The organism is Sphingomonas lutea, from assembly GCF_014396785.1.
GTDB classification, from domain to species: Bacteria; Pseudomonadota; Alphaproteobacteria; order Sphingomonadales; family Sphingomonadaceae; genus Sphingomicrobium; species Sphingomicrobium luteum.
Genome location: NZ_CP060718.1, coordinates 1064754 through 1119497 on the forward strand (window position 1 = coordinate 1064754; position 54744 = coordinate 1119497).

Sequence of the window (54744 nt, forward strand, 5' to 3'; positions counted from 1 at the left end):
CGCGTATGGGTGGAGCGCAGAATCACCGCATGCGGCTGGATGACGGCGTCCTCATCAAGGACAATCACGTTGCCGTCTGCGGCGGGGTTGCCGAGGCGGTGGGCCGGGCGAAGGCGGCGAATACCGGCCTACAGGTGCAAGTCGAGGTCGACCGCATCGACCAGATCGAACCGGCGTTGGCCGCGGGCGCGGACCGCCTGTTGCTCGACAACATGCCGGTGCCCGTGCTGTGCGAAGCCGTCGCGCTCGTCGCGGGGCGGGTCCCGCTGGAAGCGTCGGGCGGCGTCAATCTCGACACTATCCGCGGCATTGCCGAAACCGGCGTCGACTTCATCTCGGTGGGGCGCATCACGCAATCGGCACCGGCGGTCGATATCGGCCTCGATTACGCCCTCACCTAGGAACCCCAAGCAAGCGCCGCAATTCATTCGCTTCGCACAGGAAGCACTTGTATAGGCCCGCGAAAGCTTAGGAGAGACGTGTTGTTCAAGGGCCTGCAGCCCATCATCTACGCCGGCAAGGAAGTCTGGCCGCTGGTCGAAGGCGGCAAAGGCGTGTCGGCGACCAATCACGCGAGCTCGGGCGCGTGGGCCGCGGCGGGCGGTATCGGCACCGTGAGTGCCGTCAATGCCGACAGCTATGATCCCGAAGGACGGATCGTGCCGCAAGTCTATGCCGAGCTTACCCGGCGCGGGCGGCATGAAGAGCTGATCAAATATGCCGTCGACGGCGCGGTGGCGCAGGTCGAGCGCGCTTATGAAATGGCTGGCGGCAACGGCGCCATCAACATCAACGTGCTGTGGGAAATGGGCGGCGCGCAGCGCGTGCTGCATGGCGTCTTGGAACGCACCAAAGGCCTGGTCAGCGGCGTCACCTGCGGCGCGGGCATGCCGTACAAGCTGAGCGAGATCGCGGCATCCTACGGCGTCAGCTATCTGCCGATCATCAGTTCCGCGCGTGCCTTCAGCGCCTTGTGGAAGCGCGCTTACTCCAAGGCGGCTGAATGGCTCGCTGCGGTGGTCTATGAAGATCCGTGGCTGGCGGGTGGGCATAATGGCTTGTCCAATGCCGAGGACCCGCGGCAACCGCAGGACCCGTATCCGCGCGTTGCCGCGCTGCGCCAGACGATGCGCGACAATGGCATTGCGGACAGCGTCCCGATCGTCATGGCGGGCGGCGTCTGGCGGCTCGACGAATGGGAAGATTGGATCGGCAATCCCGAGCTTGGGCAGATCGTCTTCCAGTTCGGCACACGCCCGCTGCTGACGCAGGAAAGCCCCATCCCGGCCGAGTGGAAGGCGCGGCTGATGACGCTCGAGGAAGGCGATGTGTTACTGCACCGTTTCTCGCCGACCGGCTTCTATTCGTCGGCGGTGCGCAACCCGTTCCTGCGCAACCTCGAAGCGCGCAGCGAGCGCCAGGTCGCCTACACCAAGGACGCGATCGGCGACCATCATTTCGAGCTTGATGTCGGGATCGGCACGAAGAAGAATTACTGGGTGACCAAAGGCGACCTGCAGCATGCGCGCGAATGGTATGCGGCCGGCTACACCAATGCGATGAAGACGCCCGACGACACGCTCGTCTTCGTCACGCCGGAGGAAGAAAAGCAGATCCGCACCGACCAGGCCGAATGCATGGGCTGCCTGTCGCAATGCTCCTTCTCATCTTGGGCGGACAATGAGAAGAATTCGACCGGGCGGCTGGCCGATCCGCGCAGCTTCTGCATCCAGAAGACGCTGCAGGACATCGCGCACGGCGGGCCGGTCGACAACAATCTGATGTTCGCGGGTCACGCTGCATTCCGCTTCAAGACCGACCCTTTCTATTCGAACGGCTTCGTCCCAACGGTGAAGCAGCTCGTCGAGCGAATCCGCACGGGGGCGTGATGCGGCTTTGGGGAGCGGTCGCTGCGTTGCTGATGATCACGGTCGCGGCCCCCGCCGCCGCGCAGGACAAGCAACCGCCCTATTGGGCATCGATCGCCAGCGGCGAGGCAATGATGCGCACGGGACCGGGCCGCAATTACCCCGGCATCTGGCTCTACAAGCGCCGCGACCTGCCGGTGCGGGTGCTCAAAATCTATCCCAATTGGCGGCTGATCGAGGATCCGGACGGCGCCAAGGGCTGGATGCTGGTGACGTTGCTCAGCGACCGCCGCACCGCGATGGTCAAGCCGGGCGCCCCGCGCGACATCCGCAGCGAGCCGGGCGAGGGCGCCGGTGTCCGTTACCGTGCCGAACCGGGCGTCGTCGGGCGGATCGACAAGTGCTCTAACGGCTGGTGCCGGATCGAAGTGGGCAAAAGGCGCGGCTTTATCCGTACCGGCGACATCTGGGGCGTGGCGCCGAACGAGGTCGTGGATTAAGATCAGCCCCTCATAGGGGGACTGACATGAAATCGATCGTTGCCGCCGCCGCATTGCTCGTCGCCACCGCCGCCGGCGCGGCGCCGCCCGAATATTTCGGCCGCCCCAACCTCGGCAACACGCCGCTGCCGTTCAGCGACGCGGTCAAGGTCGGCGACACGCTCTATTTGTCGGGCCAGCTCGGCCTGATCGACGGCAAGGTCCCCGCGACCTTCGACGCCGAAGCCAAGCAGGTCATGGACAACATCGGCGCGATCCTGAAGGCGCGTGGCCTGACCCACGACGACCTCGTCAAATGCACGGTGATGCTCGACGACATGGCCAATTGGCCCGCGTTCAACAAAATCTACATGCCCTATTTCAAGCCTGGCCGAATGCCGGCGCGCAGCGCGTTCGGCGCCGACGGCTTGGCCGTCGGGGCGCGGGTCGAGGTGGAGTGCTGGGCCTATGCGGGGAAGAAGTAGCGACCCGTCATTGCGAGCGTAGCTAAGCAATCCAGCGCGTGGATTGCCGCGTCGCTACGCTCCCTGGCAATGGACGGCTTAGATTAGCTCCACTGCAACCGCCGTCGCTTCACCACCGCCGATGCACAGGCTGGCGACGCCCTTCTTAAGCCCCTTGCCCTTGAGCGCGTTGACGAGGGTCACGAGGATGCGCGTGCCGCTGGCGCCGATGGGGTGGCCGAGCGCGGTGGCGCCGCCGTGGACATTGATCTTATCGTGCGGGATGCCGAGGTCCTTCATCGCGAACATCGCGACGCAGGCGAACGCCTCGTTGACTTCCCACAAATCGACGTCGCTGGCCTTCCAGCCGGCCTTGTCGAGCAGCTTCTCGATCGCGCCGATCGGGGCGACGGTGAACTGCGCCGGCTCCTGCGCATGGGCCGCGGTCGCGACGATGCGCGCGACCGGCTCGAGGCCCTTTTCGCGTGCTTTGGATTCGCTGGTGAGCACGACCGCGGCGGCGCCGTCGGAAATCGACGATGAGGTCGCGGCGGTGATCGTACCTTCCTTGGCGAAGGCGGGCTTCAGCTGCGGAATCTTGTCGGGGCGGCCGCGGCCCGGCGCTTCGTCGGTATCGACGATCGTCTCGCCCTTGCGGCTGCTGATCGTCACCGGCACGATCTCGTCCTTGAACCCGCCCTTGTCGATCGCAGATTTGGCGCGATTGAGGCTCTCGATCGCATAATCGTCCATCTGCTGGCGAGTGAGCTGATATTCGTCGGCGGTGCACTGGGCGAAGCTGCCCATCGCGCGGCCCTCTTCGTAGGCATCCTCGAGCCCGTCGAGGAACATGTGATCGTAGGCCGTGTCATGGCCGATCCGCGCGCCCGAACGGTGCTTCTTGAGCAGATAAGGGGCGTTGGTCATGCTCTCCATGCCGCCGGCGATGATGAAGTTGGCGTTGCCCGCGGCGATTGCCTCGTCGCCCATGATCACCGTCTGCATGCCCGATCCGCAGACCTTGTTGACCGTGGTCGCCTGGACGGACTTGGGCAGGCCCGCCTTGAGCGCCGCCTGGCGCGCCGGCGCCTGACCGAGGCCAGCGGGAAGCACGCAGCCCATGTAAATGCGGTCGATATCCTCGCCGCTGACGCCCGCGCGTTCGACTGCCGCCTTGACTGCCGTCGCCCCGAGATCGGTCGCGGAGACATCGGCGAGCGCGCCCTGCATGGCGCCCATCGGGGTGCGAGCAATCGAAAGGATGACGGTCGGGTCGGCGGAAGTGGCCATGTTGGTGCTCCATTGGGCGTCATTGCGAGCGAAGCGAAGCAATCCAGCTGGATCGCCGCGTCACTCCGCTCCTCGCGACGGGCTGATTTGCTGCAGCGCACATAAGGCGTCGGCTCGCCTTGTTCAAACCGCAATGCTAGTCGGCGCTACATGACAGACGCATCCCTCGATTTCGACCTCGGCGAGATGGCCGACACCATCCGCGACAGCACCCAGCGCTTCGCCGCCGACAAGATCGCGCCGATCGCTGCCAAGATCGACGAAAGCGATGAATTCCCGCGCGAGTTGTGGCCGCAGATGGGCGAGCTCGGCTTGCACGGGATTACGGTCGAGGAAGAATATGGCGGGCTCGGCCTCGGCTATCTCGAGCATGTGGTGGCGCAGGAGGAAGTCGCGCGGGCGTCGGCCTCGGTTGGCCTCAGCTACGGCGCGCACTCCAACCTCTGCGTCAATCAGATCCGCCGATGGGGCAACGCCGAGCAGAAGCAGAAATACCTCCCCAAGCTGATCAGCGGCGAGCATGTCGGATCGCTGGCAATGAGCGAGGCGGGGGCGGGCAGCGACGTCGTCGGCATGAAGCTCAAGGCCGAAAAGAGCGGCAATGGCTACCGCCTCAACGGCACCAAATTCTGGATCACCAACGGCGGCTACGCCGATACGCTGGTCGTCTACGCCAAGACCGGCGAGGGAAGCCGCGGAATCACCACTTTCCTGATCGAAAAAGGCATGGACGGCTTCTCCATCGGCCAGAAGATGGACAAGCTCGGCATGCGTGGGTCACCGACCAACGAGCTGGTGTTCAACGATTGCTTCGTCCCGCCCGAGAACATCCTCGGCGAGGAGAATGAAGGCGTCGCGGTGCTGATGAGCGGGCTCGACTACGAACGCACGGTGCTCGCCGGAATCCAGATCGGCGTCATGCAGGCGTGCCTCGACACCGTCATCCCCTACGTCCGCGAGCGCAAGCAGTTCGGCAAGCCGATCGGCACCTTCCAGCTGATGCAGGCTAAGATCGCCGACATGTATGTCGCGCTCAATTCATCGCGCGCCTACGTCTACCAAGTCGCGCGGGCATGCGACGCGGGCAAGACCACGCGTCACGACGCCGCGGGCGCGATCCTGCTGGCCAGCGAGAATGCGGTGAAGGTCGCCAACGAGGCGGTGCAGGCACTGGGCGGCGCGGGCTACACGAAGGATTGGCCGGTCGAGCGTTATTACCGCGACGCCAAGCTGCTCGACATCGGCGCGGGCACCAACGAGATCCGTCGCATGCTGATCGGGCGGGAGCTGATCGGCGCATGAGCGCACCGCGGCTGGACAGCAAGATCGACACGTCGGGCGAGGGATATCTCGCGCGTGCCAAGCACAATCGCGCGCTGGCGCGAAAATTGCGCGACGACGTCGCCGAGGCCGCGAAGGGCGGTAAGGAAAAGCATCGCGAGCGGCACGTTGCGCGCGGCAAATTGCTGCCCCGCGAGCGCGTCGAGCGGCTGCTCGATCCGGGCTCGCCCTTCCTCGAAATCGGGCAGCTCGCCGCATGCGACATGTACGATGGCGAAGTCCCCGGCGCGGGATGATCGCGGGGATCGGGCGCGTCAGCGGACGGCAGGTGATGATCGTCTGCAACGACGCGACAGTGAAGGGCGGGACCTACTTCCCGATGACGGTGAAGAAGCACCTCCGCGCACAGGAAATCGCGCTCGAGAACCGGCTGCCGTGCATCTATCTGGTCGACAGTGGCGGCGCCAACCTGCCGCACCAGGCCGAGGTCTTTCCCGACCGCGATCACTTCGGCCGCATCTTCTTCAACCAGGCGCAGATGAGTTCGAAGGGCATCCCGCAAATCGCCTGCGTGATGGGCAGCTGCACCGCGGGCGGTGCCTACGTGCCGGCGATGAGCGACGAGAGCGTCATCGTCCGCAACCAGGGCACGATCTTCCTCGCCGGACCGCCGCTGGTCAAGGCCGCCACGGGCGAGGAAATCAGCGCCGAGGATCTCGGCGGCGGCGACCTCCACGCGCGGAAAAGCGGCGTGGTCGATCATCTTGCCGAGAATGACGAGCATGCGCTGACGATCGTGCGGGATATCGTGTCCACGCTCCCAACCTCGTTCGTCCTGAGCGAAGTCGAAGGGCGCGCTTCGACTTCGCTCAGCACGAACGGGTTAAAGGAGCCAAGACCGCCCCACTTCGACCCCGAAGAGCTTTACGGCATCATCCCCGAGGACGTTCGCGCGCCCTATGACGTGCACGAGATCATTGCCCGCATCGTCGACGGCAGCGAGTTCCACGAATTCAAGCCGCTGTACGGGCCGAGCCTCGTCACCGGCTTCGCGCACATCTGGGGGATGCCCGTCGCGATCCTCGCCAACAACGGCGTCCTTTTCAGCGAGTCTGCGGTCAAGGGCGCGCACTTCATCGAACTCGCCTGCCAGCGCCGCGTGCCCTTGCTGTTCCTGCAGAACATCAGCGGCTTCATGGTTGGCGGAAAGTACGAGTCCGAAGGCATCGCCAAGCACGGCGCCAAGCTGGTCACCGCGGTCGCCACCGCGCAGGTGCCCAAGATCACCGTGCTGATCGGCGGCAGCTTCGGGGCGGGCAATTACGGCATGGCCGGCCGCGCCTACAGCCCCCGCTTTCTGTTCACCTGGCCGAACGCCCGCATTAGTGTGATGGGCGGCGAGCAGGCAGCGAGCGTCCTCGCCACGGTCCACCGCGACGCCGATAGCTGGACCCCCGAACAAGCCGAGGCCTTCAAGCAGCCGATCCGCGACGATTACGAAGCGCAGGGCAACCCGTGGCACGCCACCGCGCGGCTGTGGGACGACGGCATCATCGACCCCGTGCAGACGCGGGATGTGTTGGGGCTGGCGTTCGCCGCGACGCTGAACGCGCCGATCCCCGAACGGGCGCAGTTCGGCGTGTTCCGGATGTGATGACAGCAAGCAGGCAGGCTGAAGAACCTCCCCGAAACGGGGAGGGGGACCGCGGCGCGAAGCGGCGTGGTGGAGGGGTACTGGTCGCCAGCACTGCGGCTTTTGCACGCGCCAAGTGGGAACGCCGATCGGGCAATCTCCCCGAAGTCGTCCTCTGGCGCGAATTGCGCAAGCGCCCCGGCGCTTACAAGTTTCGTCGTCAGCATCCGATCAGCAACTGCGTCGTCGATTTCGCCTGCCTGGACCGCCGACTGGTGATCGAGATTGACGGGGCCGCTCATGACCGCGGCAATCGGCCCGAGCGCGACGTTCGTCGCGATGCGTTTCTGCGGTCGCGCGGTTTCGAAGTGATCAGGATCCCGGCGCGCGAGATCCTTTCGAATTTGGCGGGAGCCATTGCGGCGATCGTGCTGGCCTGCGACCAACGTTCACCCCTCCACCACCAGCCTGCGGCTGGCGGTCCCCCTCCCCGTAGCGGGGAGATTTGTAAGTCGCAGTCCTGACGTCACCCTCCCTCCTCTCGCGCCTCGTGCGCCGGGCGCTTATCGCCGTCTATCGCCTGCGGGGATGGCGCATCACGGGCGCGGTGCCGGCGGACAAGAAGTTCATCATCGCCGGCGGGCCACACACCTCGAATTGGGATTTCGCCATCTTCCTCGGCGCGGTCGATCAGCTGGGCGTCCGGCCGAGCTATATCGGCAAGCACAGCCTGTTTCGCTGGCCGTTGAAGCGCTTCATGCTCGACATGGGCGGCATCCCCGTCGACCGGACGAAGCGCGCCAATTACGTCGACCAGGTTGTTGCCGAATTCGCCAAGCATGACGAGCTCGCTTTGGTCATCGCCCCTGAAGGCACGCGCGACAGCGACGGGCGGTGGAAGTCGGGCTTCTACCATATCGCGCTCGGCGCCGGCGTGCCGATCGTCCTGGCGTGGATCGACCGGAAGCGGCGCATCGGCGCGATCGGGCCGGTGATCCACCCGAGCGGCGATTATCGCGCCGACATCAAGCGTATCGCCGACCATTTCCGCGCCGCCTGGCCCGAGCAGCCGCGCTTCCGCGAGATCGACCGCGACGCGGCGCCAAAGCCCGCACTTTCCAAGCGTGCGCCGGGCGGGCAAAGCGGCGCGTCATGATCCAGTCGCTGCTCATCGCCAACCGCGGCGAAATCGCTTGTCGCATCATCCGCACTGCGCGGGAAATGGGGGTGCGGACGGTCGCGGTTTACTCCGATGCGGACGCCAAGGCGCTGCATGTGCGCATGGCCGACGAGGCGGTGCACATCGGGCCGAGCCCGGCAGTGGAAAGCTATCTGGTCGGCGACAAGATCATCGCGGCCGCAAAAGAAACGGGCGCGGAGGCGATCCACCCTGGGTACGGCTTCCTCAGCGAGAATGCGGACTTCGCGCAGGCGGTGATCAATGCCGGTCTGATCTGGGTTGGGCCCAAGCCGGACTCGATCCGCGCCATGGGGCTGAAGGACGCCGCCAAGACCCTGATGGCCGAGGCTGGCGTGCCGGTGACGCCGGGCTATCTCGGCGAGGACCAGTCCCCCGCGCGGCTGCGGCAGGAAGCCGATGCGATCGGCTATCCGGTGCTGATCAAGGCGGTTGCGGGTGGCGGCGGCAAGGGGATGCGCAAGGTCGATGCCGCGACGGATTTCGAAGACGCGCTCGACAGCTGCAAGCGCGAGGCGGCGTCGAGCTTCGGCAACGACGTCGTGCTGCTCGAAAAGTGGATCGAAAGCCCGCGGCATATCGAGGTGCAGGTCTTCGGCGACAGCCACGGCAACGTCGTTCATCTGTTCGAGCGCGACTGCTCGCTCCAGCGTCGCCACCAGAAGGTAATCGAGGAAGCCCCCGCGCCGGGCATGGACGAAGCGACTCGCGAGGCGGTGTGCGGGGCAGCGGTGCGCGCGGCGCAGGCGGTGAATTACGAAGCCGCGGGGACGATCGAGTTCATCGCCGACGCCAGCGAGGGCCTGCGCGCCGACCGCATCTGGTTCATGGAAATGAACACGCGCCTGCAGGTCGAGCATCCCGTGACCGAGGAGATCACCGGGCAGGACTTGGTCGAATGGCAATTGCGCGTGGCGTCGGGTGAACCGCTGCCGAAGAAGCAAAGCGAACTGAGCATTACCGGCTGGGCGATGGAAGCTCGGCTGTACGCCGAAGACCCGGCGAAGGGGTTCCTGCCGAGCGTCGGGCGGCTTGAGCATTTCCACCTCGGCGACGACGGACGCATCGAAACGGGGGTCGAGGAAGGCGATGCGATCTCGCCATTCTACGACCCGATGATCGCGAAGCTGGTGGCGTCAGGCGAGAGCCGTGACGAGGCGATCGACGAGCTTGCTGCGATCCTCGACGGCGTCGAAGTCTGGCCCGTCCGCACCAACGCCAACTTCCTGTTCAACGCCTTGCTTGATGAGGACTTCATCGCGGCGCGGATCGACACCGGGTTTATCGAGCGCAACCTCGACCAGCTCGTCGGCAGCGCTGAGCCGGACGACAGCGTTCGCCGCGGGGCAGCCATGGTCGCGCTGGCGGTGGACGAGGACGAGCCGCTCTCCGGCCTGTCAGGCTTCCGGCTCAACGCGGCGCCGCAAAGCAGCGTGGCGCTCGGCTTTGGCGGACAGGCGGCCAGGGTCGCGGCCGCCGATGGCGACATCGCCGACATCAGCGGCTTCCGCGATGGCGAGCGCGTCGTCGTGTTTCACGAAGGAAGCGCCTTCGAATTCGCGCTGACGTCCCGCGGCGTCGCCGGGGTGAGTGCAGGCGACGGCGCAATCCTCGCGCCTATGCCGGGCAAGGTCACGGCGGTCGAGGTCGCGGCGGGGGATGCCGTGGTCAAGGGCCAGCGGCTATTGACGCTCGAGGCGATGAAGATGGAGCATAGCCTGACCGCGCCGTTCGACGGCACGGTGGCGGAATTGAACGCGACCGCCGGTGCGCAGGTGCAGGTCGACGCTGTGTTGGCGCGGATCGAGAAGCGCGACGACTAACCCAGCCGATTTCCTGAGCTTGTCGAAGGACTGTCTTTCTCTTTCGCCTGTTAAAAGGGCAGGGCTTCGACAAGCTCAGCCATATCGGATGGGGGAAACGATCCCTGTCCTCCTGTGTTGTGCTTCTCATGCATAAGCTCCTTCTCCCCGCCGCTGCCATCGCCACCCTCGCCGCTTGCTCGGTCGACGAACCGACCGGGGGCGCGCCGATGCCGCTGATCAACGCCGCCGGCCAGACCATTGGCACCGTTCGTGCCTGGCAGACTGCGGGCGGGGTCAGCTTCCGGGTTGACGCCACCGGCCTGCCGCATGGCGTTCACGGCATCCACGTCCACGCCGTTGGGCGCTGCGAAGGCCCGACGTTCGACAGCGCCGGATCCCACTGGAACCCGGCAAGCCGCAAGCACGGGCTCAGCAACCCTGCCGGCCCGCATGCCGGCGACCTGCCCAACGTTTCGGTCGCCGCCAATGGCGTGCTCGGGGAGACGGTGACGGTCAGCGGCGCCAATCTGGGCACGATTCCGGGCACCGCCGGCTCGATGCTCGACGCCGATGGCGCGGCGCTGGTGCTGCACGCTGCGGCCGACGACAATGTCACCGACCCCAGCGGCAACAGCGGCGCGCGCATTGCCTGCGCGGTCATTCAGCCGGTCGCGGAAATCCGATAACGCAAAGCAGTTGTTTCACCGCCGTTACGGGCTAGAATATGGCCCGTGCATGACGTGAACATTATCGAGCGAGCGTATCAGCTCGCCGCCGAATCCGGGTCGGTCGACGAAGTCCGACGCAAGCTCACCCAAGAGGGCTACCTCCAGGTGGCGGCGCATTTGAGCGGTCCGCGGATCCGCGCCGACATCCAGCAGCGCCTGAATCCTCGGCTGGTGCCGCCAAAACCGCCCCGCAAGCAGCCTAGCGCCGACGCACCCTGACGTCGCGGACATAACCGCGATAGTCGACGGTGCAGCGGAAGGTCAGGTCGCCGCCGCCGCTGTAGGTCGGCCCCACATATTGCCCATATTGCCCGTACTGGTTGACGTTCATGCCGCTCGACATGAGGCCGCGGATACGCAGCCCGTCGGAGCGGCGTTCGACGTCGGTAATGGCGGTAACGCGGATATTCGCAGCGTAGGGATTGGCGTAGCCACCGCCGTAGGGCTGCGGGTAGCCATAGCCGCCGCCGTAGCCGCTATATTGATTCGCGGCCTGGGCCACCGCCGCGGCGGCGCATTGCTGGATGGCGGTACGGTCGTTGCCGGCGTAACGGCCGCCAAGGATCTGATCGAGCACCTGGCCGATGACATTCCCGCCATAAGGCTGGGCCGGGTAGGGTGCCGGGTACGGCGCGGGGTATGGCGCTGCATAGGGATATTGTGCCGCCACCGGGGCAGCAGCGGAAGCGGCGATGGCGGCCGCGGTCAGAAGCCTGGCGAGAATGGTCACGACTCTACTCTCCTCGATTGCCGCCGCTGGGCATAGCATAGTCGCGCCGTAGCGGCGCGGCCTGGCTTGCCCTACACCTGGTGCCGTCGAGACGGGGGCGGCGGGATGGACAGTTTCAGCTTCGTCTTTTCCTTGTTCGGGCTGCTGATGGGACTTGCCCTGGCCGAGGTGATCAGCGGGCTCGGCACGGTGATCGAGTTGCGGCACAAGATCCGCGTCGGCTGGCTGACGCCCTTGCTCGCTCTGCTCATCGCCTTCGACCTGACGAGCTTCTGGATGGTCGCATGGCAGGTCCGCGAAGCGGTGCCGGTCAACTTCCTCAGCCTGATGGTCGGGCTCCTGGTGTTCGGCATCTATTACCTCATCGCCCAGATCGTCTTTCCCGACGACCTCGACCTGTGGCCCGACCTCGACGCTTATTACTGGCGGCACAAACGCTGGCTGCTGGGGGGCATGTACACCTGCAACATCGTCGCGCTGGCGGGGCAGCAGGCGATCGGCCTCGACCCCTTTGGCGCTCCCAAGACGATGCTTGCGCTGAGCGCGTTCAGCCTGGGCATGGCGGGCGCGATCCTGCTGCCCGGCAAGCGCATCAACATCGCCTTCCTGCTCTACCAGATCGCGCTTTACCCGGCCTTCGCGATCGTTGGCATCATGGGCGCCTGACCGCCTAAAGCGGGGCCAGGCCGGCCACCCACATGACAAAGGGCCCGGCGGGTTTGATTCCGCCGGGCCCCATCGCTCAAGTTACGCGAGCTTACTTGTTCTGCTTGAGCTTCTGGCGCTGGACGACGTCCGCCAGCGCGGCCGAGCCGCTGGTCGCGTTGCAGGTGGCATTGCCTTCCTTGCGCAGCGCACCCAGCGCGTTGACCGTGGTGCCGCAGACGTTGGCGGCGACGCTGATCGGCGCCTGGACGGTGATCGGCAGGCCGATGTTGTTCAGGGCGGCGATCTGCGTGTCGTTGAGGAAGTTGTTGAGGATGTCGACGTTCTGGATCTGAACGGCGACGAGCCCCTGCGAATTGCCGACCTGGGCGGCGGCGGGGGTGGCGACGGCAGTCACGGCCGCAGCAGCGGCGATCATCATCTTACGCATTACATAGTCTCCATTTCACAAAAGAATGAGGGCGCCCGAAGACGCCCGCCCTTTTCCCGCATCATCCGTGCAGGTTGGGGGGTGAAACGCACGACAATCCAATGGTTTGCACGCTTGCGGCGGGCCGAGCCGCACCAGGGGCAGGCCCCCGGTGCGCCACCGAAACGGTCCCGGAAGGTCACAGAAAGTCGCACTCGCCACGCGCGCGCGATGCGACGGGGCGGGGGTGAAAAGCCCGGCCGGAGGGGGAGCCGGCCGGGCTTCCTACGCGCCGATGGGGGAATCGGCTGACAAGGCGCGCCAGGCGCGCACTTGTTCGGGGAATGAGGGACATTCCGCCCATTTCGGCCGCCTCTTGCGGGCGGCTCGCGCCCGTCAAAGCGGCTGCGGCGGCCGATGGAAACGGCTTAACGGCGGGCCGAGCCGCGGCGGGGGCAGGAAGAGTCGGATGGCAGACTTTCACGCGCACAAGCGCCGCGATTAACTTTGCGTTGGCGAGCGGGCGTGCCCGCGCCGGCGCCGCACCTGACCTTAAGGCCGCAACGCGGAACGCGCGGCGCGACGGGCGGGTTAGGGGGGCATGGCCTTCACCCAGCTCGCCCCGCCGATCCCCCTGCACGTCACCGACCGCGGCACCGGCGTCGCCATCGCGGTGATCGATTACGGCCAGGATTACGACCTGTTGTGGATGGTCGGCATGGACGACGGCGGCGAGATCTGGTGCGTCCCCAACCCGCAGGTGCGGCTGCAGGCCAATTGGTCGATGGGCCGGCGCAAGAAGACCCCGGCAAATACCAAGATCGCGGCGATCGGCGGGTAGCCGCGGGCCCAGACCCGAAAAGTCACAAAGTTCACGTTCGAGCGCGTGCGCGATGAGGCCAGCGCCTCCGTGTGCGCGCGGCGCGGTGTGACCTTTTGTTAGCGGCGAGAGGCGCCCTTCGACATGGCTCAGGACCGGCATCCGGCAGGGTAAGGCACGGATGGGGTGCTGTAGGACAGCGAAATCGATGCGAGTAGCGGTCGCACGTCCGATGGCGGCCAAGCCAAGTTGGTAAACTTTTTGCATAACTGAAAAAGTTGATGCAGCTTTAATAAGCTGGAGCTCGGGGCACGAGTCGGGTCGAACGTCACGACCGCGATGGAAGGAGCAGACCATGAGCAATGACAACATCGGAAAAGACGTCGGGAAAGGCCTGAAGGGCATCAAGGACATGTACGGCAAAGGCGGAATGATCGACCAGTTGAAGACCGCCGGCGAAAAGCCGACCGGTCCCGCCTCCGGCGACAAGACCAAAGGCGGAAAATAACCCTCAAACCATGGGTGTAAGCCCGCACCGTTTCCGGACGGACCCACAGAATGTGCGCAATGCACAGGGGAGAAAGCCATGAAACCCAAGGACGAGGACGAGCCGTTCGAACCCGGACCGAAGGACTTCCCACCGGAACCGACCTATCCACCGTGGAAGGACCCCAAGCCCAAGGAAGTGCCGGGTGGCGGCTGGAAAGAAGCCATCCACCCGGAGGAGGGTCAACACCCGGAGATTCCCGGCGACGAGGTGCGGAAAAGGGCGTGCCCAAATTCAAGGAGCCCGGGGATTACCCCGATAAGCCTCCGGCCGAGCCCTATGACGGTCTGCCGAAGGACTGGAAGGACGCCGAAGACAAGAAGGCCTTCTGAGGCGGTCGACCAGATCAATTCCGACTGTACCCGCGTTCCAATCGAATTCGTGAAGGAGAATGACGATGGCCGACGATAAAGCACCCGACACGGGTCACACAGAAACCGATAAGGCAATGGAAAAGCTGGTCGACGACCCCGACTTTGGCACGATGCAAAATACGCCCGAGCCCACCAAGGCCGAACCCGCAGACCTTGAGAAAGAGGCGAAGGAGTGGGAGCAGAACCACCCAAAGGGTCCGTTCTAAGGTTTGCTGGCCCGGCTTAGACGGCGGCCGCCGTGGCCGGGCCGCTCTCGTAACAGATCATGTGGCAGACGATCGCAACCGCCGCGGTGACGGCGCTGCTGACGTCGGGCGGGGCCTACCTGCTCGCGCGGCAGCGCATGCGCGAGGAATTCCGGCTGCAGTTCCGGGCCGAAACCTTAATCCGCAAATTGCTGTCGAACGAAACCTGGGCGCTGCGCAGCTTTGACGTGATCAAGCACCATGTCGGCGGCTTTGAGGATGACGCATTGCGCCAACTGCTGGTCAGAGCCGGCGCCGTCCGTTTCCACGCGAAGGGCAAGGAAATGTGGGGTCTTTATGAGCGCACGCAGCATGCGCTCGACGGGACCGACAGCTACGACAAGCTGCTCAAGCCCTAAGGCGCTCCACAGGATCGAATATCAGGGCGGCGGCCACTACAAAGGCGCCCACACCATCGCCGCGCGCGACGCGGTCAAGAAGGAAGCCCTGCGGCGGGCGGGGATTGGGTATGTTGAGGTTGTCGCCGGTGATACGCCCGCTGAGCTGCGGCGGGTGGAGGAGCGTTTGGTACTGGCCGCTCCGTTTAACACCTAGACTCCGGCAACCGATTACGGCAGCGTCACTTCGCCGGATCGACGCGAATTACTAAGAGGCCTGGGAATGGCTACGTTTGGTCTGGATGGCCCACTTATTAAGCGTCTCAAGAAAGAGGTTGATGTTGGGCGTGTCCGACAGGACCAGTTCAATGACTTCTTTGTGTTACCGCAACTCGACGCCATCTACGTACATTGCGCAGACAAGTTGAAAGATTTGGTAGCTGAGAAGCTATCCAAAAGTGCTTACGGCCCAAAGTCGCCTATCGAAATGGAAGTTCCAAAAGGAACTCGCGTCTCCACGAGGCAGGCGCCAATAATCGGCCCAAACTACTTCCGCCCGGGAACCGTCCTTCTTCCTGAGGATCGGATCGTATATCACTTCATTGGGCAAGAGGCTCAGCCGATTGCTGAAAAGGGGATAGATAGGGATCACGTATACAGTTACAAACCAGCGAAGAAGAAAGGTGAGGGCTTTCTACTGGCTTCTGGGCAGTGGACTGCTCTCCGCGAAGCTTTCGAGATCGAGGCGACTTCTGGCAAATACACCCTAGTTTTGAAGTGTGACGTTGCGCAATATTTCACTACCGTTAATCAGCATGAGTTGGTTAATCAGCTTGAACACCAAGGTTTCTCTTCAGAAATGGTGAAATTTACGGAGAGATTTCTAGGCGGACTGACAATAGACCGAAGCTCCCGCGGATTGGTTCAAGGTTCATTTGGATCGGACGTTCTTGGAAACGCTTACCTTATTGGTGTCGATGAATTCGTAGGGGATAGCGGACTCGCCTACTATAGATATGTTGACGATTACTATATCCTCTTCGAAACACAAGACCAACTGAAGGATCTTTTCCCTAGGTTTGTCAAAAGGTTGCGGGAATACGACCTTGCCTTAAATGAAAGCAAGTCATTTATTACGTTACCAAAACGGCTTCTTCGTGACGAGACGGAACTGGACAAGGCGTTTGCTAGAGCGAAGGCAGAGGCCGAGGAGTTGCTTACAGACTACGAGGAGGTCGAAGTAGAAGGAGATTATGGGTCTGAAAGTTACATCGAAACCGTAGAGACGGTGCCGGATCAGGAGGAAGTGGAACTGGCAGCTACTCACGAGATTTTCGATCGATTGGAAGAATTTAAGGGAGACGAACGTGATCGGGCGGAAGCGTTCTGCCTCGCATTTTTTCGTCGCGCTTCAGATCCTGCTGCCCTCGATTACGTACTCAGCCGATGGGCGAGGAGTCCGGACAAGGCCAAGGAGTATGCCCTGTACCTCAACCGGTTCGTAGCCGACGAAAAACATCGTCCCAAAATCGATAAGGCATTCGTCGATGCTGCGGAGCAGATGCTAGATTTTCAATGGGCTTGGGCTGCATTAATTGCGAGGCGAATGACGAAAGTGTCAGGCGAACTTTTGGCACTCGCAGCCAAATACCAATCGGATGGCGACCGTCACGAGGTGGTGAGGTCTCTGCTCACATACATTGTGTGTAGGCAGGGTTCTCCGGCCCGAAAAAAGGCGATCCGAGATGGTTATGCCGGGGCCCCGCTCTTGGTCCAACTAGCGACACTACACGCGAGTGGCGACTTCACGTCAGCCGAGCAGGCCGGTCTACTCACAACTGCAGAGGCCCACGGCGAACTGCAGGGATTGATGTGCGACGCTGTTCGAGCCGCTAAGAAAGCTGCGAAATAGGCCTAATTCGCCCCAATCAAATTCGGCTCTTCGTCAATCAAATCCCTCGACTTCGCTCGGGACGAACGGGCGGGCTTGCGGGGCTTCGTCGCCACCACCTTCGGCTTGAGGCTCGCTCGCGCCAGCAGCGGCGCCAGATACTGCCCGGTGAAGCTCTTAGCCTCCGCCGCCACTTCCTCCGGCGTGCCCGTCACCACGATCTCGCCGCCATTCACGCCGCCGCCCGGGCCCAGATCGATCACATGGTCCGCCGTCTTGATGACGTCGAGGTTGTGTTCGATCACGACCACGGTGTTGCCGGTTTCGACCAGGCGGTGGAGCACCTCCAGCAGCTTGCGGACGTCCTCGAAATGGAGGCCCGTGGTGGGTTCGTCGAGGATGTAGAGGGTCTTGCCGGTGGCGCGACGTGACAGCTCCTTCGAGAGCTTCACGCGTTGGGCTTCGCCGCCGCTGAGCGTGGTCGCTTGCTGGCCGACCTTGATGTAGCCGAGGCCGACTTCCTGCAGCATGCGCATCTTGTCGCGGATGCCGGGGACCGCCTTGAACAGATCCGCCGCCTCCTCGACGTTCATGTCGAGCACGTCGGCGATCGAGTGGCCCTTGAACTTCACCTCGAGCGTCTCGCGGTTGTAGCGCTGGCCGTGGCACACGTCGCAGGTGACGTAGACGTCGGGCAGGAAGTGCATCTCGATCTTGAGCAGGCCGTCGCCCTGGCACGCCTCGCAGCGGCCGCCCTTGACGTTGAAGCTGAAGCGGCCGGGCTTGTAGCCGCGCGCCTTGGCCTCGGGCAGCTGAGCGAACCAGTCGCGGATCTGGGTGAAGGCGCCGGTGTAGGTCGCGGGGTTGGAGCGCGGGGTGCGGCCGATCGGCGACTGGTCGATGTCGATCACCTTGTCGAGCTGTTCGAGCCCCTTGATGCCCTCGCACGGGCCGCACGGGATGCGCGCGCCGTTGAGCGCGCGCGCGGTGCCGGCGTAGAGCGTGTCGATGGTCAGCGATGACTTGCCGCTGCCGCTGACCCCAGTGACGCAGGTGAAGGTGCCGAGCGGGAATTTGGCGGTGACGTTGCGCAGGTTGTTGGCGGTCGCGCCGGTGACGGTGAGGAACTTGCCGGTGCCCTTGCGGCGGGTTTCGCGCAGCGGGATTTCGCGGCGGCCGCTGAGGTAATCGGCGGTGATGCTGGTGTCGCACGCGAGCAATTCGTCGAGCGTGCCCTGACAGACGACGGTGCCGCCGTGGACGCCCGCGCCGGGGCCCATGTCGATGACATGGTCGGCGTGGCGGATCGCGTCCTCGTCATGCTCGACCACGAGGACGGTGTTGCCGAGGCTCTTCAACCGCTTGAGCGTTTCGAGCAGGCGGTCGTTGTCCTTCTGGTGGAGGCCGATCGAGGGTTCGTCGAGGACGTAAAGGACGCCCGAGAGGCCGCTGCCGATCTGCGAGGCGAGGCGGATGCGCTGGCTCTCGCCGCCGCTCAAGGTGCCGCTGGTGCGGTCGAGGTGGAGGTAGTCGAGCCCGACATTGTGGAGGAAGCCGAGGCGCTCGTTGATCTCCTTCAGGATGACGTGCGCGATTTCGTTCTGCGTCGGCGTGAGCTTGGTGTGGAGCGCAGTGAACCAGGCGAGCGCGTCGGCGACGCTGCGGCGGCTGGAGAGGCTGATGTCCTCGCCCGCGATTTTGACCGCGAGCGGCTCGGGGCGGAGGCGGGCGCCGTGGCACGTCTCGCACGGGCGGCTCGACTGGTAGCGCGACAGCTCCTCGCGCATCCACGCGGATTCGGTCTGGAGCATGCGGCGGTTGAGGTTGCCGATGACGCCTTCGAACGCCTTCTTGACCTCATAGCTGCGCTTGCCGTCGATGAAGCGCAGGGTGACCGCCTTGCCGCCGGTGCCGTGGAGGATCACGCGGCGCGCCTCCTCGGGCAAATCGGCCCACGGCACGTGGAGGTCGAAGCCATAGGCGCGCGCGAGGCTGGCGAGCACCTGCATGTAATAAGGGCTGGGCGGGTTGGACTTGGCCCACGGCACGACCGCGCCCTTGGCGATGCTCAGCGCATGGTTGGGGACGACGAGATCCTCGTCGAAGATGAGCTTTTCGCCGAGGCCGTCGCAGGCGGGGCAGGCGCCCTGCGGGGCGTTGAAGGAGAAGAGGCGGGGTTCGATCTCGGCGATGGTGAAGCCGGAGACGGGGCAGGCGAACTTTTCGGAGAAGACGATGCGGTTGGCGGGGGCGTAGTCGAGCTTCATGCCCGACTTTTCGGCAGCCTCCGTTCGTCCTGAGCGAAGTCGAAGGGCGTCCGTGCCAGCGCCCTTCGACTGCGCTTCGCTCCGCTCAGGACGAACGAGGATGGCGTCGCTGGGCGGATCTGCCGGGTCCAGATACGCCAAGCCTTCCGCCAGCTTGAGCGCAGTCTCGAACGAATCCGCCAGCCGCGGCTCGATGCCTTCGCGGACGACGATGCGGTCGACCACGACTTCGATGTCATGCTTGTACTTCTTGTCGAGCGCGGGTGCTTCGTCGATCTCGTAGAAGACGCCGTCGATGCGGACGCGGGTGAAGCCCGCTTTCTGCCATTCGGCGAGCTCCTTGCGATACTCGCCCTTGCGGCCGCGGACGACGGGGGCGAGGAGGTAGTGGCGGCTGCCTTCGGGCAGGGCCATGACGCGGTCGACCATCTGGCTGACCTGCTGCGCCTCGATCGGTAGGCCGGTCGCGGGCGAATAGGGCACGCCGACGCGCGCCCACAGCAAGCGCATGTAATCGTAGATCTCGGTGACCGTGGCGACGGTCGAGCGCGGGTTGCGGCTGGTGGTCTTCTGCTCGATCGAAATGGCGGGCGAGAGGCCGTCGATATGCTCGACATCGGGCTTCTGCATCATCTCGAGAAACTGGCGCGCATAGGCGCTCAGGCTTTCGACGTAGCGGCGCTGCCCCTCGGCATAGATGGTGTCGAAGGCAAGGCTCGACTTGCCCGAGCCGCTAAGCCCGGTGATCACCGTCAGGCTTTCACGCGGGATATCGACGTCGACGCCCTTGAGGTTGTGCTCGCGCGCACCTCGCACAGAAATATGAGTCAGCATTGTTCCGTTTATGTTCTAGCTTAGCGTGAGGTGTCGCGTCGGGTCAACGCTCGCGCCGCGATGTGGGTGCGACGCGCTTGCCGCGCAACCATCCGCGCTTGCGCGGCGGCCGATTTCGTGCAGGTTGCCGCACCGTTGTTGTGACTTGTTGCGTGGAGTGTGTTGGTATGCGTCCTGTTGCCCGCGTGGCCGCTTTCCTGGCGGCCGTATCCATCCCGATATCGGCCGTTCGCGCGGACGAGGGGATGTGGACCTTCGATGCTTTCCCCGCCGCCAAGATGCGCGCCGACTACGGCTGGGCGCCCGACCAGGCCTGGCTCGACAAGGTGCGCGCGGCGGCGGTCAGGCTGACCGGCGGCTGCTCGGCCAGCTTCGTCTCGCCCAGCGGGCTGATCCTGACCAACCACCATTGCATTTCGTCGTGCCTGCAGGACCTGTCGAGCGCCAAGACCGACTATCTCAAGAACGGCTTCAACGCGGCGACGCGGGCGGCTGAAAAGCTGTGCCCGGGCCAGCAGGCCGAAGTGGTGACCCAGATCCGCGACGTCACCGCCGAGATCAAGCACGCCACCGGGAACGCGACCGGCGCCGCGGCGGTCAAGGCGCGTAGCGCAGCTTCGGCGGCGCTGGAAAGCGCGGGCTGCCCGGACACCAAGACGACGCGCTGCCAGGTGGTGACGCTGTACGGCGGCGGTCAGTACAAGCTCTACACCTATCGCAAATATAGCGACGTGCGGGTGGTGTGGGCGCCGGAGGCGGCGGCGCCGCAGTTCGGCGGCGACCCCGACAATTTCAACTTCCCGCGCTACTCGCTCGATGCCGCGTTCCTGCGCGCTTATGAAAACGGGCAGCCGGTGAACACGCCGCAGCATTTGGCGTGGGCGCCGCGGGCGCCGGTCGTGGGCGAGGCGACCTTCGTCGTCGGCAATCCGGGGTCGACGCAGCGGCTGCTGACCCAGGACCAGCTGGCCTTCTCACGCGAGATCAGCGCGCCGATGAACGTCACGCTCTATTCGGAGCTGCGTGGCCGGCTGATCAGCGCAATGAAGCAAAGCCCGGCGCGCTACCGCGAGGGGAAGGACGAACTGGATAGCGTCGAGAATGCGCTCAAGGTTTATCTCGGCCGCCAGCGCGCGTTCAACGATCCGGCGTTCATGGGTCGGCTTGCCGAGGCCGAGCGCGACTTGCGCGCGAAAAGCGCGAACAATGCTGCCATCGGCAATCCGTGGAGCGACATTTCCACCGCGACGGCGGCGTATCGCACAATCTACGTGCCCTACCGCTTCATCCAGCCGACCAGCGACCTCTACAGTTACGCCGCGACCCTGGTGCGCGCCGCCGCCGAGCGCGCCAAGCCCAATGGGGAGCGGTTGCCCGGATATAGCGACAGCGCTCTTCCGCTGCTCGAAAAGCAATTGCTCGATTCGAAGCCGATCGTGCCTTGGCTCGAGCAATTGTATCTCGAGTGGAGCCTGAGCAAGGCACGCGAATATCTGGGCGCGGACGACCCCGACACGCGCCTGCTGCTGGGCAAGGAATCGCCCGAGGGGCTGGCACGGCGGCTAGTGACCGGAACGCGCCTGGCCGACCCCGCTTATCGCCGCGCCTTGTGGAACGGCGGGCAGGCGGCGATCGAGGCGTCCAAGGACCCACTGATCGTCTATGCGCGCAAGCTCGACCCGCGTTATCGTGAGCTGACCGAAGACTTCGACGAGCGCTACCAGGGTCCGGTCACCGCGGCGCAAGCCAAGCTCGCCGACGCGCGCTTCGCGGCCTACGGTGACACCATCTATCCCGATGCGACGTTCACGCTGCGCATCAGTTACGGCAAGGTCGCCGGATGGACCGAGCGCGGACGCGCGGTGCCGCCGGTGACATTGATGGGCGGGACATTCGACCGCGCCACCGGCGCCGAACCCTTCGCACTGCCGCGCGGGTTCATCGCCGCCAAGGCGAAGATCGATCCCAATACGGTGTACGACTTCGTCACCACCAACGACATCATCGGCGGCAACAGCGGATCGCCGGTGATCGACCGCAACGGCGCGGTGATCGGTGCGGCGTTCGACGGCAACATCCACAGCATCGCCGGCAATTATGGGTATGACGGGACGCAGAACCGGACCGTCGTAGTGTCGGCCGATGCAATCCAGGAGGCGCTGGAGAAAATCTACCCGGCACCGAACATCGTCGCGGAGCTTGGCGGGCGTTAGGCAGCGGGCGGCATTGGCTTATTCTCCCGACTGGCTAAGCTGCCCGCCGGGGGAGTAAGCGATGGGCGATGTTGCGGCCGCGGGGGAGGAAGCAGGGCCCACGCGCGAGTGGCGCGCGATCCCGCCGCTGCGCGGGCGGGTGCTGGCGGCGTACACCGGCTTCTGGTGGCTGGCGCTGGCGATTGCGATCGCGGCGATCGGGTTCGGCGCATACTCCCAATATGGCAAGAGCATGCGGCCGGTGTTCTCGCCGCTTGGCATCGACATGCACTCGAACGACGGCTTCTTGCAGATTTCCGCCGTGCACAGTGATGAGGCGCGCCGTTCGGGTGTCCGGTTCGGCGACGAAGTGCTGGCAATCGATGGGCGCGAGGTGCCGCGCGGCCTATATGCGGATGTGTCAATTCGGCCCTTGCTGACGAAAAGCGAAGGGGAAACGGTCCGCCTAACCTTGCGCGGCGCAAACGAGGCCAGTCGCGAGGTCGTGCTCACCAGGCGCCAGGCGCATGTCGCGGAAAAACTGGCCGGAACCGGCGTCAGCCATGAGACCGTCACCTGGGTCGCGATCCTGACCAACGTCGCGGTGGCCGCGCTGTTCGTCGTCGCAGCGATCTTTCTCTATCCCATTCGGCGAGCGCCCGTTGCCGCTTTGCTTGGTGCGGCCTTCTTGTGCATCGCGATGACCCACCGTGGGGACCTGTGGGATGTCGCCGGATTGATGGTGCTTAGCGACAGCATCAACCTTCTCGGCTGGACGGGAATGATCGCGACGATGCTGATCTTTCCCGATGGCCGCTTCCCATCCCGCTTCGCCGTCGGTGTGGCTCTGTTCTGCGTCGCTTCACTCCCGATCACCGGTCCAAACCCGTTCGGTCAAACAGTCACCAACCTGATATTTGCACTGCAGTTCGTGCTGGTTGCTGCAGTGATGGCGCGGCGTTACCGCAGTATTCGCGCGGGCAGCGAGAAGCAGCAAATGCGCTGGGCCTTTTTCGGCTTTGCGATCGGGGTACTCATCCTGATGTGCGCGATCGCCACACTGACGTTTTACAGCTCGCCGGCGAGTGCGACGCCCTGGCGCCAGGCATGGCTGCCGATCATCGCTACAACATTGTTCGTGCTTGCGATTGCCAGCATGGTCGGCGGGCTGCTGGTGTCGGTGCTGCGCTTCCGCTTGTACGATGCCGATGCCGTAATCGGACGGTCGGCGGCGATCGGTGTGTTGACGCTCGGCTTCGTCGCTTTGTTCGCGGCAAGCGAGAAAGTGGTTGAGATCGTCGGCGAACGCTATTTCGCCGACAGCATCGGGGTTGGCGCGGGCATCATCGGCGCGGCGATGGCCGCGGTGCTGATCGTGCCGCTGCACAATCGCGTCCACATCTGGGCCGAGCGACGCTTCCAGAAAGGGCTGATCAGGCTGCGGCAGGGCTTGCCGCAATGCGTCGATGATCTGCGTGAGACCGCCACCGTCGAGCGGTTGGCCGCCGCCGTTACCAGCCGCGTTGAGGCGGGCGTACGGTCGTCGCGCGCGGCGGTGGTGATCGGCGAGGGCAGTCATGCGTTGATTGCCGGACTGCGCGGGGTCGGCGCCGATGCCGTGCAGCAATGGCGCGGCGGCTGGACCGGCGCGGCGGGCGGGCCGTTAATCGAGATCGACGGCGCCGACCCGCTGTTCCCGACCCGCGTCGAGCTTCGCGTCGACAGCGGCGATGCACCCGAGACGATCGGGTGGCTGCTGCTCGGTCCGCGGCCTGACGGCAGCCTGTTCGGCAAGGACGAGCGCGAGGCGCTGGCCGACATTGCCGAGCGGGTTGCGCGCGCGCTTCACATTGCCCGCATCCGCGAACAGCGCGAGCGCGACGCTGAGCGCCGGATGTCGCGGATCGAGCGAATGATCGAGGAAGTGGCCGGCGGCCTGCGCTCCCCAGGCATGGGAACCCTGACGGCCTGATCAGGCCAAAGCATAGTCGGCCACCGACTCATAATGCGCGCCATGTTTGGACAGGCGGCTTTCGAACAAAGTGAAGCGGTCGACCGGGAAGGGGTCGCTCGACAGGTCCTTGCGGCGTTCGAGGAAGCTTTCGAGTTCGAGCGTGCGGCGGCCTTTCCAGCGGGCCAGCGTGATGTGCGGGTGGAAGGCGCGGCGCTCCGGCGCGAGGCCGACGGACTGGCAGGCACGCTCGATTTTCGCGGCGAGCGCGGCGAGCGGCGCTCGCGGTTCGACGCCGGCCCACAAGGCGCCGGAATTTCGACGCTCGAAGCGGCCGACGCCGCTGATGCGCAGCGCGAACGGCTCGGCGCGGATCTGGGCGAGCGCCGCAACGAGGTCGTTGGCGGTCGGCCGCTCGACCTCGCCGATGAAGCGCAATGTCAGGTGCAATTGCTCGTCGCTTTGCCAGTTGAAGTCGGGGCTGTCGTCCATCGCGTCGATCAACCGGTCGACGATCGCATCGGGCGGGCGGATGGCGACGAACAAGCGGTGCATGCGGTGGATTTATAGCGCGTCGCGGATGGCGGCGATCCAGCGCGCGGCGCGCGGGGACATGTCGCGGGGCAAATCGTCGAGCTCGGCTTCGCAAATGCGCTCGATCTCCCACGACCAGCGGCGCGGCGTGTAGCGCACGTCCTCGACCACCAGCAGCGAAGCGAGATCGCGCTTCCAATCGGTCACCTCGTCAAGCTCGCACGACAGACGGACGCGGCCGTGGGCGGTCATGCCGATCTCCTCGCGGAGCTCGCGAAGCACGGCTTCGGCCTTGTCTTCATCTTCGCCGCGGCCGCCGCCGGGCAGGCGCCAGCCGGGCGCGTAACGCAGCTTGACCAGGATCGCCTTGCGGTCCGACGTCAGCGCCAGCGCATGCGCGCCGAAAGTGCGCGGGCGGCGCACGAACCAGCCAAGCTTGAGCGCCTTGTGCGCCGCCGTGAACGCCGCGCGGGCAAGAGGGTCGATCAAGCGGCGCATGGCCGCCCGACGCGCCGCCGCGCCGAAGTGTTCCATTCTGCAAATGGCCGTGCCAAAGTGCGCGCAGGGGGCCGATGCATGAGTGGGGACAGCAAGCTCAACCGTCCGGAATATGAGGCGCTTCTGAAGCCGCTGGGCAAGGAGCTCGTCTCCTTGTCGCGCTGGGTGGGCGAGAAGGGCAAGCGCATCGTCGTCATTTTCGAAGGGCGCGACACGGCCGGCAAGGGCGGATCGATCGACATGTTCGCGCGCGTGCTCAACCCGCGCCAGTGCCGCGTCGTCGCGCTGCCCAGTCCGTCCAAGCGCGAACAGAGCCAATGGTATTTCCAGCGCTACATAGACCACTTGCCGGCGGCGGGCGAGATCGTGCTGTTCGACCGCAGCTGGTACAATCGCGCCGGCGTCGAAAAGGTCATGGGCTATGCCGATGAGGCGCAGGTCGAAGCCTTTTTGAAAGCCGTGCCGGAATTCGAGCGGCATTTGGTCGACGACGGCATCATGCTGTTCAAATATTGGCTGTGCTGCGACCAGTCGGTGCAGGAATTGCGCTTCGGCAACCGGCTGCGCAACCCGATGAAGCGCTGGAAGCTGTCGCCGATCGACCAGCAGGCGCGGCTCCACTACGACGCCTACACCGAGGCGCGAGAAGAGATGCTGAGGGTCACGCATACCGACTTCGCGCCGTGGACCCTGATCGAATTCAACGACCAGCAGGTCGGGCGGCTGACGTTGCTGCGCGACTTCCTCGACCGCGTGCCGGATACCGAGTTGCCGCTGGCCGAAATCGACTGGCCGCCGCTCGATCACGAGCCGTCGAAGGAGCGCTACAGCGTCCTCCAGCCGCTTGAGCCGTACAAGCTGCCCGACGAGATCGAGCAGCGCGACATGATCCATAGCTGGGATTGAAGCCGGTCAAGGGGGAAAGCAGATGGAAGAAACGCGGATGACAGCAGCGCGGCTGATCGGCCTGCTGGTGATTTATTACGTCGGCATCGGCCTGCTGATCTACTTCGCGCTGATGATCTGGCCGCAGTTGCGCGAATCCCTGCCCGTCGGCGGGGTCGAGCAACTGATCAGCCAGCCGTCGAAGGGCCCGCTGGAAGCGCAGGACACGATCAAGGCCGAGAATGTCGGCAACATGGGCGAGAGCCTGTTCTGGCTGGCGGTCGCGCTGGTGGGGGCGATCCTGTGTTCGATTCCCGTCAGCCGGGTGTACATGGCGGTGCGCAGCGGCGCGGAATATGACCAGAGCCTGGTCAACACGATCATCATCCTGCCGATGGTCGTCACCGGCATCGTCATCATCGTCCAGAACAGCCTGGCGCTGGCCTTCGCGCTGGCCGGCATCGCGGGCGCGGTGCGGTTCAAGAACAGCCTCAAGAGCTCGGGCGACGCGCTGTTCATCCTGTGCTCGGTGGCGATCGGGCTGAGCGCGGGCATCGGCGCGGTCGAGCTTGCGGCAACGATCAGCATCGCCTTCAACTTCGTCTTCGCATTCCTGTGGCTGACTGAATATGGCGAGCGCAAGGGGATGAAGCGCTACCTCGCCGACTATGACGGCGTCGACGAAGCGGCGCCGCCCGAGCCGGACAAGAAAAAGAAGGAATAGGCCTTAGCCGATACAGGTCTTGAGCAGCTTCCCGCTGTCAAGGTCCTTGAAAAAGCCTTCGAGATAGCTCGCGGCCTTGGCCTGCGTCTTGGGCTCCATGCCCGGGATGCTGGCGAGGATGCCGATCAGCTGGGTCCGCTTGGCCGAAGTCGCCGCCGCGAATGCCGCCGAATGGGCGTTATGGGCGCAATAGCCGCGATATAGCCGCTGGCGGACGTTGTTGACCTTGATCCCTTCCGGCGGCGTTGCGTAGGGCGCATCGACCAGACCTGAGAAGTCGAAGTCATAGGGCACCGGCTGATATTGCGTTGCCCCGGGCGCGGCGACCAGCCGGCCATTGTGGCAGCAGCCTTCTTCCGGCGGCCCGGCGCGCATCGACCAGTCGAGGTTGCCGATCATATAATTGAAGACGGCGAAACGCGCGCCGGCGCTCGGCTCGATCTGCGCCAGGGGAACCATCGCCCCGGTGTTCGCCTTCACCACGCCGTTGCGGCGGGCAACGTCGTCGATATCTTCGATGAAGAAACCGACCCGCGACGTCACCGGGCGGCCGCTGTCGTCGACATAATCGATATTGGCGAGCCGTGCGCGGAAGCTGAGCGGGGTCATCGCGTTGTAGAGGCGATAGGCGGCATATTCGAGCAGCACCTTCTGCTGGAAATCGGCCGAGCCCTTGCAATGCGTGACCAGCTTCAGCCGGCCCTGGCCTTCAAACAAGGTTCCGGCAGGGGGGCGTTGCGGGAATTCCACGCGCAGCGGCGGGAAGGAGCAGATGTTGCTCATCTTGCGAGTGATCCCGCGCGGGGTGAGCATGATCGGGAAGCTGGCGCCCGTATCCTTCAGCGTCAGCGTGCCCGGCCGGGCGTTTTCCGACCTTTTCGAGGCAAGCGAGTTGATGGGCCCGCGGATGACGAGGTTGATCGGCGCATCGCTTGCGAACAAGGGCGTTGCCGGTGCGGCGGTTTGCGCCCCCACGGGCGCTGCCAGTGCCAAAGCGGCGGACCCAATCAGCCAGTTCCCCATTGTCACCTCCCTGCTTGTGCCGGCGCTCCTGACCTTGCGACATTATGCGTCGTGACCCGTTCGCCGACGATTTCGACATACGCCAACTGCCCGCCGTAATGGCGTGCGTTGCCAGTATCTGCGCGGATGAGGCGGCCGTTGGCGCTGACGATCACGCCGCGCAGCGAGGGCGTGTGACCGACCACCATCCGCTTGGTGCCGGTGGCCGCGAGGACGGCGGTCAATTCGTCATCCTGCGAGAGCCGGGGCTTGCCCGCCAGCGCCCGCGCGGCGTCCCCATCGACGCGGGGATCGCGCGTGACCAGGCCGCGGTACCAGAGCGGTCCCAGCGCATCGGAGAGCACCGAGGTTGGGGCAGCTTCGGCCCGGGCCATGGCGGCAGCCACGCGCCGGTTGACCTCGTCGATGCCGAGCGCGGCATATTGCGAGCTGAGACCGCCGTGGACGAACAAGGTCTCGCCGATCTTGACGACCGCGGGGTTGGACGTCGCCCACCGTCCGATCGTCCCGCTTGGGGCCCATGCGGCGCGATGCTCGACCCAGCCGAGCGGGGTCTTCTCCAGCCATTCGTCGCGGATTGCCGACGGCGACATGCTCGGATTGTCCTTGCGCGCCGCCGCTTCGATCTGGCGCCGGTTGGCAATGTAGACCCGTTCGCGGCGCGCCTGCGACCGCGCGTCGCGGAAGGCGGCGAACTCCCCCGGCGTCGTATAGCGCAGGTCGCCGAAGACGTTCATCGCCTCATGATTGCCGAGGACAATGACGACACGTCCGCCGGCGGTCATGGATTCGCGCTGCAATTGCTGAAGGTTGCGGATGATCCTGAGGGAATCAGGGCCGCGGTCGGTGAAGTCGCCGAGCTGGACGAGGGTGGCGGTGCCGCCAATCCATTTGCCCGCGGAATCGGTCAGTTTGGCGGCCTGCGCGATCGCTGCCCAGGCCGCATAATCGCCGTGCAGGTCGCCGATGGCGACGATGCGGGCGGGTGCCTGCCGCTGGGCGGCGGCGGGCACCGCGCCAAGCGCCAGCGCGCAGAACAAGGCGATAATTACGCGAACGATACGATAAACCACACCCGCTCCCCGCCCGTCGTTCCGGCGCCGGACTGTCGCACTGTGGGACGCCAGAGGCAATGGCCCTGCCGCGCTCCGTCGTGTTTCGCTTGAATCCCCTCTGTGCTTCACCGATATTGTGGAGGCGCGAGACGGAGCCCACTGCTCCGGCGCAGAGGAGTAGATAATGGCCAATTGGCAAGACCCGCAAACGACGACAGGGGTGAACCCCGCCGCCGCAACGGTCGGCGTTCCGCGCGCTGCCCGCGATGCGGGCCTCCGGTCGTATATGCTTTCGGTTTACAACTATATGGCGTCGGGCGTCCTCCTGACGGGCATCGTCGCCATGCTGTTCGCGCCTTATGCGCGCGACGTACTGATCAACCAGGCCGGCACGGGCATGAGCCTGATGGGCTGGGTGATCATGCTGTCGCCGCTGGCGTTCGTGATGGTCATGAGCTTCGGCATGCACCGCATGCAGACGGCGACCCTGCAGTTGCTGTTCTGGGCCTTCGCGACCGTGATGGGCCTGTCGATGTCGACCATCTTCATCACCTACACCGGCACCTCGATCGCCCAGACCTTCTTCGCGGTCGCAGCGGCGTTCATGGGCCTGTCCTTGTGGGGCTACACCACCAAGAAGGACCTGAGCGGCTGGGGCACGTTCCTGATCATGGGCGTGGTCGGCCTGTTGGTGGCGATGGTCATCAACATCTTCCTGAAGTCACCGGCGATGCAGCTGGCGATCAGCGCCATCGGCGTGCTGATCTTCGCCGGCCTGACCGCCTACGACACGCAGAAGATCAAGAGCATGTACGCCTATGTCGCGGGTACCGACATGATGGGCAAGGTCGTGATCATGGGGGCGCTCAACCTCTACCTCGACTTCGTCAACATGTTCACCTTCCTGCTGAGCTTCATGGGCAACCGCGAATAGCGGCGGCGTCCGAAGCAAAGAGGCGAGGGCCGTCCGGGCGACCGGGCGGCCCTTTCTTTTGGCGGCAGGCGGCGTAAATTCGTGGATGGGGGAAGGCCGCACAGGGGGGAAGAATGCCGTACCGTCACGCGCACTGGTATCTGCTAGCGCTATTTCCGTTCATCGGCCTCGCCTTCTGGCCGCAATATCTGTCCCAGATCACGACCGCGTCGATGGAGCTGCACGCCCACGGCATCACCGCCACCCTGTGGCTGATCCTGATGATCGCGCAGAGCTGGACGATGGCGCGCGGCCAGCGCGACACGCATCGGTCGCTCGGCGCGCTGAGCCTGGTGCTGTTTCCCTTGTTCATGGCCGGCGGGGCGAGCATCTTCATGGGCATGGCCGACCGCTTCGCGATGGGCCTGCCGTTCCACGTCCTGTTCGCGGCCAAGCTTGCCTGGCTCGACATCGTCGCGGTGGGCGGGTTCGCCTTCTTCTTCTTCGAAGCGCTTCGTCTTCGCCGCAAGGTGCATCCGCACGCCGGGTACATGCTGGCGACGGTCATCTTCCTTATTCCGCCAATCTTCGGGCGGCTGTCGGCGATCCCGCTGGGCATCGGCGGGCCGGAGGACCTGCCGCGGCTGGAAATCGGCTTCCAGGCCGCCAACCTTCTTGCCGCCGGAATCGCTTTCTTCGTCGCCTATCGCCGCCGGCCGCACGGGCGGCCGTTCGCGATCGCCGGCCTGCTGACGATCCTGGCGTCGATCCTGTTCGCGGTGATCGGCGGATCGGCGGCGTGGCAGGACTTCTATGCGCGTCTTGCCCCGCTGCCGACCGCGCCGTTCGCGCTTGCCGCTGGACTGGCGGGGGTCGCAATTGCTTATGCGGGGTGGGTCGCAGGCAAGCGCAGCGGGCCGCCGCGGGCGCTTCCGGCCTGACCGCCGGAACCCGGGCGGGCAGCCGCGCGTCCAGCACGCCAATGCGTGCCCGTTTCCTTGCGACCCTGGTGATGGCCGGCGCCCTCACGGCATGCGGCGGCGCGCCCGACGGCCCGGCGGTGAGCGACGCCGACCGCGCGGCCGGCGCCAAGGCGCATGAGCAGCTCCTGACCGAATTCGGCGGCGCCTATAGCGGAGACGAAGCCACTTATGTGAAGCGCCTGGGCGAGACCATTGCCGGCGCCGCGGGGCTCGATTCGCAATGCACCTTCACCCTGGTCAACAGCGACGTGGTCAACGCCTTCGCGGTGCCCGGCTGCTATATCTACGTCACGCGCGGGCTGATGGTTTTGGTCAACAGCGAGGCCGAACTAGCGGCGGTGCTGGCCCATGAAGTCGGCCATATCAACGCGCGCCATTCGCAGCGCCAGCAAAGCCGGTCGCTGTGGCGCCAGCTTGGGGTGATCGCGGTCGGCGTGCTGACCGGATCGGAGCGGCTGACGCAGATCGCCGGCGCTGCGGCGGGACTGTTCACACTGCGCTATTCGCGCGCCCAGGAGTTCGAGGCCGACGATCTTGGCCTGCGTTATCTGCGCGCGGCCGGCCACGACCCCTATGCGTCGGCCGACATGCTGGCGACGCTTGGCCGCCACGAGCAATATCTGGCGCAAACGCGCGGCCGCGACGAGGCCAAGAGCATCCCCGAATGGGCGCGCACCCATCCGCTCAGTGGCAACCGCGCCGAACGCGCGCGCGCGGCGGCGGCGGATACGGGCATCAGCGACGGGCAGGTCGCCGAGCATGAGGCGCGTTATCTGGGGGCGTTGGACGGGATGCTTTACGGTGACGATCCGGAGCAGGGCTTCGTCATGGGCCGCGCCTTTGCTCACCCGGTGATGCGCATTGCCTTCGAAGCGCCCGAAGGCTTCACCCTGACCAACAGCCCGCAAGCGATCCTGGTCGAAGGGCCCGACGGCATGCGCGGCGAATTCGCCGGCGGACCGATGCCCGCAGGCGGACCGGCGGCCTATACCGAGCAGGCGCTGCAGCAATTGCTGCGCGGTGCGCAGGTCAGCGGCGCCGAATCCCGGCCGGCGCGGATCAACAGACTCGACGCGCTCATCACTCGCGCTGCCGTGCGCAGCGGCAACGAGCAGGTGTTGCTTACGATGGCCGTCTATGATGCCGGGCAGTCGGGATACCATTTCATCATGCTGTCGAAGGACGGCGCCCCGGCGCCGCTCGACGCCCTGTTCGGATCCTTCCGGCTGATCGGCCAGGCGGAAGCGAACGCCCTGCGCCCGCGGATCATCGACACCGTCCGCGCCGGGCCGGGCGACAATTGGCGGACGCTCGCCGCGCGGATGGCGAGCGACGACAAGCTTGGGCATATCCTGATGCTCAACGGCCGGCGGGAAGACGAACCTCTGCGCCCAGGAGAACCGGTCAAGACCGTCGTCTACGGCACCCGCTGACTAGAGATACTGGCGGAAGAAGCGGAGCGTCCGCGCCCAAGCCAAATCGGCCGCGGCCTTGTCGTAGCGTTCGGCCGAGGTGTCGTTGTTGAAGGCGTGGTTGACCCCGTCATAGAGATAGAAGCGCACCGTCTTGCCCGCGTTGCGCAGCGCGGTGACCCAGGGAAAGCCCGTGCGATTCACGCGCTCGTCGAGGCCGGCGAGATGGATGGCGAGGGGCGCGACGACCTTGCTTGCTTCGGATGGCTCCGGCGCCGGGCCGTAATAGGACACGCCGGCGTCGAGCTTGTCGCCGGCCGCCACGGCGAGCCGGTTGACGAAGCCGCCGCCCCAACAAAAGCCGACCGCGCCGACCTTCCCACCGCGGCTCGACCGCGCCAGCTCATCGAGCATGGCGATGGCGTCATTGACCGACTTGCCGAGGTCGAGCTTGCCGATCGCTTCGCGCGCCGCATCTTCGTTCGCCGGCGTGCCGCCCTGGAGCGACAGGAAATCGACCGCGACCGCGCGGAAATTGCCGAGCGCGAGGCGCCGCGCGACGTCCCTGGTGTGCGCGTTGAGGCCGCGATTTTCGTGGATGACGATGATGGTCGGCTTGAGCGAGCGGCTGCGCGGCTCGGCCACATACGCAGTGTAGCCATTGGCGAACTTGTGCGTGCGCGTGGTCAGTCGGCGGTCGTTTTCCGCGACGACCGCGGCAGCGGCGGGGGAGGCGGCAATGCCGGCGATCAGCATTTCCGCGGCGGCGACGCTGCCGGCCAATTTGACCATGTCGGCCATGAAGGCGCGGCGATCGGTGCCTTCGTGGGTGAAGCGGTCGTAAAGGGCGATCGCCTGCTGGCGAAGGTCGTCGGTCACTGGGCGCTCTCCGTCGGTTGTTGCTGCTTGGCCTGCATTTCGGCGATGAGCTTGCCGTCGATGGCCTTGGCGCGCTGGTAAGCCTCACGCTGCGCCAGGCGGTCGCGGTAGGCAAGGAATGGGTCGAGCTTGGGCATGGTGCCGAATTCGACGCCCCACATCACCTGGCTGCCGACATAGACGTCGGCGGCGGTGAAGCGGTCGCCGCAGACATAGTCGCGGGTGGCGATATGCCCGGCGAGCGCGTCCATCGCCCGATCGAAGCTGCCATAGCCGAACATCCGTTGCTGTTCCGGTGTCGGATCCCACTTGGCATAATGGTTGGTCACCGCATGTTCGACCGGGCCGGCGGCGAAGAACAGCCAGCGGTAGTAATCGGCCTTCTCGTCGTCCCGCGGGGCAAGACCCGCGGCCGGGAAGACGTCGGCGAGATAGGCGCAGATTGCCGCCACCTCGGTCACGACGGCGCCGCCGTGGACGATCGCCGGCACCTTCCGCATCGGGTTGACCCGGGCGTAATCGTTGTCCTGCATCACCGCGCTATTGTCGCCCAGGACGGCATAATCGACGATGCGCTGCTCGTACGGCGCGCCTACTTCTTCGAGCATCCAGCGGACGATTTGCCCGCGCGACATCGGATTGGTGTAAAAGATGAGGTCGGCCATCTCGTATCTCCCGGCGTTGGCAGCCGTTGGCCTAGGCCCGACTGGGGCCGATCTCCACCCCTTTAGCGGCCGCGCTCGCCGCGTCCAGGGGCCGGGGCGGCAGGCGCGCCGGGACCCCCGCGCTCCCCTTCGCTACGGTCGCGGATTGCGCGGAATTCGCTGCCCGCATCCCATTGCGGCCAGTCCGCCGAATTGGCCAGGCGATAACCGACATTGTGCAGCAATTGCGCATCCTGGACAAACCCGCTCCAGTTCCAATTGGGGTCAAATTCGTCATCGGGCTGGTGATAGCGCTTGGCGGTGTAATCGGCGGCCAGCGCATCGCCGCGCGCGGTGCCGCCATCGATCAGGTTGCGGCCCGGGGTGAAGCTCAGCGCCGGAACGCCCGCCTTGGCGAACGGGAAGTGGTCGGAACGGAAGAAGCTGCCCGCTGCAGCGCCTGGATCGGGCGTGAAGGTGCGGCCCTGGCGGCGACCTTCGGCAACAACCATGTCGAGCAACCCAAACTTCTCATTGCCGCGCGCGCTGAAATCGCGTGCCCGGCCGTTCACGCCCATTACGTCGGTGTTGAGGATGCCCGCCGTCCGGGCGAGTGGGAAGAGCGGGTTACTGACATAATATTCGGTCCCGAGCAGGCCTTTTTCCTCGGCCGCGACGGCGAGGAACACGACCGATCTTTGGGTGCGCGGGCGCTTGGCGAAGGCGCGCGCCTGTTCGATCAGATGCGCGACCCCGGTGGCATTGTCGATCGCGCCGTTGAAGATTCGGTCGCCATTGGCGTCGGGCAGGCCGATGCCGAGATGGTCGTGGTGGGCGCTGTAGATGATCGTTTCATCGGGGCGGGTGCGGCCCGGCAGCATCCCCGCGACATTGTACGAATTGATGACCTCGGTCTTGGCGTTGAGCGTTGCGCTGAGCGTTGCCTTCAAGTCCATCGGCTGGAAGTCGCGGCGGCGCGCGGCCTGCTTGGCGGCTTCGAAGTCGAGGCCGGCGTTGCGGAACAATTGCACCGCGGTGTCGCGCTGGATCCAGCTTTCGAACGGCGTATGCTCGGCCGCCGGGTTCGGGCGCACGACATCGAACATCGTGATCGTGTTCGAATTCTTGACCGTCGCCCAGCCGTAGGAGGCCGGGACGGTTTCATGGACGATCAGCACGCCCGCGGCGCCGCGCTTGGCGGCTTCCTCATATTTGTAGGTCCAGCGGCCGTAATAGGTCATCGCCTTGCCGCCGAAATTGCCCTCGCCGCCTTCGAAATCGGGATCGTTGACGAGGACGACGATGATCTTGCCGCGAACATCCTGGCCCTTGAAATCGTCCCACTGCCGCTCGGGCGCGGACACGCCGTAGCCGGCGAAGACGATCGGGGCATTGGTCAGACGGACTTGGCTCTGGCCATTGGTCGGGGCGCGCACGGCAATTTCATTGCCCTGCGTCAGCCGCATGCCGCCGCCAGCCGACTGAATGGTGACGACCGGATCGGCGAGATTGTCCGACTTGAGCAGGGGCACGCGCTGGGTCCAGCCGCGCCGGCCATTGACCACCTCACCGCCGGGCTGGAGGCCGGCAGCGGCGAATTGCTTGGAGATGTAGTCGACCGTCATCTGCTCGCCGCGGGTCGAGGGGGCGCGGCCCTCGAAACTATCGTCGCTGAGCGTCCGGACGTGCTGCGCAATGCGCGCCTGATCGAACGTCGCCTGCTGCGCGGCGGCGGGGACGCCGGCGAGGGCGAGTATGGCGGCGGTGACGGACAGGGACTGGGAGGTCATCGAACGGCTCCTTGCAACTTGAGGTCGCCTCCGCCCATGCCGCTTCGGCGGCGCAAGGGAAAGACCCCGATTTTCTCGCTAACCTAAAGCAACGTCGGTGAGCCTTTCCCGACTACGGTTGTTGGCACGGCGTCGAGGAAAGGAGGCGTCATGGCCGAGGCGAAGAAAGCCAAGAGGGGATTTGCCGCGATGAGCCCCGAAAAACAGCGCGAGATTGCCAGCTTGGGCGGAAAGGCCAGCCACGGCGGCGGCCGCCGACCGGCGTCTGCCAAGAGCTGAAGGGAGGCGCCGGACGACGTGCGTCGCCCGGCTCCAAATCTGGCCAGCGTGACGCTTATTCCGCCGCGGGAGCGTCGTCGCTGGCTTTTTTCTTCGTCGGCTTGTCGGCCTTGGGCTTGGCCGCCTTGCCTTTGGCCGCCTTCGGCGGAGCGGGGACGATTTCGAACGCCGGGGCATTGTCCTTGATGCGGACCTTGACCTCGCCGCCGTTGACCAGCTTGCCGAACAGCAATTCCTCGGCGAGCGGCTGCTTGATCTTCTCCTGCACCAGCCGGCCCATCGGGCGCGCGCCGTAGAGCTTGTCGTAGCCGCGCGTGGTCAGCCATTCGCGCGCTTCGTCGTCAAGCTCGATATGGACGTTGCGGTCGGCCAGCTGCAGCTCGAGCTGGAGGATGAACTTGTCGACGACCCGCGCCACGACGGCCGGCGGCAAGTAGCTGAACGGCACGATCGCATCGAGACGATTGCGGAATTCGGGCGTGAACATCTTCTTGACCGCATCTTCCTGCGCATCCTCGCGGCTCGCCGCGCCGAAGCCGATGCTTTCGCGCGCCATGTCCGACGCGCCGGCATTGGTGGTCATGATGAGGATGGTGTTGCGGAAATCGACGGTCTTGCCGTGGTGGTCGGTGAGCTTGCCGTTGTCCATCACCTGCAGAAGGATGTTGAACAAATCGGGGTGCGCTTTCTCGATCTCGTCGAGCAGGAGCACGCTGTGCGGATGCTGGTCGACCGCGTCGGTCAGCAAACCACCCTGGTCGTAACCGACATAGCCCGGCGGCGCGCCGATCAGCCGGCTGACCGAGTGGCGCTCCATGTATTCCGACATGTCGAAGCGCTGCAGGGGGATGCCCATGACGCTTGCCAGCTGACGCGCGACCTCGGTCTTGCCGACCCCGGTGGGGCCGGAAAAGAGGTAGTTGCCGATTGGCTTGTCGGGATCGCGCAGGCCCGCGCGCGACAGCTTGATCGCCGACGCGAGCTTCTCGATCGCCAGGTCCTGGCCGAACACGACGCGCTTGAGATCGGCTTCGAGATGCTGGAGCACCTGTTTGTCGTCCGACGACACCGATTTGGGCGGGATCCGCGCCATGGTCGCGACCACGGCCTCGATTTCCTTGGTCGTGATGACTTTCTTGCGGCGCGACGGCGGCACCAGCATCTGCATCGCGCCGACCTCGTCGATCACGTCGATCGCCTTGTCGGGCAATTTACGGTCGTGGATGTAGCGCGCGCTGAGTTCCACCGCCGACTTGATCGCATCGGGGGTGTAGCGGACGTTGTGGTGGCCTTCGAACGACGAGCGCAGCCCGGCGATGATCTTGATCGTGTCCTCGACCGTGGGTTCGTTGACGTCGATCTTCTGGAACCGGCGCAGCAGCGCGCGGTCCTTTTCGAAATGGTTGCGGAATTCCTTGTAGGTGGTCGACCCGATGCAGCGGATTGTGCCGCTCGAAAGCGCGGGCTTGAGCAGGTTTGACGCGTCCATCGCCCCGCCCGAGGTCGCGCCGGCGCCAATCACGGTGTGGATCTCGTCGATGAAGAGGATGGCGTGAGGCAGCTTCTCGAGCTCGCCGACGACCGATTTCAGCCGCTCCTCGAAATCGCCGCGGTAGCGCGTGCCGGCGAGCAGCGCGCCCATGTCGAGCGCGTAGATGACGGCGGGCTTGAGCACCTCGGGAACGTCGCCCTCGATGATCTTGCGCGCGAGACCCTCGGCAATCGCGGTTTTCCCGACGCCGGGGTCGCCGACGTAAAGCGGATTGTTCTTGGAGCGGCGGCACAGGATCTGCACCGTGCGGTCGACCTCGGGCATGCGGCCGATCAGCGGATCGACCTTGCCGGCCTTGGCCTTCTCATTGAGGTCGACGGTGAATTGCTTGAGGGCGCTTTCCTTCTTCGCTTCTTTTTCGGTGCTCTTTTCTTCGGCGCCTTCCGGGGCGCGCGGTTCGGGCGCGGTCTCGCCCTTGCCGACGCCGTGACTGATGTAGGTCACCGCATCGAGCCGGCTCATGTCCTGCTGCTGGAGGAAATAGACGGCGTAGCTTTCACGCTCGGAGAAGAGCGCGACGAGCACGTTGGCGCCGGTCACTTCGTCGCGGCCCGATGACTGGACGTGGAGGATCGCGCGCTGGACGACACGCTGGAACCCACTGGTCGGCGTCGGGTCGGTCGCGCTGTCGGCAACGAGCGCGCCGAGTTCATTGTCGAGATATTGCTTCACCGCCGTGCGCAGATCGTCCCGGCTGACGCCGCACGCGGTCATCACCTTGGACGCATGCTCGTCATCGATCAGTGCGATGAGCAGATGTTCGAGGGTCGCATACTCGTGCCGGCGGCGGCTGGCCTCTCCCAGGGCATTGTGGAGAGTCTGTTCGAGTTCGCGAGCAAAACTAGGCATTTAGCTGGGCACTCCGGACCCGCTGAACCCCAGCGGGCTTCGGGAAGCAATGTCATACGCAGTTGCGCGGCAATCAAGGGCCGAGGGCGCGCTTATCCCCAATTTATCGTCGGTTGGGCTGCGCGGGGCTTCCTAAGCGTCACTGCAAGCCACCAACCCGCCCATCATGAATAGGCCGCGTCAGCGGCGTATCGAAGACCGTGGTGCGAATTTCGTTATGGGTCTTTGGTGCGGTGGTCAGCCCTTCTTGAACAGCTCTTCAGCGGCCGAGCGGTGCTTGGAAACGCGGTCCATGTGGGCTTCGACCCGCGTGATCTCGGCGTTCAGCGCCACGATCCGCTCGGCCAGTTCGTCCTGCGACATGGGATCGAGGTCCTGCTTGGCGAGCGCGTTGAGCGGATCGTCAGGTTTGCTCGGAAACAGATCGTCAAGGTCCATGGCGACGCGTTCTACATCGCCTCCCGGCGGAAGTGAAATGTGCCCCCGCTGTGGACGAACTCGAGCCGGTCCCCTGCAGGCCGCACCGTGATCACCCCGTCGGTGTCGAACAGGAACGCGGGATACCAATGGTCCTGGTTCTTGGGACAGCTGCTGAGGTCGGGCTTGGGAAGGGTCAGTTCGAGCACCCGCCCGGCAAAGCGATAGCTGCCTTCGGCACGGGCGCAGGGCATGGCGGCGACCGCACGTCCTTCGCGCAGATCGAGCGTGAGCACCTTTTCGCCGAACTCGAGCGTATCGCCTCCGGTCATCCGCCAGCGGCCAGTGATCGCGCTTGGCGGTAAGTCCTGGCCCGCAATGCCAGTCAGGCGGCGGTGCGCCTCAATCGCGGTCACGGTCGGCAGGCTGGCGGATTGCGAGCGGAACGCATCCGCGATCCGCCCGCGCACAAGGCGCGCGGGAGTGACCTCCGCCACCTCGGGAAGAACGGCAAGTCTGCGCCAGATTGCGTCGTCCCCGACGATGCCGACAGTCGTGAATCTCGGCAAACCGGCCTCGGCCGGAGCATCGAGCAGCGCAAGTATTGCGCGGGCGTAGGTCATCCATGCACTGTCGTTGGCAAGGTCGCGGACAGCGATCGTATCGAGCAGGGTGGCGACATGCGCCTTGAGCAGTGCCGGGTTCGTCGTGCGCGCACCGGCCCAGCGCGCGGCGTCGGTGATGAGACCATCGTAAGCAATGTCGCTGCCCAGGCGGTAGTCGGCGGAGACCCCATTGCGCACAAGCGTGGCGGAGAACGGTATGGCTTTCGCCTGGCCGAGCAAGCGGGAGACCGCGGTGGCGTCCAATGCTCGGCGGAAGCGGACGAATGCGTGTCTGGGTGCGACTGGCGCATCGGCCGGTATTGCCGACGTACGCGGCGGTTCGCGCAAATAGCTGAGTTGGCGCGCCCAGTCGTCGTTCGGCCACAGCGGGGCGGCGGCGATCGCCGTTCCACGGCGCGCGTGCGCTCCGGCGTGGAATTCGACCGCGCCAAGGAGACGGCCGTCGGCTTCGCGCAGCACGACATAGGTCTGACCGGCCTTCGCCATCAGGGCTGGCGGATCGCAGCTCGTCATGCCGGCTGGCGGAAGCGCGCTTGCCTCACGCACGCTTTCCCATGGCTCGATGCGGCCTTTGTCGTCGACCCAATGGCTGAGCGACCAGCCTGGACCATTGGACCCGTCGAGACCGCCGAACAGGATGAAGCGGTCGGACGACTGCCCCTTCCATCGGTCAATGACGCGGAAACTGATTGCCTTGGCCCAAGGACTGACCTTGCCATCGGGACCGCGAACATCGGCAGCACCCTCGGCCATGGCAAGATCGATGAAGGTCGCGGCGGCACCCATCTTGCGGGCAAGGAATTGCGCACTTGGCCCGCCGACGGGTTCGGGCGCGAACTCATATTGGCAGGCCATCGCCGGCATAGCGCCCCCTAGGAGAGCGGCAGCGAAGGCCCTGACAAATATCACGCGCAAAAGGCCTTTCGCCAGACAGAAGGCGGTCGCATAACCCGTCTTTTCTTGCGTCAGGATGAAGGCACAGATGGCGGGACCGACCTCCACCATGCGCGCGATCGTCGCGCCGCAGCCCGATGGCGCGGAGGAACTGGTGCTGGTCGAGCGGCCGGTGCCGCGGCCGGGCGCGGGCGAGGTGCTGATCCGCGTCGCGGCGGCGGGGATCAACCGCCCGGACATCCTGCAGCGGCGCGGGCTCTACCCGCCGCCGCCGGGCGCGCCCGACATCCTCGGGCTCGAAGTGGCGGGCGAGATCGTCGAGGCAGGGGAGGGCGCGGAGCCGTTCGTCGGCCAGCGCGTCTGCGCGCTCGTCGCGGGCGGGGGCTATGCCGAATATTGCATTGCGCCCGCAGGCACCTGCCTGCCGGTGCCCGATGCGCTGACGCTGATCGAAGCGGCGGCAATGCCCGAGACGCTGTTCACCGTCTGGGTCAATCTGTTCGAACGCGGGTTCGCTGCGGACGGCGATTGGGTGCTCGTCCACGGCGGCACCAGCGGAATCGGCACGATGGCCATCGCGCTCGGCCAATTGTTCGGCCTCAACGTCATCGTAACCTGCGGCAGCGACGCCAAATGCGCCGCGGCGCTGGAGCTGGGGGCGAAAGCGGCGGTCAACTACCGCACGCAGGATTTCGTCGAAGTCGCGCGGCGGCTGAGCGGCGGCGACGGGGTGGCGGTCGTGCTCGACATGGTCGGCGGCGACTATCTGCCGCGCAACCTCGCCGCGCTGGCCGACGACGGGCGCCACGTATCGATCGCCTTCCAGCGCGGGGCCAAGGCCGAAATCTTGATCCCCGACATCATGCGCCGACGGCTGATGCTGACCGGATCGACGCTTCGTCCGCGCTCGATCGACTTCAAGACGATGGTCGCGGACGAGATCGGCAAGGCCGTCTGGCCCTATGTCGAGGGCGGACGCCTGAAGCCGGTGATCGACCGCGTCTATCCGCTTGGCGAGGCAGCTGTGGCGCATGCGCGGATGGAAGCGGGCGAACATATCGGCAAGATCGTGCTCAGCATCGAATCATAGCGCCTTGCCCCCGGGGCGGGGCGGGTTTACATCGCGCGCCAAGCCGGCCGCTCCGTGAAGGGGCGGCCCTATTCGTTTTTGACGCTGGAGAATTTTTGTCATGGCCCAGTCCGTGCAGCCTCTGATGCCCCATGCGACCGCCGCCTGGCTGGTCGAGAACAGCTCGCTCACCTTCGAGCAGATCGCCGAATTTTGCGGGCTCCATATCCTCGAGATCCAGGCGATTGCCGACGATACGGCGGCGACCAAGCTGACCGGGCGCGATCCGATCCGCGCCGGCGAGCTCACCCACGAGGAAATCGAGAAGGGCCAGGCCGACCCCGATTATGTCCTCCAGATGCACAAGGCGCCCGATCCGGTGCGCCGCACCAAGGGCCCGCGCTACACGCCGGTCAGCAAGCGCCAGGACAAGCCCGACGGGATCGCCTGGATCATCCGCAACCACCCCGACGTGACCGATGGCCAGATCAGCAAGCTGATCGGCACCACGCGCACGACCATCGCCGCGATCCGCGACCGCAGCCACTGGAACATCGCCAACATCACGCCGAAGGACCCGGTAACGCTCGGCCTGACCAGCCAGCGCGAGCTCGACGCCGCCGTGGCCAAGGCGGCCAAGGCGAAGGGCATCGAGGCGCCGGTCGATACGCGCTTCGAGGGCGATCGCGATGCCCTCATCGTGCAGCTGCGCCAGGAGCGCGAGCAGCATGCGCGCGACGCCGAAGCGGCACTTGCCGCGGAAAGCGGCGAGCCGCAGCCGGACGATATTTTTCCCGGCATCCGCGACCCGTTCAAGCCGACGCCGGCGGCTTGAGCGCGCCTTGATTTGGGCCCGGCGGTCGCTCATTGCTGAATCATGGACGCTGCGGACGCCAGCCAGCTGAGTTTCGAGGATGCGCTCAAGCGCCTCGAGGAGATCGTGCGCACGCTCGAGAAGGGCGAGGCGCCGCTCGACCGATCGATCGAGCTGTACCAGGAGGGTGACCGGCTGAAGCGCCATTGCGAGGCGCGGCTGCGCGATGCCCAGGCACGGATTGAGCAGATCTCGCTCGGCAGCGATGGGCAGCCGACCGGGCTGCGGCCGTTCGATGCCGGTTGAAACGATCGACCGCAGCGCGACCGACATGAAGGCCGAAGCCGCTCAGGTTTCGGCGGACATCGACGCCTTTTTCGATGGCTTGCTGACCCCCGTCCAGGACGGGCGCGAGCGTCTGTTCGCGGCGATGCGCCATGCCGCGCTGGGCGGCGGCAAACGCCTTCGCCCCTTGCTGACGGTCGCCGCATCGCGCCTGTTCGCGATCGACCGCGACCGTGCGTTGCGAGTCGGCGGGGCGATCGAGGCAATCCACGTCTATTCGCTGATCCATGACGATCTGCCGTGCATGGACGATGCCGAGCTGCGCCGCGGCAAGCCTACGGTGCACACGGTCTTTGGGGAGGCCGATGCGGTGCTTGCCGGCGACAGCCTGCACGCGCTGGCATTCGAGATCCTGGCCGATCCGGCGACTCATGAAGACCCGTGGGTGCGGTCCGACCTGGTGCTCGAGCTGGCGCGGGCGGCGGGCACGTCGGGCATGGCCGGCGGGCAGATGATGGACCTTGCCGCCGAGGGCCAGGCGCTCGACCTGCCGGCAATTACCCGGCTTCAGCAGCTCAAGACCGGCGCGCTGATCGAATATGCGGTCGAGGCGGCGTGCATCATGGCCAAGCTGCCCGCGGACGCGCGCACGCCCTATCGCGGCTATGCACGTAACGTCGGGCTGGCGTTCCAGATCGCCGACGACCTGATCGACCATAACGGCGACACCGCCGCGGCGGGCAAGCCCACGGGGCGCGACGCCGAGGCCGGCAAGGCGACCTTCGTGTCCCTGCTGGGCGAGGACCGCGCGCGGCAACAGGCGCAAATGCTGATCGAGCAGGCGATCGAGCACCTCGCCGATCATGGCGATGAAGCCGACCTGCTGCGGGGAATCGCGCAATATGCGGTGGCGAGGAATCATTGATGAAGACTGCGGTCTACCCCGGCACGTTCGATCCCATCACGCTCGGCCACCTCGATATCATCCGGCGCGGGGTGCATCTGGTCGACAAGCTGGTGATCGGGGTCACCACCAACCCGTCCAAGGAGCCGATGTTCTCGGTCGCGCAGCGGCTCGACATGGTTCGGCGCGAGATCACGGAAATTCCCGGCAATATCGAGGTGGTCGAGTTCGATTCGCTGCTGATGGATTTCGCCGAGGCGCAGGGCGCGTCGATGATCCTGCGCGGACTGCGCGCGGTCGCCGATTTCGAATATGAATTCCAGATGGCGGGCATGAACCAGCAATTGAACGACGATATCGAGACCGTCTTCCTGATGGCCGACGTGTCGCTGCAGCCAATCGCGTCCAAGCTGGTCAAGGAAATCGCGCGCTTCGGCGGCAAGATCGACAAGTTCGTGCCGCCCCGCGTGGCGGAGGACGTGCGGCGCCATCTCGGCCAGCGTTAAGGCGGCTTTCAGGCGCGAGGCCGCAGGCCGCGGCGGCTATTCGGGAGGGTGAAGGGTGTTTGCCAAGTCGTTGCTGATGGGGCCGCTGCTGGCCGTGGGTCTGGCCAGCGCTGCGTTCGGCCAGGCGGTGCCCTCGATCGCGCCGCCGCCGGCGGTCGCGGCCAACCCGGCGAACAAGCTGACGCTCAGCCTATCGAACGGCGGCACGGTGGTGATCCTACTGCGCCCCGATTTGGCGCCCAACCACGTCGCGCGGATTCAGTCGCTGGTACGGCGCGGCTTCTACAACGGCCTCATCTTCCACCGCGTTGTGCCCGATTTCATGGCCCAGGGCGGGGACCCGACGGGGACGGGCGAGGGCGGATCGGACCTGCCCGACCTCAAGGCCGAATTCACCTCGGTCCCGTTCCTGCGCGGGACGGTCGGTGCAGCGCGCACCGAGGCGCCGGATACGGCCAACAGCCAGTTCTTCATCATGTTCGTGCCCAACGCCAATCTCGACGGTAATTACACCGTGCTGGGCCGGGTGATCTCGGGCATGGACGCGGTCGACAAGATCGCGCCGGGCGAGCCGCCCGCCGAGCCCACGAAAATTGTGACCGCGAAGCTGGGGGCTAAGGCCCGCGTGCATGCGCGTTGCCGACTTCGATTTCGACCTTCCTAACGATCGGATCGCGCTTCGCCCCGCGCGGCCGCGGGATAGCGCGCGCCTGCTAAAGGTCGCCGGCGGTGTCATTTCCGATCATGAGGTGCTCGACCTTCCGGGCATGCTCCGGCCCGGTGACGTTCTGGTGTTCAACGATACCAAGGTCATTCCCGCGCAGCTCGAGGGGAGGCGCGGGGAGGCGTCGATCGGCGCCACGCTGCACAAGCGCGAAGGGCCGCGCGAATATTGGGCGTTCCTGCGTAATGCGCGCCGCGCGCGGGTCGGTGACGCGATCGATTTCGGCGCAGGGGTCGCGGCTTCGGTGGTCGAGAAGGCCGACGATGGCTCCGCCCTGCTCTGTTTTCATGGCGAGGAACCGCTGGAACTGCTGCTCGAACGCGCGGGGCAGATGCCGCTGCCGCCTTATATCGCCAGCAAGCGCGCGATCGACGATGCCGACCGCGCCGACTACCAGACTTTGTTCGCGCGCGAAGAGGGGGCGGTGGCGGCGCCGACCGCGGCGCTGCACTTCACCGACCGTCTGATCGCCGCGCTCGATGCGCGCGGCGTGAAGCGCGAAACGCTGACCCTGCACGTCGGCGCGGGCACCTTCCTTCCGGTCAAAAGCGAGACTGTCGCCGAACATCGCATGCACGCCGAATGGGGGCGGATCGATGCGGCGACGGCCGAGCGCCTCAACGCCGCGCGGCGCGCGGGCGGGCGGATCGTCGCCGTGGGCACGACTTCGCTACGCTTGCTGGAAAGCGCGGCGGGCGACGACGGCAGCATCGCGCCGTTCGAAGGCGATACCGCAATCTTCATCACGCCGGGCTATCGCTTCAAGGCGATCGACGGGCTGATGACCAACTTCCATTTGCCGCGGTCGACATTGTTCATGCTGGTCAGCGCACTCATGACCATCGGCACTATGCAGCGCGCCTACGCCCATGCCATCGCGAATGGATATCGATTCTACAGCTACGGCGACGCCAGCCTGTTGCTGCCGGGTGGAGACGCATGATGCGATTGCGACGGACGACGGCCGGACTGATTGCTCTTGCGGCGGCCTGCCCTGCGTTCGCGCAGGCCGATCCCCATGCCGGCCACACGCAGCATGCCCCGGCGGCGACGCCTGCCGTCGATCCCGACATCGACGCCTTCGTCTGCACCTATTTCGGAACGGTCGAGAAGGGCGATCCGGCCGAAATCCTGGCGACGATCGACCAGGATTTCGTGATGAAACGGCCGACCGGCGCACCGATCACCGACCGCGCGCAGCTGCAGCAGGCGCTTGAAGCCCTGCGCGGGCGGGTGCAGCAGACGATCCGCTGGCAGACGCTGGAGACTCATGTCCACGGCGATTGGGCATGGGCGCGGGTCGCGGAAACATCGGTGCACAAACCGCGCGCGGGCGGCACGCCACGAACGTTCGACGGATCGCATCTGATGATCCTGCGCAAGGACGGCGGTCGGTGGCTGTTGCATCGCGATTATGGCGCGCTGAACGCCGGGCCGGCGGCAACGCGCTAAGCTTTCGCTAACCATCTTCGTTAGGCGGCCATGCGCATCGGCCGGTTAACATGGGCGTTGCCGAATGCTGCACCAGGTCATCCTTCCGCCGTCAACGGCCACTGCCGTCACCCGCGCCGAAATCGTCGCGGCCTTCAGCTATGCACTCGACATCACCGAGGGGCAGCCCGCCGGCCATTGCATCCGCGCCTGCTGGATCGGCTTCCAGGTCGGGCGCGAACTCGGGCTTAGCGACGCCGAGCTCAACGACCTTTATTACACGCTGCTGCTGAAAGACCTCGGCTGCAGCAGCAATGCCGCGCGCATTTGCGAGCTTTACGAAGCCGACGATCGCGCCTTCAAGCAGGGCTACAAGACGGTCGGCAACAGCCTCGCCGCGACGCTGCACTTCGTCTTTGCCAAAACCGCGCAGGGCCGCCCGGCGCTGCGCCGCGCGGCGGCGATCGGCAACATCCTCAAGAATGGCGATGCAATCGCGCAGGAACTGATCGTCGCGCGCTGCACGCGCGGCGCCGACATCGCGCGCTCGCTGCGCTTTTCGGACGCAATATGCGACGGCATCTACCGCCTCGACGAACATTGGGACGGGTCAGGACGGCCGGGCCGGCTGCGCGGCGATGCGATCCCGCTGGCCGCGCGGATCGCGCTGCTGGCGCAGGTGGTCGACGTGTTCCACACGCATGCGGGGCGTGCGGCGGCGATGGACGAAGCCACGCGACGTTCCGGGAACTGGTTCGACCCCGAACTGGTCGTTGCGCTGCATCGCGTCGCAAACCGCGACGGCTTCTGGGCGACGCTCCGATCGCCGGTGATCGAACAGCGCGTCGTTCGGCTTGCGCCCGAAGCGGAAGCCATTTCGGTCGACGACGCTTATCTCGACGCCATCGCCGCTGCCTTCGGCCAGGTGATCGACGCCAAGAGCCCGTTCACGTCGGGACATTCGGGCCGCGTCGCCGATCTGACCGACGCGATCGCCGCAAAGATGGGCATGCTCGGCCCGCGCCGGGCGTGGCTGCGCCGCGCCGCCTTCCTGCACGACATCGGCAAGCTCGGCGTGTCCAACGCCATCCTTGACAAGCCCGCCGGCCTCAACAGCGACGAATGGGTCGAAATGCGCGCGCACGCGGCACATACGCGCGCGATCCTCGGCCGGATCGGCGTGTTCGTCGACCTCGCCGACGTCGCCGCGGCGCACCACGAGCGGCTCGACGGTTGCGGCTATCCGCTCGGCATCGGCGAAGCGCAAATCTCGCGCGAGACGCGCATCATCACGGTGTGCGATTTCTACGATGCGCTAACCGCCGACCGCCCCTACCGCAGCGCGCTGCCGGTCGAGGAGGCGCTGCGGATCATGCAGCAGGAAGTCGGCCGCGCGATCGATCCGCAATGCTTCGAAGCGCTACGTGCGATCGCCGAAAGTTGATTGAATGTTTGGCTGCGGCGAAGGGGGCCACGCTGCCTGTAGGCCGCTTCTGATCATGCGCGTTTTGCGCTATACAGAAGCGGGGGTGTCTGATGTCACCACGCTGCCTGCTGATGCTCTCGCTGCTCCAGTTACTGGGCTGCACTGGATATGGCGGGCCAAGCAGGTGGAACCAGTTTCACGGCGACATCGGCAACAGCGGTCAGAAATTCGTCGCGACCATCCCGCCCGCGACAACCCGCAATTTTCAGCTGGCCCTTTCGGGTCGCGAGATCGTGTCGTCGTCCGTGGTCGCGCCAAGTGGCGATGTCGTCATCTCTACCTTCGAGCCGCCAATGCAGCCCGGCGGCCGGCGAAGCGCGCTCCATATCCTGACACCCGGGAACACGCCGTCCGTGAAATTATCCTACCAGGGTGATGGCCAATTCTCGACCGCCGCGATCGACGATGCCGGAAATATTTACGTCGTGCTCGACCCTCCTGGCGAAGGCGATTGGGTGTTGCTCAGCCTCAATCCCGCAGGCCAGCTGCAGTGGCAGCGGAATTTCCGAAGCAACGGGCGCGCATTCGGGCCGCCTAAACTTTTACCATATCCTGGTGGGTCGATTCTGGTCGTGCCGAGCGCAGGCAACAAGATCAGCATCTTCAACGACCGCGGCGACCTCCTGCGGTCGGACTTTGTATGCGTGGTCGTGGAAGGAGGGTTGCGCAACCCGTTCGAGTTTAAGGTTCGCCCACTTGAATTCCCGCCGCCCTACTTTGAGGGCCCGGTGCCCGGCCTTGCGGTGTTCGAGGATAGCGGACCCCGAAACGTCTACATGGCGATCCCGATCAATCGATGCGGGATCGCCTTTTATCAACTCCAGCTTGGCGCGACCGTCAAGGACATGCCTAGACTTATTCCAGCACCCAACCAGCACATCGAGGATGTGTATTATCGCTCGGCCGCGATTTCAGCCGACGGCGTGGCGATCGTTAGCGCCAGCGACGGAGAAGTGACCGGCTTCAACATTCGCACCGGGAAGCAGATCTTCAACCGCGCGCTAATCCGGCCCGAATATGGGGCGGAGATTGCATTCCTGCCGCTGGCGATCAACTTCGCCTATCTCCTGACCGACGAGAAACTTCACAAGGTCGATATCACGACCGGCATCGACGTCATTCCCGCAATACCCGTCTTGCACGGCTACGGCCTGGTGAGCAGCGCATCCTATTTGCACGTGGTCAGCGAAGGAAGATCAGAACCTTCGATTTCGACCTGCAACCTATCAACGAGCTGGACTATCCGCTGCAAAATCGCCCGCCGGCGCTCGGTCCGTTAGGGGAGCTGTACCTGGCTGGAAAGGATGCCGTGCTTCACGTGTTCCGTCCGACCAATTGAGGGCGGTCAGGGGCTGAGATAGCTTCAGGGCTGTTGGCGGTTCCTGCGCCGCTCCTCTAGGAGCGCGCGGGTGAGCAGCCTGACTTTCACTATTTCCGCCACCGACGGGGCCGCGCGCGCCGCCACTCTCGCCACGCCGCGCGGCGAAATCCGGACGCCGGCGTTCATGCCGGTGGGGACGGCGGCGACGGTCAAGGCGATGCGGCCGGGAGAGGTGCGGGCGAGCGGCGCGGACATCATTCTGGGCAATACCTATCATCTGATGCTGCGACCGGGCGCGGAGCGGGTTGCAAAGCTGGGCGGGCTGCACCGCTTCATGGGCTGGGAGCGGCCGATCCTCACCGACAGCGGCGGATACCAAGTGATGAGCCTCAGCGACCTGACGAAGGTTAGCGAGGAGGGCGTGTCCTTCGCCAGCCACCTCGACGGGTCGCGGCGCATGCTGAGCCCGGAGCGATCGATGGAGGTGCAGAGCCTGCTCGGCTCGGACATTGTCATGGCCTTCGACCAATTGGTGAAGACGACCGACACGCCCGAGGCGCAGCGCGGGGCGATGGAGCGGTCGATGCGCTGGGCGCGGCGCTCGCGCGACGCGTTCGACGCGCTGGGCAATGCGGGGGCGCTGTTCGGAATCCAGCAGGGCGGGCTCGACGAGGCGATGCGCGCGGAGTCCGCTGCCGCGCTGATCGACATCGGGTTCGACGGTTATGCAGTCGGCGGGCTCGCCGTGGGCGAGGGGCAGGAAGCGATGTTCGCGACGCTCGACTTCGCGCCGGGCCAGCTGCCGGTGGATCGCCCGCGCTACTTGATGGGGGTCGGCAAGCCGGACGACATCGTCGGCGCGGTGGTGCGCGGGATCGACATGTTCGATTGCGTGCTGCCGACGCGGTCGGGGCGGACGGGGCAGGCGTTCACCGCCGACGGCCCGCTCAACCTGCGCAACGCGCGGTTCGCCGAGGACGCGGAGCCGATTGAGGCGGGCTGTGACTGTCCCGCCTGCACGAGTTTTAGTCGCGCCTACGTCCACCACCTCGTCAAATCGGGCGAGATTCTGGGCGCGATGCTGATGACGCAGCATAATCTGTGGTTCTACCAGCGGCTGATGCAGGGGCTTCGTGATGCGATCGGCGAAGGGCGATTGACGGCGTTCGCGGTCGCGTTTGTCGAGCGTTATTCGTCATCGCGAGCGTAGCGAAGCGATCCAGCGTGTGGATTGCTTCGCTCCGCTCGCAATGACGGGCTTCAGATCGCGTCGTCCTTGACCGCCTCGGCGCTATTCGCCGCGCCCTTGATCTTGTCTTCGGTGCGCAGGTCGAAGTCGCTGGCGTCGTGGCGCTCGTGGAGTTGCTCGCGTTCGTCGCCGGTCAGCTTGTTGACGATGCGGCCGCGCCTGACTGCGGGGCGAGCGTCGATCGCTTTCGCCCAACGCATGACATGCGCATATTCGTGCACGGCGAGGAATTCGCTGGCGCCTTCGTAGGTGCGGTTCAGCGCGACCCCGCCGTACCAGGGCCAGATGGCCATGTCGGCGAGCGAATAATCGGCGCCGGCCACATATTCATGTTCGGCGAGGCGGCGGTTGAGGACGTCGAACTGGCGCTTGGCCTCCATCGCGTAGCGGTTGATCGGATATTCCTGCTTGGTCGGCGCGTAGGCGAAGAAATGGCCGAAGCCGCCGCCGAGGAAGGGCGCGCTGCCCATCTGCCAGAACAGCCAAGACAGGGTTTCCGCGCGCTCGGGGCCGGACGTGGGAAGAAATTCGCCGAACTTTTCCGCGAGATAGACGAGAATCGCGCCGGATTCGAAGATGCGAACCGGTTCGGGACCGCTGCGGTCGACCAGCGCGGGGATTTTGGAGTTGGGGTTGATGTCGACGAAGCCGCTGCCGAACTGATCGCCATCGCCGATACGGATCGGCCAGGCGTCATATTCGGCGTCGGGATGGCCGCGTTCGAGCAGTTCCTCGAACATGATCGCCACCTTTTGCCCATTGGGCGTGGCGAGCGAATAAAGCTGGAAAGGATGCTTGCCGACCGGCAGCGGCTTGTCATGCGTGGCGCCGGCGATGGGGCGGTTGATGCTGGCGAACCGGCCGCCGCTCGGCGCGTCCCAGGTCCAGACCTTGGGCGGGATATAGTCGGTCATTGTGCAGTCCCTTTTGCGTGTCGGGACCGAAGCTGGGAAGGCGCGCGACGCCTTTCCAGACACACGCATGTGCCTATCCCGCGCTTTGCGACAGGAAGCCGGGGAGCGGCCCGTTCCACTCGTTCTTGAGGTCCTCGACCACCAGCGAGCGTTCGGGGACGGGTTCGTCGCGCGGTTCGGGTTGCGGTTCAGGCTTGGCTGCGGCGGGCTTGCGCTCGCCGCGCGGCTTGCGTTCGGGGCGCGGCTTGCGCGCTTCGCGCTCCGGTTCCGCGGGCGGCGCATCTTCGGCGGGCGCGGCAGTGGGCGCTACTTCACCGGCACGCGGGATCTTGTGCCCGATCAGCTTCTCGATCCGCTCGACCGCTTCGGCATCCTCGCGCGTGGCCAGCGTGATGGCGATGCCCGTCATTCCCGCGCGGCCGGTGCGGCCGATCCGGTGAATGTAATCGTCGGGCTGCCACGGCACGTCGAAGTTGACGACATGGCTGACGCCTTTGACGTCGAGGCCGCGCGCGGCGACGTCCGACGCGACGAGGATGTTGATCTCGTCCTTCTTGAAACGGTCGAATTCGGCGATGCGGTCCGACTGGTCCATGTCGCCCTGGATCTGGCCGACCGAAAAGCCCGAGCGCTTGAGGCTGGTCGCAAGCTCGCGCACCGTAGTCTTGCGGTTGGAAAAGACGATCGCGTTCTTGAATTCCTCGTGGCGCAGGATGTCGCGCAGTGCGTCGCGCTTCTTGTCGCCGCGAACCACGACCAGGCGCTGTTCGATGTTGACGTTGGCGGTCGCCGGACGCGCGACCTCGACGCGCTTGGGATCGTTGAGGAACTTGGCCGCCAGCTTCTGGATCGGCGGCGGCATGGTCGCCGAGAACAGCAGGGTCTGGCGCGATTTTGGCAGCTTCGAGCAGATTTCCTCGATGTCCGGGATGAAGCCCATGTCGAGCATGCGGTCGGCTTCGTCGATGACCAACAGTTCGCAGCCGGTGAGCAGGATCTTGCCGCGGCCGAACAGGTCCATCAGGCGCCCAGGCGTGGCGATCAGCACGTCGACGCCCTTTTCGAGCGCCTTGACCTGGTCGCCCATCTGAACGCCGCCGATCAGCAGCGCCATCGAAAGCTTGTTGTACTTGCCGTATTTCTCGAAATTCTCCGAAACCTGCTGCGCCAGCTCGCGCGTCGGTTCGAGGATGAGGCTGCGCGGCATGCGCGCGCGGCTGCGGCCGTGGCCTAGGATGTCGATCATCGGCAGGACAAAGGCGGCGGTCTTGCCGGTGCCTGTTTGCGCAATCCCGATCAGATCCTTGCCCATGAGAATCGACGGGATGGCGGCGCGCTGGATCGGCGTTGGCTCGGGATAGCCGCTGTCGTCCACGGCGCGGAGCAACTGGTCGGAAAGGCCGAGATCGGCAAAAGTCATTCAGGTTCCGGAAGAAAGAGGGTGGCGCACGTGTTCTTTTGCACGGTGCCAGATGCTATCGCGTAGGCCGCAGAAGCGCGGAAAAGTCAAGGATTCTAGTCGCGTTCCCTGGGGACCAGATGACGAAATCGCTCGATGGTGCAGCTTGCGCCCATCCGCGAATGGACTTCGTCGCGTTCGGCGCAGATTCGCCAGTCCTCCGGCTGCAGATAGAAACCGGCATAGAAATCCAGCGCTTCGCAGCCGTCCTCGAGCCGTGCGCGGACGCGCTCGCGGTTGGACAGGATGAAATCGACTTCTTCCGGGCCGGACAGGATCGCGCGCCGGATTTCGGTCGCGGGAATACATTTGGGACCCTTCTTTTCGACCCACTCGACGCGCGGCGCGGCGGGGCGGGGCATGACAGGGACGCGCAGGATCACCTCGTCCTGGACGACAAGCCGCGTTACCGATTGCACCGTGCCGGACTGGACGGCGAACACGCCGACCAGCACTGGCACAAGTCCGAGGAACATTGCCGGAGTCACTTCAAAGGGCCCGCCATCGCTGCGCCGGGGCATCGCAGCGGGGCGTTGAACAACTGATGAACTCGATCACTGGTGCAAATGGTGGCGGCTTGCCTTTGCCGGTCAACCTTAATAGAGCCTGCGCCGATACGGATTTGCCGGGCTGTTCGCATGGCGACCCCGTAGTCCGGACCCCAGGAGATCGATCAAAATGGCGAGCGTAGCGCCGAATCAAAACCTGCCCCTGTTCTACAATGCCATCGAGCCGATCAATGTCGGCCAGCACGGCAAGATGAAGCTTCGCACCGGCCTCAAGGTGCCGCGCTTTGCAGCCGGCCATGCCGTCCCGGTGACGGTGGATGAATTCGCGCTTGTCCAGCGCCACTTCCCGATCGTGTTCGCGATCGGCGACAATCCGGTTCCGATCGCGCTCATGGGCCTCAATGAAGGGGTCAACGTCTTCCTCAACGACGACGGCAGCATGCGCGACGAGACGGTCTACATGCCCGCTTACCTCCGCCGCTTTCCGTTCCTTCTGGCGCGGCTGCGTCCGGAATCGGACGAATTGTCCTTGTGCTTCGATCCCACGTCGGAAGTGCTCGGCACCGGCAAGGAAGGCGAGGCCGTGTTCGACGGCGAACAGCCGAGCGAAGCGACCAAGTCCATCCTGAGCTTCTGTGAGCAGTTCGAGGCCGCGGGCCAGCGCACCGCCGCCTTCGTCGAGGAACTCAAGAAGTCGGAGCTTCTGATGGAAGGCGAGGTCGCCATCCAGCCGCAGGGCACCGAGCAGCCATTCGTCTATCGCGGGTTCAAGATGGTCGACGAGGAAAAGCTCCGCGGCCTGCGCGGCGACGAGCTGCGCAAGATGAATCAGACCGGCCTCCTGCCGCTGATCTACGCGCACCTTTTCTCGCTGACGCTGATGCGCGATGTGTTCGGCCGCCAGGTGGCACAGGGCAAGACGCCCAACCTGCCGGTCCAGCAGGCACCCGAGACGGTCTGACCCGTCCTACTCGGCCGCCGTCGCGTACGGCTGATCGAGCAAGGCTTGACCCAGGCCGACCGCCAGGGCTTCGATCAGCAAGGAAGCGCGGTCGAAGCCCGGGCCCGGTTCGCTCAATCCGCCATCCAGGTACCAGCGGCGGTCGATTTCAATCTGCAGCGCATGGACGCCGCGGGCCGGCGCGCCGTGCCGCTCGACCACGTGGCCGCCCGCGAACGGCTCATTGAGCCCCGCGTCAAAGCCCTGGCGTCGGGCGATGGCCAGCGCTTCATCGGCGACCCACGCGCTCGCCGAACGGCCGCGGGCGTCGCCGAAGACGATGGGCGGGACGCCCGCGGCCGGCGGCGGCATCGAGTGGCAGTCGAGCAGCAGGGCGCACCCAAAGCGGTCGAGCAGCAATCCCAGCTGGTCCTCGATCGCACGGTGATAGGGTCGGTGCGCCTGCTCGAGCCGATCCTCAAGCTGCGCGCGGGTGACCGCCCGCCGCCACAGATAGCCGTGCTGCTGCGTGCGCGCGGGAACGATGCCCAGGCCGCCGCGCGCTCGTGCGGTCATCGGGCCGCGACGCGCGCCTTCAATGATCGCCGGATCGACCTCGTCTTCAGCGCGGTTGCAATCGACCGCGGCGCGCGGCGCGCGCGCAACGACCGCGCCGCAGCCGCGCTGGATCGCGCGCCAGGCGAGCCGGTCGACCAAAGGGTCCTCCAACTTGGCCAGAGCGGCGCGTCCCCGGCAGGCCGACGCAATCAGCCAATCCGGATAGTCGCGGCCCGAATGCGGCACCGAGAGGAGCACGGGAAGCGGGCCGCGCGGCGGGTGGACAAGGGGTGGGGCGAGGAGGGTCACAGTTAAATTCCGTCCCAGATTAGGACTTTGCACAGGGGGCTGCAACGCGCCGGCCGCCCATTCGCTTCTGGCAAATCGCAAATGATGGGCGCATAAACGGGCAATGGCGAGAATCCTGCTGGCTGAAGACGACACGTCGATGCGCGAATATCTGCAGCGCGCGCTGCAGCGTGTGGGCTATGAAGTGGCCGCCGTCGGCTGCGGCACCGAGGCCATTCCGCTGCTCGAGACGGAGCAGTTCGATTTGCTGTTGACCGACATCGTGATGCCCGAAATGGATGGGATCGAACTGGCCCAAA

At 65.4% G+C, this 54744-nt stretch carries 55 protein-coding genes and 1 pseudogene (2 of these 56 running past the window's edge); 38 read left to right on the forward strand and 18 right to left on the reverse strand.

Going from position 1 to position 54744, the window contains the following annotated elements; genetic code table 11:
- The 4 genes from nadC to H9L13_RS05475 all read left to right on the forward strand — a co-directional run.
- Window positions 1-401 carry the 3' portion of a carboxylating nicotinate-nucleotide diphosphorylase gene (gene nadC / locus H9L13_RS05460; protein ID WP_187539708.1) on the forward strand. 445 nt of this gene lie to the left of the window's left edge, so only the last 401 of its 846 coding nucleotides appear in the window; its start codon lies off the left edge, out of view; the stop codon is at window positions 399-401.
- Between the two features lie 81 nt (window positions 402-482).
- On the forward strand, window positions 483-1889 hold the full coding sequence (locus tag H9L13_RS05465) for an NAD(P)H-dependent flavin oxidoreductase (protein ID WP_187539710.1): 1407 nt from the start codon (window positions 483-485) through the stop codon (window positions 1887-1889).
- Window positions 1889-2368 (forward strand): SH3 domain-containing protein, encoded by a 480-nt coding sequence (locus tag H9L13_RS05470; protein ID WP_187539712.1) that lies wholly within the window; start codon window positions 1889-1891, stop codon window positions 2366-2368. Before H9L13_RS05465 ends, H9L13_RS05470 begins: the two co-directional genes overlap by 1 nt.
- A 26-nt stretch (window positions 2369-2394) precedes the next feature.
- Window positions 2395-2832 carry a RidA family protein gene (locus H9L13_RS05475; RefSeq protein WP_187539714.1) on the forward strand — a complete coding sequence of 146 codons (438 nt, stop codon included), beginning with the start codon at window positions 2395-2397 and terminating at the stop codon, window positions 2830-2832.
- 78 nt (window positions 2833-2910) lie between these two features.
- Here H9L13_RS05475 and H9L13_RS05480 read toward each other — a convergent pair whose 3' ends face one another.
- Window positions 2911-4101 (reverse strand): thiolase family protein, encoded by a 1191-nt coding sequence (locus H9L13_RS05480; RefSeq protein ID WP_187539716.1) that lies wholly within the window; start codon window positions 4099-4101, stop codon window positions 2911-2913.
- 150 nt (window positions 4102-4251) lie between these two features.
- On the opposite strand from H9L13_RS05480, the gene H9L13_RS05485 reads away from it, so the two are divergent.
- The 7 genes and pseudogenes from H9L13_RS05485 to H9L13_RS05515 all read left to right on the forward strand — a co-directional run bounded on the left by H9L13_RS05485 (window position 4252) and on the right by H9L13_RS05515 (window position 10965).
- Window positions 4252-5403, forward strand: a complete 1152-nt coding sequence (locus H9L13_RS05485; protein ID WP_187539718.1) for an isovaleryl-CoA dehydrogenase — start codon at window positions 4252-4254, stop codon at window positions 5401-5403.
- Window positions 5400-7036 (forward strand): annotated as a pseudogene (locus H9L13_RS05490) (carboxyl transferase domain-containing protein). The gene H9L13_RS05485 and the pseudogene H9L13_RS05490 overlap by 4 nt, the downstream one beginning before the upstream one ends.
- The gene (locus H9L13_RS05495; RefSeq protein WP_187539720.1) at window positions 7036-7539 is read left to right on the forward strand and encodes an endonuclease domain-containing protein; all 504 of its coding nucleotides are present in this window, start codon (window positions 7036-7038) and stop codon (window positions 7537-7539) included. The pseudogene H9L13_RS05490 and the gene H9L13_RS05495 overlap by 1 nt, the downstream one beginning before the upstream one ends.
- A gap of 26 nt (window positions 7540-7565) precedes the next feature.
- The gene (locus H9L13_RS05500) at window positions 7566-8171 is read left to right on the forward strand and encodes a lysophospholipid acyltransferase family protein (protein ID WP_235091218.1); all 606 of its coding nucleotides are present in this window, start codon (window positions 7566-7568) and stop codon (window positions 8169-8171) included.
- Window positions 8168-10036, forward strand: a complete 1869-nt coding sequence (locus tag H9L13_RS05505; protein WP_187539722.1) for an acetyl-CoA carboxylase biotin carboxylase subunit — start codon at window positions 8168-8170, stop codon at window positions 10034-10036. Before H9L13_RS05500 ends, H9L13_RS05505 begins: the two co-directional genes overlap by 4 nt.
- Before the next feature lie 128 nt (window positions 10037-10164).
- Complete coding sequence (locus H9L13_RS05510) at window positions 10165-10704, forward strand: superoxide dismutase family protein (RefSeq protein WP_187539723.1); 540 nt, start codon at window positions 10165-10167, stop codon at window positions 10702-10704.
- 45 nt (window positions 10705-10749) lie between these two features.
- The gene (locus H9L13_RS05515; RefSeq protein WP_187539725.1) at window positions 10750-10965 is read left to right on the forward strand and encodes a hypothetical protein; all 216 of its coding nucleotides are present in this window, start codon (window positions 10750-10752) and stop codon (window positions 10963-10965) included.
- On the opposite strand, the gene H9L13_RS05520 is transcribed toward H9L13_RS05515, so the two are convergent.
- A complete protein-coding gene (locus H9L13_RS05520; RefSeq protein ID WP_187539727.1) occupies window positions 10946-11476 on the reverse strand; it encodes a hypothetical protein in 531 nt (176 codons plus the stop codon). The two genes, H9L13_RS05515 and H9L13_RS05520, sit on opposite strands and share 20 nt — an antisense overlap.
- A 105-nt stretch (window positions 11477-11581) precedes the next feature.
- Between H9L13_RS05520 and H9L13_RS05525 the strand changes: the two genes are divergently transcribed.
- Window positions 11582-12142, forward strand: a complete 561-nt coding sequence (locus tag H9L13_RS05525) for a hypothetical protein (RefSeq protein WP_187539729.1) — start codon at window positions 11582-11584, stop codon at window positions 12140-12142.
- Window positions 12143-12233: 91 nt separating this feature from the next.
- On the opposite strand, the gene H9L13_RS05530 is transcribed toward H9L13_RS05525, so the two are convergent.
- The gene (locus H9L13_RS05530) at window positions 12234-12572 is read right to left on the reverse strand and encodes a chaplin family protein (protein WP_187539731.1); all 339 of its coding nucleotides are present in this window, start codon (window positions 12570-12572) and stop codon (window positions 12234-12236) included.
- 580 nt (window positions 12573-13152) lie between these two features.
- On the opposite strand from H9L13_RS05530, the gene H9L13_RS05535 reads away from it, so the two are divergent.
- The 5 genes from H9L13_RS05535 to H9L13_RS05555 all read left to right on the forward strand — a co-directional run bounded on the left by H9L13_RS05535 (window position 13153) and on the right by H9L13_RS05555 (window position 16787).
- Window positions 13153-13392, forward strand: coding sequence for a hypothetical protein (locus H9L13_RS05535; RefSeq protein WP_187539733.1), 240 nt, complete (start codon window positions 13153-13155; stop codon window positions 13390-13392).
- Window positions 13393-13726: 334 nt separating this feature from the next.
- Window positions 13727-13879 carry a hypothetical protein gene (locus H9L13_RS05540; RefSeq protein WP_187539735.1) on the forward strand — a complete coding sequence of 51 codons (153 nt, stop codon included), beginning with the start codon at window positions 13727-13729 and terminating at the stop codon, window positions 13877-13879.
- A gap of 436 nt (window positions 13880-14315) precedes the next feature.
- Window positions 14316-14498 (forward strand): hypothetical protein, encoded by a 183-nt coding sequence (locus H9L13_RS05545; protein ID WP_187539737.1) that lies wholly within the window; start codon window positions 14316-14318, stop codon window positions 14496-14498.
- Window positions 14499-14557: 59 nt separating this feature from the next.
- Window positions 14558-14896: a hypothetical protein gene (locus tag H9L13_RS12605; RefSeq protein WP_223176485.1), complete on the forward strand. Its 339-nt coding sequence runs from the start codon at window positions 14558-14560 to the stop codon at window positions 14894-14896.
- A 262-nt stretch (window positions 14897-15158) separates the two neighbouring features.
- Window positions 15159-16787, forward strand: a complete 1629-nt coding sequence (locus tag H9L13_RS05555; protein WP_187539741.1) for an RNA-directed DNA polymerase — start codon at window positions 15159-15161, stop codon at window positions 16785-16787.
- Window positions 16788-16789: 2 nt separating this feature from the next.
- Here H9L13_RS05555 and uvrA read toward each other — a convergent pair whose 3' ends face one another.
- A complete protein-coding gene (gene uvrA / locus H9L13_RS05560; protein ID WP_187539743.1) occupies window positions 16790-19867 on the reverse strand; it encodes an excinuclease ABC subunit UvrA in 3078 nt (1025 codons plus the stop codon).
- A 167-nt stretch (window positions 19868-20034) separates the two neighbouring features.
- On the opposite strand from uvrA, the gene H9L13_RS05565 reads away from it, so the two are divergent.
- The gene (locus H9L13_RS05565; protein ID WP_187539745.1) at window positions 20035-22080 is read left to right on the forward strand and encodes a S46 family peptidase; all 2046 of its coding nucleotides are present in this window, start codon (window positions 20035-20037) and stop codon (window positions 22078-22080) included.
- A 61-nt stretch (window positions 22081-22141) separates the two neighbouring features.
- Window positions 22142-24031 carry a S41 family peptidase gene (locus H9L13_RS05570; RefSeq protein WP_187539746.1) on the forward strand — a complete coding sequence of 630 codons (1890 nt, stop codon included), beginning with the start codon at window positions 22142-22144 and terminating at the stop codon, window positions 24029-24031.
- On the opposite strand, the gene thpR is transcribed toward H9L13_RS05570, so the two are convergent.
- Both thpR and H9L13_RS05580 read right to left on the reverse strand, forming a co-directional pair.
- Window positions 24032-24565 carry an RNA 2',3'-cyclic phosphodiesterase gene (gene thpR / locus H9L13_RS05575; RefSeq protein WP_187539748.1) on the reverse strand — a complete coding sequence of 178 codons (534 nt, stop codon included), beginning with the start codon at window positions 24563-24565 and terminating at the stop codon, window positions 24032-24034.
- Window positions 24566-24574: 9 nt separating this feature from the next.
- Complete coding sequence (locus tag H9L13_RS05580) at window positions 24575-25042, reverse strand: NUDIX domain-containing protein (protein ID WP_187539750.1); 468 nt, start codon at window positions 25040-25042, stop codon at window positions 24575-24577.
- Window positions 25043-25120: 78 nt separating this feature from the next.
- On the opposite strand from H9L13_RS05580, the gene ppk2 reads away from it, so the two are divergent.
- Both ppk2 and H9L13_RS05590 read left to right on the forward strand, forming a co-directional pair.
- Window positions 25121-25948: a polyphosphate kinase 2 gene (ppk2, locus tag H9L13_RS05585; protein WP_187539752.1), complete on the forward strand. Its 828-nt coding sequence runs from the start codon at window positions 25121-25123 to the stop codon at window positions 25946-25948.
- Between the two features lie 22 nt (window positions 25949-25970).
- A complete protein-coding gene (locus H9L13_RS05590; RefSeq protein WP_187539754.1) occupies window positions 25971-26651 on the forward strand; it encodes a DUF4956 domain-containing protein in 681 nt (226 codons plus the stop codon).
- 3 nt (window positions 26652-26654) lie between these two features.
- Here H9L13_RS05590 and H9L13_RS05595 read toward each other — a convergent pair whose 3' ends face one another.
- A complete protein-coding gene (locus H9L13_RS05595) occupies window positions 26655-27674 on the reverse strand; it encodes a hypothetical protein (RefSeq protein WP_187539756.1) in 1020 nt (339 codons plus the stop codon).
- 2 nt (window positions 27675-27676) lie between these two features.
- Window positions 27677-28747: a metallophosphoesterase gene (locus H9L13_RS05600; RefSeq protein ID WP_187539758.1), complete on the reverse strand. Its 1071-nt coding sequence runs from the start codon at window positions 28745-28747 to the stop codon at window positions 27677-27679.
- A 166-nt stretch (window positions 28748-28913) separates the two neighbouring features.
- Here H9L13_RS05600 and H9L13_RS05605 point away from each other — a divergent pair, with 166 nt between their 5' ends.
- The 3 genes from H9L13_RS05605 to H9L13_RS05615 all read left to right on the forward strand — a co-directional run bounded on the left by H9L13_RS05605 (window position 28914) and on the right by H9L13_RS05615 (window position 32058).
- Complete coding sequence (locus H9L13_RS05605) at window positions 28914-29663, forward strand: Bax inhibitor-1/YccA family protein (protein WP_187539760.1); 750 nt, start codon at window positions 28914-28916, stop codon at window positions 29661-29663.
- A 113-nt stretch (window positions 29664-29776) separates the two neighbouring features.
- Window positions 29777-30583 carry a hypothetical protein gene (locus H9L13_RS05610; protein WP_187539762.1) on the forward strand — a complete coding sequence of 269 codons (807 nt, stop codon included), beginning with the start codon at window positions 29777-29779 and terminating at the stop codon, window positions 30581-30583.
- A gap of 41 nt (window positions 30584-30624) precedes the next feature.
- The gene (locus H9L13_RS05615; RefSeq protein ID WP_187539764.1) at window positions 30625-32058 is read left to right on the forward strand and encodes a M48 family metalloprotease; all 1434 of its coding nucleotides are present in this window, start codon (window positions 30625-30627) and stop codon (window positions 32056-32058) included.
- On the opposite strand, the gene H9L13_RS05620 is transcribed toward H9L13_RS05615, so the two are convergent.
- From H9L13_RS05620 to H9L13_RS05630, 3 genes are all read right to left on the reverse strand, one after another.
- Window positions 32059-32916, reverse strand: a complete 858-nt coding sequence (locus tag H9L13_RS05620; RefSeq protein ID WP_235091220.1) for a dienelactone hydrolase family protein — start codon at window positions 32914-32916, stop codon at window positions 32059-32061.
- Entirely contained in the window at window positions 32913-33581 is a 669-nt protein-coding gene (locus tag H9L13_RS05625; protein ID WP_187539766.1) for a glutathione S-transferase family protein, read from the reverse strand. Before H9L13_RS05625 ends, H9L13_RS05620 begins: the two co-directional genes overlap by 4 nt.
- 62 nt (window positions 33582-33643) lie before the next feature.
- On the reverse strand, window positions 33644-35350 hold the full coding sequence (locus H9L13_RS05630; protein ID WP_187539768.1) for a M28 family metallopeptidase: 1707 nt from the start codon (window positions 35348-35350) through the stop codon (window positions 33644-33646).
- Between the two features lie 150 nt (window positions 35351-35500).
- On the opposite strand from H9L13_RS05630, the gene H9L13_RS05635 reads away from it, so the two are divergent.
- A complete protein-coding gene (locus H9L13_RS05635) occupies window positions 35501-35629 on the forward strand; it encodes a KGG domain-containing protein (protein ID WP_187539770.1) in 129 nt (42 codons plus the stop codon).
- 55 nt (window positions 35630-35684) lie between these two features.
- Here H9L13_RS05635 and clpA read toward each other — a convergent pair whose 3' ends face one another.
- From clpA to H9L13_RS05650, 3 genes are all read right to left on the reverse strand, one after another.
- Window positions 35685-38030: an ATP-dependent Clp protease ATP-binding subunit ClpA gene (clpA, locus tag H9L13_RS05640; RefSeq protein WP_187539771.1), complete on the reverse strand. Its 2346-nt coding sequence runs from the start codon at window positions 38028-38030 to the stop codon at window positions 35685-35687.
- A gap of 237 nt (window positions 38031-38267) precedes the next feature.
- On the reverse strand, window positions 38268-38468 hold the full coding sequence (locus H9L13_RS05645; protein ID WP_187539773.1) for a DUF1192 domain-containing protein: 201 nt from the start codon (window positions 38466-38468) through the stop codon (window positions 38268-38270).
- A gap of 11 nt (window positions 38469-38479) precedes the next feature.
- Entirely contained in the window at window positions 38480-39937 is a 1458-nt protein-coding gene (locus tag H9L13_RS05650; RefSeq protein WP_187539775.1) for a hypothetical protein, read from the reverse strand.
- A 118-nt stretch (window positions 39938-40055) separates the two neighbouring features.
- Here H9L13_RS05650 and H9L13_RS05655 point away from each other — a divergent pair, with 118 nt between their 5' ends.
- From H9L13_RS05655 to tgt, 11 genes are all read left to right on the forward strand, one after another.
- Window positions 40056-41057, forward strand: a complete 1002-nt coding sequence (locus tag H9L13_RS05655; RefSeq protein ID WP_187539777.1) for an NAD(P)H-quinone oxidoreductase — start codon at window positions 40056-40058, stop codon at window positions 41055-41057.
- Window positions 41058-41181: 124 nt separating this feature from the next.
- Window positions 41182-41871, forward strand: coding sequence for a DUF1013 domain-containing protein (locus H9L13_RS05660; RefSeq protein ID WP_187539779.1), 690 nt, complete (start codon window positions 41182-41184; stop codon window positions 41869-41871).
- A 42-nt stretch (window positions 41872-41913) separates the two neighbouring features.
- Window positions 41914-42156 (forward strand): exodeoxyribonuclease VII small subunit, encoded by a 243-nt coding sequence (locus H9L13_RS05665; protein ID WP_187539780.1) that lies wholly within the window; start codon window positions 41914-41916, stop codon window positions 42154-42156.
- Entirely contained in the window at window positions 42146-43060 is a 915-nt protein-coding gene (locus tag H9L13_RS05670; RefSeq protein WP_187539782.1) for a polyprenyl synthetase family protein, read from the forward strand. The genes H9L13_RS05665 and H9L13_RS05670 overlap by 11 nt, the downstream gene beginning before the upstream one ends.
- Entirely contained in the window at window positions 43060-43545 is a 486-nt protein-coding gene (gene coaD / locus H9L13_RS05675) for a pantetheine-phosphate adenylyltransferase (RefSeq protein WP_187539784.1), read from the forward strand. The genes H9L13_RS05670 and coaD overlap by 1 nt, the downstream gene beginning before the upstream one ends.
- Before the next feature lie 76 nt (window positions 43546-43621).
- On the forward strand, window positions 43622-44209 hold the full coding sequence (locus H9L13_RS05680) for a peptidylprolyl isomerase (RefSeq protein WP_187539786.1): 588 nt from the start codon (window positions 43622-43624) through the stop codon (window positions 44207-44209).
- Complete coding sequence (gene queA / locus H9L13_RS05685) at window positions 44175-45212, forward strand: tRNA preQ1(34) S-adenosylmethionine ribosyltransferase-isomerase QueA (protein ID WP_187539788.1); 1038 nt, start codon at window positions 44175-44177, stop codon at window positions 45210-45212. The genes H9L13_RS05680 and queA overlap by 35 nt, the downstream gene beginning before the upstream one ends.
- Window positions 45209-45721: a nuclear transport factor 2 family protein gene (locus tag H9L13_RS05690; RefSeq protein ID WP_187539790.1), complete on the forward strand. Its 513-nt coding sequence runs from the start codon at window positions 45209-45211 to the stop codon at window positions 45719-45721. Before queA ends, H9L13_RS05690 begins: the two co-directional genes overlap by 4 nt.
- A gap of 64 nt (window positions 45722-45785) precedes the next feature.
- Complete coding sequence (locus H9L13_RS05695; protein WP_187539792.1) at window positions 45786-47144, forward strand: HD-GYP domain-containing protein; 1359 nt, start codon at window positions 45786-45788, stop codon at window positions 47142-47144.
- A 92-nt stretch (window positions 47145-47236) separates the two neighbouring features.
- On the forward strand, window positions 47237-48466 hold the full coding sequence (locus H9L13_RS05700; protein WP_187539794.1) for a PQQ-binding-like beta-propeller repeat protein: 1230 nt from the start codon (window positions 47237-47239) through the stop codon (window positions 48464-48466).
- Between the two features lie 129 nt (window positions 48467-48595).
- A complete protein-coding gene (tgt, locus tag H9L13_RS05705; RefSeq protein WP_187539796.1) occupies window positions 48596-49717 on the forward strand; it encodes a tRNA guanosine(34) transglycosylase Tgt in 1122 nt (373 codons plus the stop codon).
- A 50-nt stretch (window positions 49718-49767) separates the two neighbouring features.
- Here tgt and yghU read toward each other — a convergent pair whose 3' ends face one another.
- The 3 genes from yghU to H9L13_RS05720 form a co-directional block, all read right to left on the reverse strand.
- Window positions 49768-50670, reverse strand: a complete 903-nt coding sequence (gene yghU / locus H9L13_RS05710) for a glutathione-dependent disulfide-bond oxidoreductase (RefSeq protein WP_187539798.1) — start codon at window positions 50668-50670, stop codon at window positions 49768-49770.
- 73 nt (window positions 50671-50743) lie between these two features.
- Window positions 50744-52090, reverse strand: a complete 1347-nt coding sequence (locus H9L13_RS05715) for a DEAD/DEAH box helicase (RefSeq protein ID WP_187539800.1) — start codon at window positions 52088-52090, stop codon at window positions 50744-50746.
- A gap of 95 nt (window positions 52091-52185) precedes the next feature.
- Window positions 52186-52605, reverse strand: coding sequence for a hypothetical protein (locus H9L13_RS05720; protein ID WP_187539802.1), 420 nt, complete (start codon window positions 52603-52605; stop codon window positions 52186-52188).
- Between the two features lie 202 nt (window positions 52606-52807).
- Between H9L13_RS05720 and H9L13_RS05725 the strand changes: the two genes are divergently transcribed.
- Window positions 52808-53599, forward strand: coding sequence for a SapC family protein (locus tag H9L13_RS05725; RefSeq protein ID WP_187539804.1), 792 nt, complete (start codon window positions 52808-52810; stop codon window positions 53597-53599).
- A gap of 6 nt (window positions 53600-53605) precedes the next feature.
- On the opposite strand, the gene H9L13_RS05730 is transcribed toward H9L13_RS05725, so the two are convergent.
- Window positions 53606-54445, reverse strand: coding sequence for an N-formylglutamate amidohydrolase (locus tag H9L13_RS05730; protein ID WP_187539806.1), 840 nt, complete (start codon window positions 54443-54445; stop codon window positions 53606-53608).
- A gap of 103 nt (window positions 54446-54548) precedes the next feature.
- Here H9L13_RS05730 and cpdR point away from each other — a divergent pair, with 103 nt between their 5' ends.
- Window positions 54549-54744, forward strand: partial view of a cell cycle two-component system response regulator CpdR gene (gene cpdR / locus H9L13_RS05735; RefSeq protein WP_187539808.1) — the 5' portion only. The gene runs 182 nt beyond the window's last position; the window shows 196 of its 378 coding nt (coding positions 1-196); it begins with the start codon at window positions 54549-54551; its stop codon lies beyond the right edge, outside the window.

What these genes read in the sequence shown, in the direction of transcription:
- H9L13_RS05480 (WP_187539716.1), bottom strand. Translation starts at nt 4,101, where the DNA reads ATGGCCACTTCCGCCGACCCGACCGTCATCCTTTCGATTGCTCGCACC.
- H9L13_RS05610 (WP_187539762.1), top strand. Translation starts at nt 29,777, where the DNA reads ATGCCGTACCGTCACGCGCACTGGTATCTGCTAGCGCTATTTCCGTTC.
- H9L13_RS05725 (WP_187539804.1), top strand. Translation starts at nt 52,808, where the DNA reads ATGGCGAGCGTAGCGCCGAATCAAAACCTGCCCCTGTTCTACAATGCC.
- H9L13_RS05565 (WP_187539745.1), top strand. Translation starts at nt 20,035, where the DNA reads ATGCGTCCTGTTGCCCGCGTGGCCGCTTTCCTGGCGGCCGTATCCATC.
- H9L13_RS05625 (WP_187539766.1), bottom strand. Translation starts at nt 33,581, where the DNA reads ATGGCCGACCTCATCTTTTACACCAATCCGATGTCGCGCGGGCAAATC.
- H9L13_RS05495 (WP_187539720.1), top strand. Translation starts at nt 7,036, where the DNA reads ATGACAGCAAGCAGGCAGGCTGAAGAACCTCCCCGAAACGGGGAGGGG.
- H9L13_RS05680 (WP_187539786.1), top strand. Translation starts at nt 43,622, where the DNA reads ATGGGGCCGCTGCTGGCCGTGGGTCTGGCCAGCGCTGCGTTCGGCCAG.
- coaD (WP_187539784.1), top strand. Translation starts at nt 43,060, where the DNA reads ATGAAGACTGCGGTCTACCCCGGCACGTTCGATCCCATCACGCTCGGC.
- H9L13_RS05475 (WP_187539714.1), top strand. Translation starts at nt 2,395, where the DNA reads ATGAAATCGATCGTTGCCGCCGCCGCATTGCTCGTCGCCACCGCCGCC.
- H9L13_RS05555 (WP_187539741.1), top strand. Translation starts at nt 15,159, where the DNA reads ATGGCTACGTTTGGTCTGGATGGCCCACTTATTAAGCGTCTCAAGAAA.
- H9L13_RS05580 (WP_187539750.1), bottom strand. Translation starts at nt 25,042, where the DNA reads ATGCGCCGCTTGATCGACCCTCTTGCCCGCGCGGCGTTCACGGCGGCG.
- thpR (WP_187539748.1), bottom strand. Translation starts at nt 24,565, where the DNA reads ATGCACCGCTTGTTCGTCGCCATCCGCCCGCCCGATGCGATCGTCGAC.
- H9L13_RS05635 (WP_187539770.1), top strand. Translation starts at nt 35,501, where the DNA reads ATGGCCGAGGCGAAGAAAGCCAAGAGGGGATTTGCCGCGATGAGCCCC.
- H9L13_RS05695 (WP_187539792.1), top strand. Translation starts at nt 45,786, where the DNA reads ATGCTGCACCAGGTCATCCTTCCGCCGTCAACGGCCACTGCCGTCACC.
- H9L13_RS05670 (WP_187539782.1), top strand. Translation starts at nt 42,146, where the DNA reads ATGCCGGTTGAAACGATCGACCGCAGCGCGACCGACATGAAGGCCGAA.
- H9L13_RS05595 (WP_187539756.1), bottom strand. Translation starts at nt 27,674, where the DNA reads ATGGGGAACTGGCTGATTGGGTCCGCCGCTTTGGCACTGGCAGCGCCC.
- ppk2 (WP_187539752.1), top strand. Translation starts at nt 25,121, where the DNA reads ATGAGTGGGGACAGCAAGCTCAACCGTCCGGAATATGAGGCGCTTCTG.
- yghU (WP_187539798.1), bottom strand. Translation starts at nt 50,670, where the DNA reads ATGACCGACTATATCCCGCCCAAGGTCTGGACCTGGGACGCGCCGAGC.
- H9L13_RS05510 (WP_187539723.1), top strand. Translation starts at nt 10,165, where the DNA reads ATGCATAAGCTCCTTCTCCCCGCCGCTGCCATCGCCACCCTCGCCGCT.
- H9L13_RS05655 (WP_187539777.1), top strand. Translation starts at nt 40,056, where the DNA reads ATGGCGGGACCGACCTCCACCATGCGCGCGATCGTCGCGCCGCAGCCC.
- H9L13_RS05540 (WP_187539735.1), top strand. Translation starts at nt 13,727, where the DNA reads ATGAGCAATGACAACATCGGAAAAGACGTCGGGAAAGGCCTGAAGGGC.
- H9L13_RS05570 (WP_187539746.1), top strand. Translation starts at nt 22,142, where the DNA reads ATGGGCGATGTTGCGGCCGCGGGGGAGGAAGCAGGGCCCACGCGCGAG.
- H9L13_RS12605 (WP_223176485.1), top strand. Translation starts at nt 14,558, where the DNA reads ATGTGGCAGACGATCGCAACCGCCGCGGTGACGGCGCTGCTGACGTCG.
- H9L13_RS05650 (WP_187539775.1), bottom strand. Translation starts at nt 39,937, where the DNA reads ATGCCGGCGATGGCCTGCCAATATGAGTTCGCGCCCGAACCCGTCGGC.
- H9L13_RS05485 (WP_187539718.1), top strand. Translation starts at nt 4,252, where the DNA reads ATGACAGACGCATCCCTCGATTTCGACCTCGGCGAGATGGCCGACACC.
- uvrA (WP_187539743.1), bottom strand. Translation starts at nt 19,867, where the DNA reads ATGCTGACTCATATTTCTGTGCGAGGTGCGCGCGAGCACAACCTCAAG.
- H9L13_RS05545 (WP_187539737.1), top strand. Translation starts at nt 14,316, where the DNA reads ATGGCCGACGATAAAGCACCCGACACGGGTCACACAGAAACCGATAAG.
- H9L13_RS05615 (WP_187539764.1), top strand. Translation starts at nt 30,625, where the DNA reads ATGCGTGCCCGTTTCCTTGCGACCCTGGTGATGGCCGGCGCCCTCACG.
- H9L13_RS05530 (WP_187539731.1), bottom strand. Translation starts at nt 12,572, where the DNA reads ATGCGTAAGATGATGATCGCCGCTGCTGCGGCCGTGACTGCCGTCGCC.
- clpA (WP_187539771.1), bottom strand. Translation starts at nt 38,030, where the DNA reads ATGCCTAGTTTTGCTCGCGAACTCGAACAGACTCTCCACAATGCCCTG.
- H9L13_RS05630 (WP_187539768.1), bottom strand. Translation starts at nt 35,350, where the DNA reads ATGACCTCCCAGTCCCTGTCCGTCACCGCCGCCATACTCGCCCTCGCC.
- H9L13_RS05690 (WP_187539790.1), top strand. Translation starts at nt 45,209, where the DNA reads ATGATGCGATTGCGACGGACGACGGCCGGACTGATTGCTCTTGCGGCG.
- H9L13_RS05605 (WP_187539760.1), top strand. Translation starts at nt 28,914, where the DNA reads ATGGCCAATTGGCAAGACCCGCAAACGACGACAGGGGTGAACCCCGCC.
- H9L13_RS05535 (WP_187539733.1), top strand. Translation starts at nt 13,153, where the DNA reads ATGGCCTTCACCCAGCTCGCCCCGCCGATCCCCCTGCACGTCACCGAC.
- H9L13_RS05590 (WP_187539754.1), top strand. Translation starts at nt 25,971, where the DNA reads ATGGAAGAAACGCGGATGACAGCAGCGCGGCTGATCGGCCTGCTGGTG.
- H9L13_RS05470 (WP_187539712.1), top strand. Translation starts at nt 1,889, where the DNA reads ATGCGGCTTTGGGGAGCGGTCGCTGCGTTGCTGATGATCACGGTCGCG.
- H9L13_RS05505 (WP_187539722.1), top strand. Translation starts at nt 8,168, where the DNA reads ATGATCCAGTCGCTGCTCATCGCCAACCGCGGCGAAATCGCTTGTCGC.
- H9L13_RS05665 (WP_187539780.1), top strand. Translation starts at nt 41,914, where the DNA reads ATGGACGCTGCGGACGCCAGCCAGCTGAGTTTCGAGGATGCGCTCAAG.
- H9L13_RS05525 (WP_187539729.1), top strand. Translation starts at nt 11,582, where the DNA reads ATGGACAGTTTCAGCTTCGTCTTTTCCTTGTTCGGGCTGCTGATGGGA.
- queA (WP_187539788.1), top strand. Translation starts at nt 44,175, where the DNA reads ATGCGCGTTGCCGACTTCGATTTCGACCTTCCTAACGATCGGATCGCG.
- H9L13_RS05715 (WP_187539800.1), bottom strand. Translation starts at nt 52,090, where the DNA reads ATGACTTTTGCCGATCTCGGCCTTTCCGACCAGTTGCTCCGCGCCGTG.
- H9L13_RS05700 (WP_187539794.1), top strand. Translation starts at nt 47,237, where the DNA reads ATGTCACCACGCTGCCTGCTGATGCTCTCGCTGCTCCAGTTACTGGGC.
- H9L13_RS05660 (WP_187539779.1), top strand. Translation starts at nt 41,182, where the DNA reads ATGCCCCATGCGACCGCCGCCTGGCTGGTCGAGAACAGCTCGCTCACC.
- H9L13_RS05720 (WP_187539802.1), bottom strand. Translation starts at nt 52,605, where the DNA reads ATGTTCCTCGGACTTGTGCCAGTGCTGGTCGGCGTGTTCGCCGTCCAG.
- H9L13_RS05645 (WP_187539773.1), bottom strand. Translation starts at nt 38,468, where the DNA reads ATGGACCTTGACGATCTGTTTCCGAGCAAACCTGACGATCCGCTCAAC.